General features: G+C 39.3%; 60 protein-coding genes, 11 tRNA genes, 6 rRNA genes and 2 other annotated features (2 of these 79 only partly in view). All 77 genes read right to left on the reverse strand.

What is annotated here, in order from left to right; all coding sequences use genetic code 11:
* Positions 1-58: the 5' end (the start) of an energy-coupling factor ABC transporter ATP-binding protein gene (locus V5E38_RS20375; protein WP_097978196.1), read on the reverse strand. 785 nt of this gene lie to the left of the window's left edge; the window shows 58 of its 843 coding nt (coding positions 1-58); the start codon lies at positions 56-58; its stop codon lies beyond the left edge, outside the window.
* A 113-nt stretch (positions 59-171) separates the two neighbouring features.
* A complete protein-coding gene (gene rplQ, locus V5E38_RS20380) occupies positions 172-534 on the reverse strand; it encodes a 50S ribosomal protein L17 (protein ID WP_056467487.1) in 363 nt (120 codons plus the stop codon).
* Positions 535-618: 84 nt separating this feature from the next.
* Positions 619-1,563 carry a DNA-directed RNA polymerase subunit alpha gene (locus V5E38_RS20385; RefSeq protein ID WP_056467484.1) on the reverse strand — a complete coding sequence of 315 codons (945 nt, stop codon included), beginning with the start codon at positions 1,561-1,563 and terminating at the stop codon, positions 619-621.
* Positions 1,564-1,729: 166 nt separating this feature from the next.
* Positions 1,730-2,119, reverse strand: coding sequence for a 30S ribosomal protein S11 (gene rpsK, locus V5E38_RS20390; protein WP_056467481.1), 390 nt, complete (start codon positions 2,117-2,119; stop codon positions 1,730-1,732).
* A gap of 29 nt (positions 2,120-2,148) precedes the next feature.
* Entirely contained in the window at positions 2,149-2,514 is a 366-nt protein-coding gene (rpsM, locus tag V5E38_RS20395; protein ID WP_056467478.1) for a 30S ribosomal protein S13, read from the reverse strand.
* 21 nt (positions 2,515-2,535) lie between these two features.
* A complete protein-coding gene (gene rpmJ / locus V5E38_RS20400) occupies positions 2,536-2,649 on the reverse strand; it encodes a 50S ribosomal protein L36 (RefSeq protein ID WP_000868344.1) in 114 nt (37 codons plus the stop codon).
* A gap of 38 nt (positions 2,650-2,687) precedes the next feature.
* The gene (gene infA, locus V5E38_RS20405) at positions 2,688-2,906 is read right to left on the reverse strand and encodes a translation initiation factor IF-1 (RefSeq protein ID WP_056467475.1); all 219 of its coding nucleotides are present in this window, start codon (positions 2,904-2,906) and stop codon (positions 2,688-2,690) included.
* 226 nt (positions 2,907-3,132) lie between these two features.
* On the reverse strand, positions 3,133-3,783 hold the full coding sequence (locus tag V5E38_RS20410) for an adenylate kinase (protein WP_097978197.1): 651 nt from the start codon (positions 3,781-3,783) through the stop codon (positions 3,133-3,135).
* Positions 3,784-3,833: 50 nt separating this feature from the next.
* Complete coding sequence (gene secY, locus V5E38_RS20415) at positions 3,834-5,138, reverse strand: preprotein translocase subunit SecY (protein ID WP_499211309.1); 1,305 nt, start codon at positions 5,136-5,138, stop codon at positions 3,834-3,836.
* 1 nt (position 5,139) lies between these two features.
* Complete coding sequence (rplO, locus tag V5E38_RS20420) at positions 5,140-5,580, reverse strand: 50S ribosomal protein L15 (RefSeq protein WP_056467467.1); 441 nt, start codon at positions 5,578-5,580, stop codon at positions 5,140-5,142.
* Positions 5,581-5,610: 30 nt separating this feature from the next.
* Positions 5,611-5,793, reverse strand: a complete 183-nt coding sequence (rpmD, locus tag V5E38_RS20425; protein ID WP_056467464.1) for a 50S ribosomal protein L30 — start codon at positions 5,791-5,793, stop codon at positions 5,611-5,613.
* 15 nt (positions 5,794-5,808) lie between these two features.
* Positions 5,809-6,309 carry a 30S ribosomal protein S5 gene (gene rpsE / locus V5E38_RS20430; protein WP_056467462.1) on the reverse strand — a complete coding sequence of 167 codons (501 nt, stop codon included), beginning with the start codon at positions 6,307-6,309 and terminating at the stop codon, positions 5,809-5,811.
* 20 nt (positions 6,310-6,329) lie between these two features.
* Positions 6,330-6,692, reverse strand: coding sequence for a 50S ribosomal protein L18 (gene rplR / locus V5E38_RS20435; RefSeq protein WP_069033615.1), 363 nt, complete (start codon positions 6,690-6,692; stop codon positions 6,330-6,332).
* Positions 6,693-6,725: 33 nt separating this feature from the next.
* Positions 6,726-7,262 carry a 50S ribosomal protein L6 gene (rplF, locus tag V5E38_RS20440; protein ID WP_499211310.1) on the reverse strand — a complete coding sequence of 179 codons (537 nt, stop codon included), beginning with the start codon at positions 7,260-7,262 and terminating at the stop codon, positions 6,726-6,728.
* Positions 7,263-7,292: 30 nt separating this feature from the next.
* Positions 7,293-7,691 carry a 30S ribosomal protein S8 gene (gene rpsH / locus V5E38_RS20445; RefSeq protein WP_056467453.1) on the reverse strand — a complete coding sequence of 133 codons (399 nt, stop codon included), beginning with the start codon at positions 7,689-7,691 and terminating at the stop codon, positions 7,293-7,295.
* 33 nt (positions 7,692-7,724) lie between these two features.
* On the reverse strand, positions 7,725-7,910 hold the full coding sequence (locus V5E38_RS20450; protein ID WP_056467450.1) for a type Z 30S ribosomal protein S14: 186 nt from the start codon (positions 7,908-7,910) through the stop codon (positions 7,725-7,727).
* Positions 7,911-7,944: 34 nt separating this feature from the next.
* A complete protein-coding gene (rplE, locus tag V5E38_RS20455) occupies positions 7,945-8,484 on the reverse strand; it encodes a 50S ribosomal protein L5 (protein WP_069033613.1) in 540 nt (179 codons plus the stop codon).
* A gap of 28 nt (positions 8,485-8,512) precedes the next feature.
* Positions 8,513-8,824, reverse strand: a complete 312-nt coding sequence (rplX, locus tag V5E38_RS20460) for a 50S ribosomal protein L24 (protein ID WP_056467443.1) — start codon at positions 8,822-8,824, stop codon at positions 8,513-8,515.
* Positions 8,825-8,880: 56 nt separating this feature from the next.
* Positions 8,881-9,249, reverse strand: a complete 369-nt coding sequence (gene rplN, locus V5E38_RS20465) for a 50S ribosomal protein L14 (protein ID WP_088014602.1) — start codon at positions 9,247-9,249, stop codon at positions 8,881-8,883.
* A gap of 46 nt (positions 9,250-9,295) precedes the next feature.
* The gene (gene rpsQ, locus V5E38_RS20470) at positions 9,296-9,559 is read right to left on the reverse strand and encodes a 30S ribosomal protein S17 (RefSeq protein WP_056467437.1); all 264 of its coding nucleotides are present in this window, start codon (positions 9,557-9,559) and stop codon (positions 9,296-9,298) included.
* A 21-nt stretch (positions 9,560-9,580) separates the two neighbouring features.
* Positions 9,581-9,781, reverse strand: coding sequence for a 50S ribosomal protein L29 (gene rpmC / locus V5E38_RS20475; RefSeq protein WP_097978199.1), 201 nt, complete (start codon positions 9,779-9,781; stop codon positions 9,581-9,583).
* On the reverse strand, positions 9,771-10,205 hold the full coding sequence (gene rplP, locus V5E38_RS20480) for a 50S ribosomal protein L16 (RefSeq protein WP_069033611.1): 435 nt from the start codon (positions 10,203-10,205) through the stop codon (positions 9,771-9,773). The genes rpmC and rplP overlap by 11 nt, the downstream gene beginning before the upstream one ends.
* A gap of 2 nt (positions 10,206-10,207) precedes the next feature.
* The gene (gene rpsC, locus V5E38_RS20485; protein WP_056467428.1) at positions 10,208-10,867 is read right to left on the reverse strand and encodes a 30S ribosomal protein S3; all 660 of its coding nucleotides are present in this window, start codon (positions 10,865-10,867) and stop codon (positions 10,208-10,210) included.
* 3 nt (positions 10,868-10,870) lie between these two features.
* Entirely contained in the window at positions 10,871-11,212 is a 342-nt protein-coding gene (rplV, locus tag V5E38_RS20490) for a 50S ribosomal protein L22 (RefSeq protein ID WP_056467425.1), read from the reverse strand.
* Positions 11,213-11,229: 17 nt separating this feature from the next.
* A complete protein-coding gene (rpsS, locus tag V5E38_RS20495; RefSeq protein WP_069033610.1) occupies positions 11,230-11,508 on the reverse strand; it encodes a 30S ribosomal protein S19 in 279 nt (92 codons plus the stop codon).
* Positions 11,509-11,565: 57 nt separating this feature from the next.
* The gene (rplB, locus tag V5E38_RS20500) at positions 11,566-12,396 is read right to left on the reverse strand and encodes a 50S ribosomal protein L2 (protein ID WP_056467419.1); all 831 of its coding nucleotides are present in this window, start codon (positions 12,394-12,396) and stop codon (positions 11,566-11,568) included.
* A gap of 31 nt (positions 12,397-12,427) precedes the next feature.
* Positions 12,428-12,718 (reverse strand): 50S ribosomal protein L23, encoded by a 291-nt coding sequence (rplW, locus tag V5E38_RS20505; protein WP_056467416.1) that lies wholly within the window; start codon positions 12,716-12,718, stop codon positions 12,428-12,430.
* Positions 12,718-13,341 (reverse strand): 50S ribosomal protein L4, encoded by a 624-nt coding sequence (gene rplD / locus V5E38_RS20510; RefSeq protein WP_097978200.1) that lies wholly within the window; start codon positions 13,339-13,341, stop codon positions 12,718-12,720. The genes rplW and rplD overlap by 1 nt, the downstream gene beginning before the upstream one ends.
* Positions 13,342-13,368: 27 nt before the next feature.
* The gene (gene rplC, locus V5E38_RS20515; RefSeq protein ID WP_056467410.1) at positions 13,369-13,998 is read right to left on the reverse strand and encodes a 50S ribosomal protein L3; all 630 of its coding nucleotides are present in this window, start codon (positions 13,996-13,998) and stop codon (positions 13,369-13,371) included.
* Between the two features lie 34 nt (positions 13,999-14,032).
* The gene (gene rpsJ / locus V5E38_RS20520; protein WP_056467407.1) at positions 14,033-14,341 is read right to left on the reverse strand and encodes a 30S ribosomal protein S10; all 309 of its coding nucleotides are present in this window, start codon (positions 14,339-14,341) and stop codon (positions 14,033-14,035) included.
* A 336-nt stretch (positions 14,342-14,677) separates the two neighbouring features.
* Positions 14,678-15,865: an elongation factor Tu gene (gene tuf / locus V5E38_RS20525; RefSeq protein WP_056467401.1), complete on the reverse strand. Its 1,188-nt coding sequence runs from the start codon at positions 15,863-15,865 to the stop codon at positions 14,678-14,680.
* Positions 15,866-15,997: 132 nt separating this feature from the next.
* Complete coding sequence (gene fusA / locus V5E38_RS20530; protein WP_069033608.1) at positions 15,998-18,076, reverse strand: elongation factor G; 2,079 nt, start codon at positions 18,074-18,076, stop codon at positions 15,998-16,000.
* 235 nt (positions 18,077-18,311) lie between these two features.
* Positions 18,312-18,782 (reverse strand): 30S ribosomal protein S7, encoded by a 471-nt coding sequence (gene rpsG / locus V5E38_RS20535; protein ID WP_056467395.1) that lies wholly within the window; start codon positions 18,780-18,782, stop codon positions 18,312-18,314.
* A 32-nt stretch (positions 18,783-18,814) separates the two neighbouring features.
* The gene (rpsL, locus tag V5E38_RS20540) at positions 18,815-19,237 is read right to left on the reverse strand and encodes a 30S ribosomal protein S12 (protein WP_056467392.1); all 423 of its coding nucleotides are present in this window, start codon (positions 19,235-19,237) and stop codon (positions 18,815-18,817) included.
* Positions 19,238-19,484: 247 nt separating this feature from the next.
* Positions 19,485-23,093 (reverse strand): DNA-directed RNA polymerase subunit beta', encoded by a 3,609-nt coding sequence (gene rpoC / locus V5E38_RS20545; protein ID WP_097978202.1) that lies wholly within the window; start codon positions 23,091-23,093, stop codon positions 19,485-19,487.
* A gap of 46 nt (positions 23,094-23,139) precedes the next feature.
* On the reverse strand, positions 23,140-26,670 hold the full coding sequence (gene rpoB / locus V5E38_RS20550; protein ID WP_335448720.1) for a DNA-directed RNA polymerase subunit beta: 3,531 nt from the start codon (positions 26,668-26,670) through the stop codon (positions 23,140-23,142).
* Positions 26,671-26,914: 244 nt separating this feature from the next.
* Positions 26,915-27,514, reverse strand: coding sequence for a class I SAM-dependent methyltransferase (locus V5E38_RS20555; RefSeq protein ID WP_499211311.1), 600 nt, complete (start codon positions 27,512-27,514; stop codon positions 26,915-26,917).
* Between the two features lie 111 nt (positions 27,515-27,625).
* On the reverse strand, positions 27,626-27,985 hold the full coding sequence (rplL, locus tag V5E38_RS20560; protein WP_097978205.1) for a 50S ribosomal protein L7/L12: 360 nt from the start codon (positions 27,983-27,985) through the stop codon (positions 27,626-27,628).
* 56 nt (positions 27,986-28,041) lie between these two features.
* Entirely contained in the window at positions 28,042-28,542 is a 501-nt protein-coding gene (gene rplJ / locus V5E38_RS20565; RefSeq protein WP_069033603.1) for a 50S ribosomal protein L10, read from the reverse strand.
* Positions 28,543-28,585: 43 nt separating this feature from the next.
* Positions 28,586-28,722: a sequence feature (ribosomal protein L10 leader region), on the reverse strand.
* Positions 28,723-28,776: 54 nt separating this feature from the next.
* Positions 28,777-29,466, reverse strand: a complete 690-nt coding sequence (gene rplA, locus V5E38_RS20570; RefSeq protein ID WP_056467376.1) for a 50S ribosomal protein L1 — start codon at positions 29,464-29,466, stop codon at positions 28,777-28,779.
* A gap of 115 nt (positions 29,467-29,581) precedes the next feature.
* The gene (gene rplK / locus V5E38_RS20575; RefSeq protein ID WP_056467373.1) at positions 29,582-30,007 is read right to left on the reverse strand and encodes a 50S ribosomal protein L11; all 426 of its coding nucleotides are present in this window, start codon (positions 30,005-30,007) and stop codon (positions 29,582-29,584) included.
* Positions 30,008-30,176: 169 nt separating this feature from the next.
* Entirely contained in the window at positions 30,177-30,710 is a 534-nt protein-coding gene (nusG, locus tag V5E38_RS20580) for a transcription termination/antitermination protein NusG (protein WP_097978206.1), read from the reverse strand.
* A gap of 114 nt (positions 30,711-30,824) precedes the next feature.
* Positions 30,825-31,007, reverse strand: coding sequence for a preprotein translocase subunit SecE (secE, locus tag V5E38_RS20585; protein ID WP_056467367.1), 183 nt, complete (start codon positions 31,005-31,007; stop codon positions 30,825-30,827).
* 127 nt (positions 31,008-31,134) lie between these two features.
* Positions 31,135-31,281, reverse strand: coding sequence for a 50S ribosomal protein L33 (rpmG, locus tag V5E38_RS20590; protein WP_082459366.1), 147 nt, complete (start codon positions 31,279-31,281; stop codon positions 31,135-31,137).
* A 134-nt stretch (positions 31,282-31,415) separates the two neighbouring features.
* Positions 31,416-32,066: an RNA polymerase sporulation sigma factor SigH gene (gene sigH, locus V5E38_RS20595; protein WP_056467364.1), complete on the reverse strand. Its 651-nt coding sequence runs from the start codon at positions 32,064-32,066 to the stop codon at positions 31,416-31,418.
* Between the two features lie 65 nt (positions 32,067-32,131).
* Positions 32,132-32,611: an NYN domain-containing protein gene (locus tag V5E38_RS20600; RefSeq protein WP_387332445.1), complete on the reverse strand. Its 480-nt coding sequence runs from the start codon at positions 32,609-32,611 to the stop codon at positions 32,132-32,134.
* A gap of 34 nt (positions 32,612-32,645) precedes the next feature.
* The gene (gene rlmB / locus V5E38_RS20605) at positions 32,646-33,389 is read right to left on the reverse strand and encodes a 23S rRNA (guanosine(2251)-2'-O)-methyltransferase RlmB (protein WP_097978208.1); all 744 of its coding nucleotides are present in this window, start codon (positions 33,387-33,389) and stop codon (positions 32,646-32,648) included.
* A gap of 1 nt (position 33,390) precedes the next feature.
* A complete protein-coding gene (locus tag V5E38_RS20610; RefSeq protein WP_499211312.1) occupies positions 33,391-33,807 on the reverse strand; it encodes a Mini-ribonuclease 3 in 417 nt (138 codons plus the stop codon).
* A 4-nt stretch (positions 33,808-33,811) separates the two neighbouring features.
* Entirely contained in the window at positions 33,812-35,212 is a 1,401-nt protein-coding gene (gene cysS, locus V5E38_RS20615) for a cysteine--tRNA ligase (protein ID WP_499211313.1), read from the reverse strand.
* Positions 35,213-35,216: 4 nt separating this feature from the next.
* A complete protein-coding gene (gene cysE, locus V5E38_RS20620) occupies positions 35,217-35,855 on the reverse strand; it encodes a serine O-acetyltransferase (RefSeq protein ID WP_097978211.1) in 639 nt (212 codons plus the stop codon).
* Positions 35,856-35,937: 82 nt separating this feature from the next.
* Positions 35,938-36,157: a binding site (T-box leader), on the reverse strand.
* Positions 36,158-36,199: 42 nt separating this feature from the next.
* Complete coding sequence (gene gltX, locus V5E38_RS20625; protein WP_499211314.1) at positions 36,200-37,660, reverse strand: glutamate--tRNA ligase; 1,461 nt, start codon at positions 37,658-37,660, stop codon at positions 36,200-36,202.
* A gap of 42 nt (positions 37,661-37,702) precedes the next feature.
* Positions 37,703-38,182 (reverse strand): 2-C-methyl-D-erythritol 2,4-cyclodiphosphate synthase, encoded by a 480-nt coding sequence (ispF, locus tag V5E38_RS20630; RefSeq protein WP_056467343.1) that lies wholly within the window; start codon positions 38,180-38,182, stop codon positions 37,703-37,705.
* An 11-nt stretch (positions 38,183-38,193) separates the two neighbouring features.
* On the reverse strand, positions 38,194-38,880 hold the full coding sequence (ispD, locus tag V5E38_RS20635) for an IspD/TarI family cytidylyltransferase (protein WP_499211315.1): 687 nt from the start codon (positions 38,878-38,880) through the stop codon (positions 38,194-38,196).
* Positions 38,881-38,900: 20 nt separating this feature from the next.
* Positions 38,901-39,971 carry a PIN/TRAM domain-containing protein gene (locus V5E38_RS20640; RefSeq protein WP_098232286.1) on the reverse strand — a complete coding sequence of 357 codons (1,071 nt, stop codon included), beginning with the start codon at positions 39,969-39,971 and terminating at the stop codon, positions 38,901-38,903.
* Positions 39,972-40,020: 49 nt separating this feature from the next.
* Entirely contained in the window at positions 40,021-41,094 is a 1,074-nt protein-coding gene (disA, locus tag V5E38_RS20645; RefSeq protein ID WP_069033593.1) for a DNA integrity scanning diadenylate cyclase DisA, read from the reverse strand.
* 2 nt (positions 41,095-41,096) lie between these two features.
* Entirely contained in the window at positions 41,097-42,476 is a 1,380-nt protein-coding gene (gene radA, locus V5E38_RS20650; RefSeq protein ID WP_499211316.1) for a DNA repair protein RadA, read from the reverse strand.
* Positions 42,477-42,655: 179 nt separating this feature from the next.
* Entirely contained in the window at positions 42,656-45,097 is a 2,442-nt protein-coding gene (gene clpC / locus V5E38_RS20655; protein WP_331224997.1) for an ATP-dependent protease ATP-binding subunit ClpC, read from the reverse strand.
* A gap of 20 nt (positions 45,098-45,117) precedes the next feature.
* Positions 45,118-46,185, reverse strand: coding sequence for a protein-arginine kinase McsB (gene mcsB / locus V5E38_RS20660; protein WP_335486018.1), 1,068 nt, complete (start codon positions 46,183-46,185; stop codon positions 45,118-45,120).
* A gap of 5 nt (positions 46,186-46,190) precedes the next feature.
* Positions 46,191-46,739 (reverse strand): protein-arginine kinase activator protein McsA, encoded by a 549-nt coding sequence (gene mcsA / locus V5E38_RS20665; protein WP_499211317.1) that lies wholly within the window; start codon positions 46,737-46,739, stop codon positions 46,191-46,193.
* 19 nt (positions 46,740-46,758) lie between these two features.
* Positions 46,759-47,220, reverse strand: a complete 462-nt coding sequence (locus tag V5E38_RS20670) for a CtsR family transcriptional regulator (RefSeq protein ID WP_069033588.1) — start codon at positions 47,218-47,220, stop codon at positions 46,759-46,761.
* A gap of 413 nt (positions 47,221-47,633) precedes the next feature.
* Positions 47,634-47,749: ribosomal RNA gene (rrf, locus tag V5E38_RS20675) — 5S ribosomal RNA — on the reverse strand.
* Between the two features lie 55 nt (positions 47,750-47,804).
* A 23S ribosomal RNA gene (locus V5E38_RS20680) occupies positions 47,805-50,742 on the reverse strand.
* Between the two features lie 80 nt (positions 50,743-50,822).
* Positions 50,823-50,898 (reverse strand) — tRNA-Ala (locus V5E38_RS20685).
* A 20-nt stretch (positions 50,899-50,918) separates the two neighbouring features.
* A tRNA-Ile gene (locus V5E38_RS20690) sits at positions 50,919-50,995 on the reverse strand.
* 92 nt (positions 50,996-51,087) lie between these two features.
* Positions 51,088-52,637 (reverse strand): 16S ribosomal RNA (locus V5E38_RS20695).
* Positions 52,638-52,719: 82 nt separating this feature from the next.
* Positions 52,720-52,795, reverse strand: a tRNA-Ala gene (locus tag V5E38_RS20700).
* Positions 52,796-52,804: 9 nt separating this feature from the next.
* Positions 52,805-52,881 (reverse strand) — tRNA-Pro (locus tag V5E38_RS20705).
* A 5-nt stretch (positions 52,882-52,886) separates the two neighbouring features.
* Positions 52,887-52,963: transfer RNA gene (locus V5E38_RS20710), tRNA-Arg, on the reverse strand.
* 10 nt (positions 52,964-52,973) lie between these two features.
* Positions 52,974-53,060: transfer RNA gene (locus V5E38_RS20715), tRNA-Leu, on the reverse strand.
* Positions 53,061-53,068: 8 nt separating this feature from the next.
* A tRNA-Gly gene (locus tag V5E38_RS20720) sits at positions 53,069-53,143 on the reverse strand.
* 29 nt (positions 53,144-53,172) lie between these two features.
* Positions 53,173-53,255, reverse strand: a tRNA-Leu gene (locus tag V5E38_RS20725).
* Between the two features lie 21 nt (positions 53,256-53,276).
* A tRNA-Lys gene (locus tag V5E38_RS20730) sits at positions 53,277-53,352 on the reverse strand.
* Between the two features lie 7 nt (positions 53,353-53,359).
* Positions 53,360-53,432 (reverse strand) — tRNA-Thr (locus V5E38_RS20735).
* Between the two features lie 3 nt (positions 53,433-53,435).
* Positions 53,436-53,511: transfer RNA gene (locus V5E38_RS20740), tRNA-Val, on the reverse strand.
* A 5-nt stretch (positions 53,512-53,516) separates the two neighbouring features.
* Positions 53,517-53,632: ribosomal RNA gene (rrf, locus tag V5E38_RS20745) — 5S ribosomal RNA — on the reverse strand.
* A gap of 119 nt (positions 53,633-53,751) precedes the next feature.
* A 23S ribosomal RNA gene (locus V5E38_RS20750) occupies positions 53,752-56,689 on the reverse strand.
* 153 nt (positions 56,690-56,842) lie between these two features.
* Positions 56,843-57,671: ribosomal RNA gene (locus V5E38_RS20755) — 16S ribosomal RNA — on the reverse strand; it runs 721 nt beyond the window's last position.
* Together the 16S, 23S and 5S rRNA genes with 11 tRNA genes alongside form the textbook arrangement of a ribosomal RNA operon.

The following is a 57,671-nucleotide window of genomic DNA, read 5'->3' on the forward strand; positions in this document are numbered from 1 at the left end:
ATTGTGCCTGTGGATATTTAAAAGAGATGTTATCTACTTTAATACTATCTTTTCTCATTTGTTCACCTATAATTTCTCATTGTTTATAGATATATAATAGTCTAAAAGTAAACAGAAAAAAAGGGCAACGACATGTTTACAAGAAACGTCGAGCCCTTTTGTATTCGAATATTAAACTAATTCGATAACAACCATTGGTGCAGCGTCTCCACGACGAGGACCAATTTTTGCGATACGAGTGTATCCACCTTGGCGCTCAGTGTAACGAGGAGCGATGTCAGCAAATAATTTTTGTAAAGCGTCTTGACCGTTTTCAGCGTTAGCAACTTCATTACGGATGTAAGCAGCAGCTAGACGACGAGCGTGTAAGTCTCCACGTTTACCTAAAGTAATCATTTTTTCAACAACTGAACGTAACTCCTTCGCACGAGTCTCAGTTGTTTGAATACGTTCGTTGATAATTAAATCAGTAGCTAAGTCACGTAACATAGCTTTACGTTGTGAGCTAGTACGTCCTAATTTTCTGTATCCCATTTCTAGTTCCCTCCTTTGTAAGTAGTATCAAAATTGGGTCATATAGACATGAAGAGAACGCCTCTCCCTTTATAGAAGCTACAATCAGTCTTCTTTACGTAGGCCAAGACCTAACTCTTCTAACTTATGTTTTACTTCTTCTAAAGACTTACGACCTAAGTTACGTACTTTCATCATGTCTTCTTCTGTCTTATTCGCAAGCTCTTGTACAGTATTAATACCAGCTCGCTTTAAGCAGTTATATGAACGAACAGAAAGATCAAGTTCTTCAATCGTCATTTCAAGGACTTTATCTTTTTGATCTTCTTCTTTTTCGACCATGATTTCTGCATTTTTAGCTTCGTCAGTTAAACCTACAAAAATGTTTAAGTGTTCAGTAAGAATTTTTGAACCTAGTGCGATAGCATCCTTAGGTCCAATACTTCCGTCAGTCCAAACATCAAGTGTTAACTTATCGAAATTTGAAACCTGTCCCACACGTGTATTTTCAACTTGGTATGTGACACGAGACACTGGAGTGTAAATCGAGTCGATAGGAATAACACCTATTGCTTGATCCTCTCTTTTGTTACCATCTGCAGGGATGTATCCACGTCCACGTCTAGCAGTTAGACGCATACGTAAATGAGCATCTTTAGCAAGAGTTGCAATATGAAGATCTGGATTTAGAACTTCAACATCGCTATCATGCGTAATATCGGCCGCAGTAATTGGCCCTTCACCGCGTACATCAATTTCTAATGTTTTTTCTTCATCTGAATAAATTTTCAGAGCAAGTTTTTTAACATTAAGAATAATTGTTGTAACGTCTTCTACAACACCTTCAACTGTAGAGAACTCATGTAACACGCCATCGATTTGAATAGCAGTTACAGCGGCACCAGGAAGTGAGGATAAAAGGATACGACGTAAGGAGTTACCTAGCGTTGTACCATATCCACGCTCAAGTGGTTCAATAACGAATTTACCATATTTGGAATCGTCACTGATCTCAACCGTTTCGATTTTCGGCTTTTCGATTTCAATCATTTTTTAAACCCTCCTTCAAAACGTCGAAACCCTCGGTTAGACCATGCTAACCGAAAGTCCCTATTAGGCAGTTCCTAATTGTGCACAACAAGAGATGTCTGTTAATATTTGCCAAACATATATCATAATCCATTATAGACAATTTTTGAAAATTTATACAGACAAATTATACACGACGACGTTTTGGTGGACGGCATCCGTTATGTGGAACTGGAGTAACGTCTCTGATAGCAGTTACTTCAAGACCAGCAGCTTGAAGAGCACGGATAGCAGCCTCACGACCAGCACCCGGACCTTTAACAGTTACGTCAAGAGTTTTTAAACCGTGTTCCATAGAAGCTTTAGCAGCAGTTTCAGCAGCCATTTGTGCAGCGAATGGAGTAGATTTACGAGATCCTTTGAAACCTAATGAACCAGCGCTTGACCAAGAAATTGCGTTACCATGAACATCAGTGATTGTTACGATTGTGTTATTGAAAGTTGAACGAATATGAGCTGTACCAGCTTCAATATTCTTTTTCACACGACGTTTACGTACATTTGTTTTACGTGCCATGTTGAATACCCTCCTTTACTTAAAAAATATTATTTCTTCTTGTTCGCTACTGTGCGGCGTGGGCCTTTACGAGTACGAGCATTGTTTTTAGTGTTTTGACCACGAACAGGTAAGCTACGACGGTGGCGAATACCACGATATGAACCGATTTCGATTAGACGTTTAATGTTTAAAGAAACTTCACGACGAAGATCCCCTTCAACTTTCAACTTGTCGATTAATTCACGAATTTTACCTAATTCTTCTTCTGTTAAATCACGTACACGAGTGTCTTCTGAAATACCAGCTTCAGCTAAGATTTTTTCAGAAGTTGCACGACCGATTCCGTATACATAAGTTAAAGAAACAACCACGCGTTTGTCGCGAGGAATATCTACACCAGCAATACGAGCCATTCTAGTGCACCTCCTTCTTTATTAACCTTGTTTTTGTTTATGTTTTGGATTTTCACAAATTACCATTACTTTACCACGTCTGCGGATAACTTTACATTTTTCACAGATTGGTTTTACTGATGGTCTCACTTTCATGATTTCAACCTCCTTGTAGATTACGGAGTGCATATTTATTATTTAAAACGGTACGTAATACGGCCACGAGTTAAATCATATGGAGATAGTTCTACAGTAACTTTGTCACCTGGAAGAATACGAATGAAGTTCATACGAATTTTACCAGAAACGTGTGCAAGAACGACATGACCATTTTCCAATTCAACCTTGAACATCGCATTCGGAAGTGTTTCCGTAACGGTACCTTCAATTTCAATTACATCATCTTTCGCCATTAGGGCATTCTCCTTTCTTCAAATCAGTAGCTTGCTTGTAGGCAAACATACGCTTAGGAACATTAAGCCAAAGTGCTCTGATATGTTGGAGATTTTTGGCCTACTAAAGACCTATATTATATCAATCGTTCCAAGCAAAGCTATGTTTAAGCTTTTATAACAGTATCAGTTTTGACGAAACAACAATACGTCATACACAAGGAACGACGATCTTATCGTTCAATTATTAAACTAACTCTTTTAAAAGATTATCAATGTCGATGAAAACTTTATTAATCTCTTGTTGACCTTCAATTGTTTTTACATAACCAAGATTATTGTAGAAATCAAGTAAAGGCTGAGTTTGTTTGATATTTACTTCAAGGCGATTTGCAACTGTTTCTTCATTATCATCCGCACGTTGATAAAGTTCTCCGCCACATTTAGGGCAAACACCCTCTTCAACAGGTGGATTGAAAATTAAATGATAAGTTGCTCCACACTCTTTGCAAATACGACGACCTGTTAAACGTTCAATTAAAAGTTGTTGGTCTACATGAATGTTTAACACGAAGTCAATTTTACGATTCATTACTTTCAAAGTCTCTTCTAGTGCTTCAGCCTGCGCAACTGTTCTAGGAAAACCATCCAATAAGAAACCGTTTTGGCAATCATCTTTTGCTAATCGTTCACGTACAATACCAATTGTTACCTCATCAGGAACAAGATGACCTTGATCCATAAACGATTTTGCTTGAAGACCTAGTTCAGTGCCGTCTTTAATCGCTGCACGGAACATATCGCCAGTAGATATATGAGGAATGCCGTATTTTTCGACAATTTTCTCAGCTTGTGTGCCTTTGCCTGCACCAGGAAGCCCCATAAGAATTAAATTCATGGTTAATCCTCCTCAAAATTAGGTGAGCAATAGGGAATTTATGCATTTCCCTATGCTCGTTCTTTAATAAAGCCTTTGTAGTTTCTCTTAACAAGCTGACTTTCTAATTGTTTCATTGTTTCAAGCGCAACTCCGACTACGATTAGTAAACTTGTTCCTCCAATTTGAGCTGAAGGTGGTAAGTTCGCGAATTTACCAAATATGATTGGTAATAAAGCGATGACAGCTAAGAAAATTGCTCCTACGAAAGTTAAACGATATAAGACTTTAATGATATATTCTTGAGTGCTCTTACCTGGGCGAATACCCGGGATGTAGCCACCTTGCTTCTGAAGATTTTCAGCCATTTGCTCTGGGTTTGCCTGAACAAAAGTATAAAAATATGTGAAAGCAACGATCAAGATTAAATAAAATGCCATTCCCCATGGATTGTTATACGTAAAGTGCGTTTTAATCCATTCAGTCACATTGTTACTTGGTAAGAACGATGCAATAGTTGATGGAGTAATTAAAAATGAAACAGCGAAGATTACCGGAATAACCCCAGCGCCATTTACTTTTAATGGCAAGTGAGTAGATTGTCCTCCGACATAGCTATTATTACCATTGTTACGTTTAGCATATTGAATTGGAATTTTACGATTAGCTTGTTGAATATAAATTACAGCTACGATTACTAATAGTAAAACTAAAAACACTAAGCCAACTTTAACGATGTTTAAGAATAGCGCGTCACCAGCACCTTTAAATTGTTGCTGATAGACTTGACTCATTGTATTAGGTATAGCAGCAACTATACCACCAAAGATGATAACTGATATACCGTTCCCTACACCTTTAGCAGTAATCTGCTCACCTAACCACAATAAGAAAGATGTTCCAGCTGTTAGTACAATTGCTATATAAAGATAGGTTGACCAACCTGGATTTTCAATTAACATTCCGCCAGTAATATTGTTCATACTGATTGATAATCCAATTGCTTCTACAAATCCAAGAATAATTGTGATGTATCTAGTCAGTTGAGTCAATTTACGTCGACCAATCTCACCTTGCTTCGACCATTCAGTTAACTTCGGAACAACGTCCATTTGAAGTAACTGAATAATGATTGAAGCAGTAATGTACGGCATTATACCCATTGCAAAAATCGAGAACTGTTTAAGAGCTCCTCCACCGAATGTGTTTAGAACACCAAATATGCTTGAGCTATCTTGTGATGCTAATACATCGGCGTTGACGTTTGGAACAGGTATAAACGTTCCAATACGAAATACAATTAACATTAATAACGTAAAGAATATTTTTTTTCTAATATCTGCAATGCGCATAAAGTTGGAGATTGTCCGGAACATTTTAGATCACCTCAGCATTTCCACCAGCTGCTTCGATTGCCTCTACCGCAGAAGATGAGAACTTGTGAGCTTTAACAGTAAGTTTAACTTCTAACTTACCTTTACCTAAAATCTTAATACCAGCTAATTCTTTACGAACAATACCAGTTTCGATCAGTAACTCAGGAGTTACTTCAGTTCCGTTTTCGAAGCGATTTAACGTTTCAACATTAACGATTGCGTAATCTTTACGGTTGATGTTAGTGAAACCACGTTTTGGTAAACGACGGAATAAAGGAGTTTGACCACCTTCAAATCCAAGACGAACACCGCCACCTGAACGAGCGTTTTGTCCTTTATGACCTTTACCTGCAGTTTTACCAGTACCTGAACCAATACCACGACCGATACGTTTAGATACTTTACGAGAACCTTCTGTAGGTTTTAATTCATGAAGTTTCATTAGGGCACCTCCTTACTTATTCATGTTCAATTAAATTTCTTTTACAGATACAAGGTGAGAAACTTTGTTAATCATCCCACGCATTGCAGCGTTATCTTGTTTAACAACAGTTTGGTTTGTTTTAGTAATACCTAAAGCACGAACTGTTGCGATTTGATCTTGTTTACGACCAATTACACTGCGAGTAAGGGTAATTTCTAACTGTTTAGCCATCGTTATCCCTCCTTATTAACCTAGTAATTCTTCTACAGATTTACCACGTAGTTTTGCAACTTCATCCGCACGTTTTAAGTTACTTAAACCTTCGATAGTAGCACGTACAATGTTTACTGGTGTGTTAGAACCAAGAGATTTAGATAAAATATCATGTACCCCAGCAAGTTCTAATACCGCACGAACAGGACCTCCAGCGATAACTCCAGTACCTTCAGAAGCAGGTTTTAAGAATACTTCACCAGCTCCAAAACGACCAGTAATTACGTGAGGAATTGTAGTTCCAACGATTGGTACGTTAATTAGGTTTTTCTTAGCATCTTCAACAGCTTTACGAATAGCATCAGGTACTTCTTGAGCTTTACCAGTACCAAAACCTACATGACCGTTTTTGTCACCAACAACTACTAATGCTGCAAAGCGGAAACGACGACCACCTTTTACAACTTTAGCAACACGGTTGATCGTAACTAAGCGTTCTTCAAGCTCTAATTTATTAGGATCAATGCGACGCATGTATGTCCCTCCTTCTTTTATTAAAATTGTAAACCAGCTTCACGAGCAGCTTCAGCTAAAGCTTTTACGCGACCATGATATAAGTAACCACCGCGGTCGAATACAACTACAGAAACACCTTTTTCAGTAGCGCGTTTTGCAACTAAACTACCAACTAATGTTGCTGCTTCGATATTGCCAGTACCATTTAAAGTTAATTCTTTATCTAAAGTTGATGCACTTGCTAATGTTACACCATTAACATCATCAATGATTTGAGCATAGATATGGTTGTTTGAACGGTAAACGTTTAAACGTGGACGTTCTTGAGTACCAGATAATTTAGTACGAACACGAGCATGTCTTTTTTTACGTACTGCATTTTTATCAGCCTTAAAGATCATCTTGGTCACTCCTTTCTCTTATCTAGTTATAGATTACTTCGCAGTTTTACCTTCTTTACGACGAACCATTTCGCCTTCGTAACGGATACCTTTACCTTTGTAAGGCTCTGGTGGACGTACTTGACGGATGTAAGCAGCAAGAGCGCCTACACGTTCTTTGTCGATACCTTTAATACTGATTTTAGTATTAGAAGGTACTTCGATTTCAACACCATTTTCAGGAGTGATCTCAACTGGGTGAGAATAACCAACAGCTAGAACAAGTTTGTCACCTGTTTTAGTTGCACGGTAACCTACCCCAACTAACTCAAGGTTACGAGTATAACCATTAGTTACACCTTCAACCATGTTACCTAAGATAGCACGAGTTGTACCATGAAGAGCACGGTGCTCTTTGTTTTCAGTTGGACGTGCAACTGTTAATACGTTCTCGTTAACTTCGATTGTCATATCAGGGCTAAAAGTACGAGTTAACTCACCTTTAGGTCCTTTTACTGTAATAGTATTGTTGTTATTAGTAAGAGTAACTCCAGCAGGAATTACAAGTTCTTTTTTACCAACACGAGACATTCACTACACCTCCATTCTCTCTGTGTTATATTACCAAACGTATGCTAAGATTTCGCCACCAGTTTTTGCTTGACGAGCTTCTTTATCTGTCATTACACCTTTAGATGTTGATACAATAGCAACACCTAAACCGTTAAGTACGCGAGGTACTTCGTCAGCTTTCGCGTATACACGTAAGCCAGGCTTAGAAATTCTTTTTAATCCAGTGATAACACGTTCGTTGTTCACACCATATTTTAAGAAAATACGGATGATTCCTTGTTTATCATCTTCAATGTACTCAACGTCACGGATGAAACCTTCACGTTTTAGAATTTCAGCAACCTCTTTCTTTAGGTTAGAACCTGGGAATTCTAATTTCTCGTGACGTACCATGTTCGCATTACGAATGCGAGTAAGCATATCTGCAATAGGATCTGTCATGACCATGTTCAGATAACCTCCTTCCTAATATCTATAGAATTACCAACTAGCTTTTTTAACGCCAGGGATTTGTCCTTTATAAGCAAGTTCACGGAAACAAATACGGCAAAGTTTAAATTTACGTAATACTGAGTGTGGACGTCCGCAACGTTCGCAACGTGTATACTCTTGTACTTTAAATTTCTGAGCACGTTTTTGTTTCGCAATCATTGATTTTTTAGCCACGTTTTCGCCTCCTCTTCTTTAGCGCTGGCTTTCATTATTTTTGAAAAGGCATTCCGAATAATGTTAGCATTTCACGAGCTTCTTCATCAGTATTTGCAGTAGTTACAATAACGATGTCCATACCACGTACTTTGTTTACTTTATCATAATCGATCTCTGGGAAGATTAATTGCTCTTTAACACCTAAAGTGTAGTTTCCACGGCCATCGAATGCTTTTTTAGAGATTCCACGGAAGTCACGTACACGAGGTAATGTTACAGAAACTAATTTCTCAAAGAATTCGTACATACGCTCACCGCGTAATGTAACTTTAGCACCGATAGGCATTCCCTCACGAAGACGGAATTGTGCGATTGATTTTTTAGCTCTAGTTACAACAGGTTTTTGACCTGCGATTAAAGTTAATTCCTCAACAGCAGTATCTAATGCTTTTGAATTTGAAACAGCCTCACCAACACCCATGTTGATGACGATCTTTTCAATTTTTGGCACTTGCATAACTGATTTATAGTTAAACTTGCTCACTAGAGCAGGAGTGATTTCATTTTGATATTTCTCGACTAGGCGGTTCATTCAGTTGACCTCCTTTCATAAATTTCTATTATTTATCAAGTAATTCGCCTGATTTTTTTGCAATACGTACTTTTTTACCATCCACTAATTGGTAACCTACGCGTGTAGGTACTCCAGTTTTTGGATCTAATGCCATAACATTAGAAACATGGATTGGTGCTTCTTTCTCGATGATGCCACCTTGTGGGTTAGCTTGAGTAGGTTTTGAGTGTTTTTTAATGATGTTAACACCTTCAACTAGTACGCGGTTATTCTTTGGAAAAGCAGCAAGGATAACACCTTGTTTTCCTTTGTCTTTACCAGAGATAACTTGAACTTTATCACCTTTTTTTACATGCATCTTCTTCGTGCACCTCCTTAATAAGGCTTTCTGAAGTATTTATTAAAGTACATTAATTAAAGTACTTCTGGAGCTAATGATACGATTTTCATGAAGTTGCTATCACGTAATTCACGTGCAACTGGTCCGAAAATACGAGTACCACGTGGGCTCTTATCATCTTTAATGATAACAGCTGCGTTTTCATCAAATTTGATGTAAGTACCGTCTGGACGACGAACACCGCGTTTCGTACGAACGATAACAGCTTTAACTACATCACCTTTTTTAACAACGCCACCTGGTGTTGCTTGTTTTACTGAACATACGATGATATCACCGATGTTAGCAGTTTTACGGCCTGAACCACCTAATACTTTAATAGTAAGTAATTCACGTGCACCTGAATTGTCAGCAACTTTTAAACGAGTTTCTTGTTGGATCATGTCAAATTGACCTCCTTTCGGATTAAGAATGATATCCGATCATCTATTAGATAATAACAGCTTCTTCTACGATTTCAACTAAACGGAAACGTTTTGTAGCTGATAATGGACGAGTCTCCATGATTTTTACGATATCGCCAACTTTTGCAGTGTTTAGCTCATCGTGCGCTTTATATTTCTTAGAATATTTAACGCGTTTTCCGTATAGTTTATGTGTTTTATAAGTTTCAACTACAACAGTAATTGTCTTATCCATTTTATCAGAAACTACACGTCCTGTGTAAACTTTACGTTGGTTACGTTCGCTCACTGGGCAAACCTCCCCTCATTATTAATTATTAGAGTTAACTTCTCTTTCACGAACTACAGTTTTCATACGAGCAATTGCTTTACGAACCTCGCGGATACGAGCAGTGTTCTCTAATTGTCCTGTAGCTAATTGGAAACGAAGATTGAATAACTCTTCTTTAAGAGATTTCACTTTTAATTCAATTTCAGCAGTGGTAAGATCGCGAATCTCATTAGTTTTCATTAGAATCACCACCATTGTCTTCACGTTTTACAAACTTACATTTAACTGGTAATTTGTGAGCTGCTAAGCGTAGTGCTTCACGAGCTACTTCTTCAGATACACCAGCGATTTCGAACATAATTTTTCCTGGTTTAACGACTGCTACCCAACCTTCAGGAGCACCTTTACCGCTACCCATACGAACCTCAAGAGGTTTAGCTGTGTAAGGTTTAGAAGGGAAGATTTTAATCCATACTTTACCGCCACGTTTCATGTAACGAGTCATTGCACGACGCGCTGCTTCAATTTGACGGTTAGTAATCCAAGAAGCTTCAGTAGATTGTAATCCGAATTCACCGAATGCGACTTCAGTACCACCTTTGGCACGTCCACGCATTTTTCCACGATGCTCTCTTCTATATTTAACACGTTTAGGCATTAACATAATTAATTTCCTCCTTCCTCAGAAGCTTTCTTTTTTGTAGGAAGAACTTCACCTTTGTAGATCCATACTTTTACGCCTAGTTTACCGTATGTTGTATCTGCTTCTGCAGTTGCATAATCGATATCCGCACGTAATGTATGAAGTGGCACTGTACCTTCACTATATGATTCTGAACGAGCAATATCTGCTCCGCCAAGACGACCAGAAACTTGTGTTTTAATACCTAATGCACCAGCACGCATAGCACGTTGAAGTACTTGCTTTTGAGCACGACGGAAAGAAACACGGTTTTCTAATTGACGAGCGATGTTTTCAGCTACTAATTTAGCATCAAGATCTGCTCTTTTAATTTCGATGATGTTGATATGAACACGTTTGCCAGTAAGGTTGTTTAAAGCTTTACGAAGAGCTTCAACTTCCGAACCACCTTTACCGATTACCATACCTGGTTTTGCAGTGTGAACAGTAATGTTTACACGGTTAGCAGCTCTTTCGATTTCTACTTTAGATACAGCAGAATCTTTTAAACGAGTGCTGATGTACTCACGAATTTTGATATCTTCATGTAAAAGATCAGCGTAATCTTTTTCAGCGTACCATTTAGATTCCCAATCTTTAATAATACCAACACGAAGTCCGACTGGATTTACCTTTTGTCCCATCGATTATCCCTCCTTCTTCTCTGATACCACGATTGTAATGTGGCTTGTGCGTTTGTTGATTGCGCTAGCACGTCCTTGTGCACGAGGGCGGAAACGTTTTAAAGTAGCACCTTCATCAACGAATACTTTTTCGATGTATAAGTTATTAACATCCATATCATAGTTATGCTCTGCGTTAGCAATAGCAGATTTTAATAATTTTTCTACAACAGGAGAAGCAGTTTTTGGTGTGTGTCGAAGGATTGCGATCGCTTCGCCAACTTGTTTACCTCGGATTAAATCGACTACTAGACGAACTTTACGAGGAGCGATACGAACTGTTCTCAGTACAGCTTTAGCTTGCATTGGAGTGCCTCCTCTCATTATCTTCTAGTTTTCTTGTCATCCGCATCGTGACCTTTATAAGTACGAGTTGGAGCAAATTCACCAAGTTTGTGACCTACCATATCTTCCGATACATATACAGGTACATGTTTACGACCATCGTATACTGCAATAGTATGTCCGATAAATTGTGGGAAAATAGTCGAACGACGTGACCAAGTTTTAACAACTTGCTTAGAGTCAGTCTCGTTTAATTTCTCAACTTTAGCTAATAAGTGATCATCAATAAATGGACCTTTTTTTAGGCTGCGTCCCATTGTGGTACCTCCCTTCGTGATTGACCTACGGTTCTAGTGAACCGTAGCACAATCGCGTTATTTTTTACGACGACGAACGATAAACTTGTCTGACGCTTTGTTTTTCTTACGAGTTTTGTAACCAAGAGTTGGTTTACCCCATGGAGACATTGGTGATTTACGTCCGATTGGAGAGCGTCCTTCACCACCACCGTGTGGGTGATCAACTGGGTTCATTACAGATCCACGTACAGTTGGGCGTTTACCCATCCAACGAGAACGACCTGCTTTACCGATGTTAATAAGTTCGTGATGTTCGTTACCAACTTGACCTACTGTCGCGCGGCAAGTTGCTAAAATCATACGTACTTCACCAGAGTTTAAACGAACTAGTACATAACGGTCTTCTTTACCTAATACTTGTGCAGAAGTACCAGCAGAACGTACTAATTGTCCTCCACGACCTGGTTTTAACTCGATGTTGTGGATTGTAGTACCTACTGGAATGTTTACAAGTGGTAAAGCGTTACCTACTTTAATATCTGCTTCAGGACCTGAAACGATTTCCATTCCTACTACTAAGTTTTTAGGAGCTAGGATGTAACGTTTTTCTCCATCAGCGTAGTTAATTAACGCAATGTTTGCAGAACGGTTTGGATCGTACTCGATTGTAGCAACGCGTCCTGGTATACCATCTTTATCTCGTTTGAAATCGATGATACGGTATTGACGTTTGTGTCCACCACCTTGGTGACGAACAGTAATTTTACCTTGGTTATTACGGCCAGCTTTTTTGCTAAGTGGAGCTAATAATGATTTTTCTGGTTTGTCAGTAGTGATCTCAGCAAAATCATTAGTAGTCATACCACGGCGACCGTTAGTGGTTGGTTTATACTTTTTGATTCCCATCGTAATTTCCCTCCTTTTCTAGTAGTTAGTATTAAACGCCTTCGAATAATGTAATTTCTTGGCTATCAGCAGTTAATTTAACGATTGCTTTTCTACGACGGTTTGTGTAACCAGCATGTTTACCCATACGCTTAAACTTACCTTTGTAGTTCATTACGTTAACTTTTTCTACTTTAACACCGAAGATTGCTTCAACAGCATCTTTAACTTCAGTTTTATTAGCTCTTACATCTACTTCAAAAGTGTATTTTTTTTCAGCGATTGCTTCCATAGAAGCTTCAGTGATAACTGGGCGTTTGATAATATCACGAGGATCCTTCATTACGCAAGCACCTCCTCTACTTTTTCCACCGCAGCTTTAGTCATGATTAATGTATCATGATGTAAAACGTCGATTACGTTTACTTCATTTGCTGCAAGTACTGTGATTCCAGGGATATTGCGAGCAGATAAAGCTACGTTTTCATTTAGGTCAGCTGTTACGATTAAAACTTTCTTAGCAACTGATAAGCCAGATAATACAGTAACCATATCTTTTGTTTTTGGTGCGTTTAACGCTAAATCTTCAAGAACTAGCATGCTTTGTTCTAATACTTTAGTAGATAAAGCAGATTTAATCGCTAAGCGACGTACCTTTTTAGGTAATTTATATGAATATGATCTTGGAGCTGGACCGAATACGATACCACCACCACGCCATTGTGGAGAACGGATTGAACCTTGACGAGCACGGCCAGTTCCTTTTTGTCTCCATGGTTTACGACCACCACCACGTACTTCAGAACGTGTTTTAACTTTGTGAGTACCTTGACGTAAAGATGCACGTTGCATCATTACAGCATCAAATAAAGCATGTTCGTTTGGAGCGATTCCGAATACAGCTTCAGCTAATTCGATTTCTCCTACTTGAGCACCTGTTTGATTAAACATAGTAACTTTAGGCATTTTATTTCCTCCTTTCTTCTAAATTAATTATTTAGATTTAACCGCAGTACGGATTGTTACGTAAGATTTTTTAGAACCTGGTACATTACCTTTTACTAAAAGTAAGTTACGTTCAACGTCAACTTTAACGATTTGTAGGTTTTGTACAGTTACTTTTTCTCCACCCATTTGACCAGGTAAAGCTTTGTTTTTGAATACACGGTTCGGAGCAACAGGACCCATTGAACCTGGACGACGGTGGTAACGAGAACCGTGAGACATTGGTCCACGAGATTGTCCGTGGCGCTTAATGCTACCTTGGAATCCTTTACCTTTTGAAGTTCCAGTTACATCAACGATGTCACCATTTGCAAAAATATCTACTTTGACTTCTTGACCAACTTCATAAGCTGATACATCAGCGTTGCGAAGTTCACGAACGAAGCGCTTAGGTGCAGTGTTTGCTTTAGCAGAGTGCCCTTTTTCTGGTTTGTTAGCTAATTTTTCACGTTTGTCAGCGAAACCGATTTGGATAGCTTCGTAGCCATCAGTTTCAGTAGTTTTCTTTTGTAAAACCACGTTTGGAGTAGCTTCGATTACAGTTACTGGAATTAACTCGCCGTTTTCAGCAAATACTTGTGTCATACCGATCTTTTTCCCTAAGATTCCTTTAGTCATAAGTCACACCTCCTGAATTTATATATAATTTTTATTAAAGTTTGATTTCAATATCAACGCCAGATGGTAAATCTAGTCTCATTAATGAATCAACTGTTTGTGGAGTTGGATTCACGATATCGATTAAACGTTTGTGAGTGCGCATTTCGAATTGCTCACGAGAATCTTTGTATTTATGAACCGCACGAAGGATCGTGTAAACTGATTTCTCAGTTGGTAACGGAATCGGACCAGATACAGAAGCACCAGAACGTTTCGCTGTTTCAACGATTTTCTCTGCAGATTGATCTAAAATACGGTGATCATAAGCTTTTAAACGAATACGAATTTTTTCTTTTGCCATAATTTTCCCTCCTTTTTCGCCTATTTAAATAATAGACATACTCCATGGAAATTTCCTTACACTCGCCATGGCAAAGCGGCCGGGTGTATCAGCAACCTTCCATTTCTACGCAGTCAAAGACCAACATCAACTATTATACATAAAAAATAATGCTATTGCAAGCATTTGTTATAAGTTTAGATAAATAATGTTTTCGTCGTCTTCAGTACTTAGTTATTATATTATCTTCAATTATTAAAATCAAGCAAGAATCGGTTTTAATCCATATTTTAAATATTTCCAATTTACTTATAAAAAAAGCTTAGAAGAATAGATCTTCTAAGCTTTTAAGTTTAATTATTCAACGATTGTAGCAACTACGCCAGCGCCTACAGTACGTCCACCCTCACGGATAGAGAACTTAGTTCCTTCTTCAACAGCGATTGCGTTGATTAACTCAACAGTCATTTCGATGTTGTCGCCAGGCATAACCATTTCAACGCCTTCTGGTAATTGGATGATTCCAGTTACGTCAGTTGTACGGAAATAGAATTGTGGACGGTAGTTAGCGAAGAATGGAGTGTGACGTCCACCTTCTTCTTTAGATAAAACGTAAACTTCAGCTTTGAACTTAGTGTGTTGTTTAACTGAACCTGGTTTAGCTAAAACTTGACCACGTTGGATATCGTCACGAGCAACCCCACGAAGAAGTGCACCGATGTTATCTCCAGCTTCTGCTTGGTCAAGAAGTTTACGGAACATTTCAACACCTGTTACAGTAGTTGATTTTGGTTCTTCAACAAGACCGATGATTTCTACTACGTCACCAACTTTAACGATACCACGCTCAACACGACCAGTAGCAACTGTTCCACGACCAGTGATTGAGAATACATCCTCAACTGGCATTAAGAAAGGCTTGTCAGTTTCACGAGCTGGTGTTGGGATATAAGAATCAACTTCAGCCATTAATTCATGAATTTTAGCTTCCCACGCAGCATCTCCTTCAAGAGCTTTAAGCGCAGAACCTTTGATTACTGGAATGTCATCGCCAGGGAATTCGTATTCTGATAATAGATCACGGATTTCCATTTCAACTAATTCAAGTAACTCTTCATCGTCAACCATGTCACATTTGTTCATGAATACTACGATGTAAGGTACACCTACTTGACGAGATAAAAGAATGTGCTCACGAGTTTGAGGCATTGGACCATCAGCAGCAGATACTACTAAGATACCACCGTCCATTTGAGCAGCACCAGTGATCATGTTTTTAACATAGTCAGCGTGACCTGGGCAGTCAACGTGTGCATAGTGACGAGTTTCTGTTTCGTACTCAACGTGTGCAGTAGAGATTGTGATTCCACGCTCTCTTTCTTCTGGAGCTCCGTCGATTTGATCGTAAGCGCGAGCTTCAGCTCCACCTACTTTAGCTAATACAGTTGTAATAGCAGCAGTTAATGTAGTTTTACCATGGTCAACGTGTCCGATTGTACCAATGTTAACGTGTGGTTTTACACGTTCGAATTTAGCTTTACCCATTGTAAAAATCCTCCTTATAGTGAAAAAAAATTATTTTTTAGTTTATATGATTATGCTATAAAGGGCAACTTTTACCCCTTATAGCTAACATCTAACATAAATAGTTATACATGATGAGAACTAAATAATCAATTACTCACCTTTATATTTTTTGATAATTTCTTCAGAAATTGATTTTGGTACATCTTCGTAATGGTCAAATACCATTGAGAACGTTCCACGACCTTGAGTGTTAGAACGTAATGAAGTTGCATAACCAAACATTTCTGAAAGTGGTACCATAGCACGAACAACTTGAGCGTTACCGCGTGCTTCCATACCTTCAACGCGTCCACGACGAGATGTGATATCACCCATGATATCTCCTAAGTATTCCTCAGGGATAACAACTTCTACTTTCATTAATGGTTCAAGTAGAACTGGGTTACATTTCTTAACAGCGTTTTTAAGAGCTAATGAAGCAGCTACTTTAAACGCCATCTCATTCGAGTCAACATCATGGTAAGATCCATCGAATAATTTCGCTTTAATGTCGATTAGTGGGAAACCAGCTAATACACCATTTTTAAGAGAATCTTCAAGACCTGCAGCTACAGCTGGGATGTATTCACGAGGAACAACACCACCAACGATTGCGTTTTCAAATTCGAAGCCTTTTCCTTCTTCGTTTGGTGAGAATTCAATCCAAACGTGTCCGAATTGTCCACGTCCACCTGATTGACGAACGAATTTACCTTCTACTTGCGCAGAAGAACGGAAAGTTTCACGGTATGCTACTTGAGGAGCACCAACGTTAGCTTCTACTTTAAATTCACGACGCATACGGTCAACGATGATATCAAGGTGAAGCTCACCCATACCAGCGATGATTACTTGACCAGTTTCTTGGTCAGTATGTGCACGGAAAGTTGGATCTTCTTCAGTTAATTTCACTAATGCTTGACCCATTTTATCTTGGTCAGCTTTAGATTTTGGCTCAATCGCAATTGAGATAACTGGATCAGGGAATTCCATAGACTCAAGAATTACTAAATTCTTTTCATCACATAAAGTATCACCAGTTGTAGTGTCTTTAAGACCTACAGCAGCAGCGATATCTCCAGCGTATACTTTCGAAATCTCTTGACGAGAGTTAGCATGCATTTGTAGGATACGACCTACACGCTCACGCTTACCTTTTGTAGAGTTTTGAACGTATGAACCAGATTCTAACGTACCTGAGTATACTCGGAAGAACGTTAATTTACCAACATAAGGATCAGTCATGATTTTGAATGCTAATGCAGCGAAAGGCTCTTCATCACTTGATGGAACGATTTTCTCTTCATCAGTATCAGGTAATGTTCCTTTGATAGCTGGTACATCTAATGGAGATGGTAGGTAATCAATTACTGCATCAAGCATTAATTGAACACCTTTGTTTTTGAAAGCAGAACCACATACTACTGGGTAGAATTGTACTGAACATGTAGCTGTACGAATAGCAGCTTTTAATTCAGGAATTGTGATTTCTTCACCTTCAAGGTATTTCATCATTAATTCTTCATCTAACTCAGCTACCGCTTCGATTAAACGACCACGGTACTCTTCAGCTAGTTCTTGATATTCTTCTGGAATTTCGATCGTTTCAATGTCAGTTCCTAAGTCATTATTGTACTTAATAGCTTTCATTTCAACTAGGTCAACAATACCCCAGAAGTTATCTTCAGCACCCATCGCTAATTGGATTGGGTGTGCGTTTGCTTGTAAACGGTCATGTAACGTACCTACAGAGTATAAGAAATCCGCGCCGATTTTATCCATTTTGTTAACGAATACTACACGTGGAACTCCGTAAGTAGTTGCTTGGCGCCAAACTGTTTCAGTTTGAGGCTCAACACCTGATTGAGCATCAAGTACTGCTACTGCGCCATCAAGTACACGTAGAGAACGTTCAACTTCTACAGTGAAGTCTACGTGACCTGGAGTATCAATGATATTTACACGGTGGTTATTCCACTGAGCTGTTGTAGCAGCAGATGTGATAGTGATACCACGCTCTTGCTCTTGCTCCATCCAGTCCATTTGTGAAGCTCCTTCATGAGTTTCACCAATTTTGTGAATACGACCTGTGTAATAAAGGATACGCTCTGTTGTTGTTGTTTTACCAGCATCAATGTGAGCCATGATCCCGATATTACGAGTGTTATTTAAGGAGAACTCTCTAGTCATCAGGGTTCTTTCTCCCTTCCAGTATTAGTTAGGATTTTTTAGTACAAGAAAAAGTTATTCCTATACATACTTCATGTTATTAAGTTAAGCAAGCACTACAAGCAAGGAACTATTATGTCATCCTAAATTATGTAATCCGACGTTCACCTATTTAATCTAGCAAGCTAAATTAGAAATAGGTGAACGACTTAACCAACATTCATTATGTGCAGAAATAACTAAATTGCTTTTAATCTTACCAACGGTAGTGAGCAAACGCTTTGTTCGCTTCTGCCATTTTGTGTGTATCTTCACGTTTCTTAACTGCAGAACCTGAGTTGTTTGCTGCATCAAGAATTTCATTAGCTAAACGCTCTTCCATCGTTTTTTCTCCACGAAGACGAGCATAGTTAACTAACCAGCGAAGACCTAAAGTTGTACGGCGCTCAGGGCGAACCTCAACTGGTACTTGGTAGTTTGAACCACCAACACGACGAGCTCTAACTTCTAGAACTGGCATGATATTTTTAAGAGCTGCTTCGAATACTTCCATTGGTTCTTTACCAGAACGTTCTTGGATTAATTCAAATGCTCCGTATAAGATAGCTTGAGACTTTCCTCTTTTTCCGTCAATCATCATTTTGTTGATTAAACGAGAAACTAATTTTGAATTATAAAGTGGATCTGGCAATACATCTCTTTTTGCAACAGGACCTTTACGTGGCATGTTATTTCCTCCTTTCGGCTAGTTGTTATTTATTACTTCTTAGCTGCTTTTGGTCTCTTAGTTCCATATTTAGAACGACCTTGCATACGCTTGTCAACACCTGCAGTATCTAATGCACCACGAACGATATGGTAACGTACCCCCGGTAAATCTTTTACACGTCCACCACGGATAAGAACAACACTGTGCTCTTGTAAGTTGTGTCCGATACCTGGGATATAAGCAGTTACCTCGATTTGGTTAGTTAAACGTACACGAGCATATTTACGTAATGCTGAGTTCGGTTTCTTTGGAGTCATTGTACCAACACGAGTACAAACACCACGTTTTTGTGGAGCTGATAAATCAGTTGATTTTTTCTTTAATGAGTTGAAACCTTTATTTAATGCTGGTGATTTTGATTTCCATACTTTAGAAGTACGTCCATTACGCACTAACTGGTTAATAGTAGGCATGAGTTTTCCTCCCTTCAAATATTTATAAGACCACACATCCAGGTGGTTCATTATTAGTTGAAAACAAAGTTTTTGCAAGAAGGAAGAAGCCCTCCTTCTCACAAAAACAGTTTTAAACTTGTATATTCCTAAATTAGCCCCGGATCTAACCTGCTTAGATTAGCAGTGCTATTGTCTAGGAGCAACCTTGAATATCTTATCATTTTTCATCAAATGATGTCAACTCAAGTTTTAAAATATTTTAAGATTATTTTTCAACTAATACTTCTTCATTCATTTCAACTGATTCAGTTAAATCCTTTACAAGATCTACTTTACGGTATCTGTTCATACCAGTACCAGCTGGAACCAACTTACCTATAATAACATTCTCTTTTAATCCTAGCAACTCATCACGTTTTCCTTTAATCGCAGCGTCTGTCAATACACGCGTTGTTTCTTGGAATGATGCAGCAGAAAGGAATGAGTCTGTTTCTAATGATGCTTTTGTAATACCTAGTAATAATGGGCGCGCAGTAGCTGGTTGTTTACCTGCAAATAAAGCTTCTTTATTCGCTTCAGTAAACTGGTGTAGTTCTAATAATGTACCAGGTAGTAAAGTAGTCTCACCTGCATCCATTACACGAACTTTCTTCAGCATTTGACGTACCATTACCTCTACGTGCTTGTCACCAATTTCTACCCCTTGCATACGGTATACTTTTTGAACTTCACGTAATAAGTATTCTTGAACAGCATTTGTACCTTTTACTTTTAGAAGTTCTTTAGGATCAATTGAACCTTCAGTCATTACTTGACCGCGTTCAATCGCTTCACCTTCTTGAACTTTTAGTCTAGCGCCATAAGGAACTGGGTAGTTTCTTGATTCTACTGAGCCTTGAACAATAATTTCTTGTTTATCTTTAGCGTCAGTAGAAATTGAAATAATACCATCAATTTCAGAAATAACCGCTTGACCTTTAGGATTACGTGCTTCAAATAGCTCTTGAATACGAGGTAAACCTTGAGTAATATCGTCTCCTGCTACCCCACCTGTATGGAATGTACGCATCGTTAACTGTGTACCTGGTTCACCGATTGATTGTGCAGCAATAATACCTACTGCCTCACCAACTTCAACCTCAGCACCTGTAGCTAAGTTACGGCCATAACATTTTTTACATACTCCATGGTTAGTATTACATGTGAACGCAGAACGGATATTAACTTCTTCAATACCAGCATCGATAATTTCACGAGCTAAGTCTTCTGTAATTAAATCGTTCTCTTGAGCAAGTAATACACCTGTTTCTGGGTGGCGTATAGTTGAACGTAAATGACGACCAACTAAACGATCGTATAATCCCTCAATAATTTCGTTACCTTCTTTAATTGCTTTAACGTGTAATCCACGGTCAGTACCACAATCATCTTGACGAACGATTACATCTTGTGCAACGTCAACTAGACGACGAGTTAAGTAACCTGAATCGGCTGTTTTTAGTGCTGTATCGGCAAGACCTTTACGTGCACCGTGTGTAGAGATGAAGTATTCAAGTACCGTTAGACCTTCACGGAATGAAGATTTGATTGGTAACTCAATAATACGACCAGCCGGGTTGGCCATCAGACCACGCATACCAGCAAGCTGAGTAAAGTTTGATGCGTTACCACGGGCACCAGAGTCACTCATCATAAAGATTGGGTTGCGTTTATTTAGGGAAGCCATCAGTTTTCCTTGAATAACATCTTTCGCATCACTCCAAATTGCGATTACACGATCGTAACGCTCATCTTCTGTGATTAAACCACGGCGGAATTGTTTTAAAACTTTATCTACTTTTTCTTGAGCTTCAGCAATAATTAACTGCTTCTCTGGTAATACGATGATATCGGATACACCAACTGTAATACCAGCTTTAGTAGAGTGTCTAAACCCAAGATCCTTCATGCGGTCTAGCATTTTTGACGTTTCAGTAATTTTGAAACGTTTAAATACTTCAGCAATGATATTTCCAAGTATTTTCTTTTTGAAAGGAGCAATTTCTTCTCTACTTTCAATAATTTCTTTAATATTCGAACCTTTAGCTACAAAATACATCTGAGGAGTTTCTTTCTCAAGGTTACTCTGAGTAGGTTCATTAATATAAGGGAACGACGTAGGTAAGATTTCATTGAAGATTAACTTACCAACCGTTGTGATTAATAATGAATTTTTTTGTTCCTCAGTAAATGTTTCGTTATTTAATGAATTTGCTGCAACAGCAACACGAGAATGTAAATGTACATAACCATTTTGGTATGCAATTAACGCCTCATTGATATCTTTAAATACCATACCTTCACCGACAGCGCCTGCACGCTCAAGAGTTAAGTAATAGTTACCTAATACCATATCTTGAGATGGTGTAACTACTGGTTTACCATCTTTCGGGTTCAGGATGTTTTGTGCTGCAAGCATTAAAATACGAGCTTCCGCTTGTGCTTCACTTGATAACGGTACGTGAACAGCCATTTGGTCACCATCAAAATCGGCATTGTATGCAGTACATACAAGTGGATGTAGACGGATTGCACGGCCTTCTACTAATGTAGGTTCGAACGCTTGGATACCAAGTCTGTGTAGAGTTGGGGCACGGTTTAGTAACACCGGGTGCTCACGAATAACTGATTCTAATACATCCCAAATCTCAGGGTGTAAACGCTCAATTTTACGCTTTGCAGACTTAATGTTATGTGCTAAGCCACGCTCTACTAATTCTTTCATCACGAAAGGCTTGAATAATTCAATTGCCATTTCTTTTGGTAATCCACATTGATACATTTGTAAGTTAGGTCCTACAACGATAACCGAACGTCCAGAGTAGTCAACACGTTTACCAAGTAAGTTTTGACGGAAACGTCCTTGCTTACCTTTAAGCATGTGAGAAAGAGATTTTAATGGACGGTTACCTGGTCCAGTAACTGGACGACCACGACGACCATTGTCAATTAACGCATCAACTGCTTCTTGAAGCATACGTTTTTCGTTTTGTACGATGATGCTTGGTGCACCAAGGTCTAATAAACGTTTTAAACGGTTGTTACGGTTAATTACACGACGATATAAATCGTTTAAATCTGAAGTTGCAAAACGTCCACCATCTAATTGAACCATTGGTCGTAATTCAGGTGGGATTACTGGTAGCACATCTAAAATCATCCAAGAAGGCTCATTACCAGAGTTACGGAATGCTTCTAAAACTTCTAAACGTTTAATTGCTCTTGTACGACGTTGACCTTGAGCAGTTTTTAACTCTTCTTTTAATGAATCAACATCTTTTTCAAGATTAATATCGCTTAATAATTTTTTAATTGCTTCAGCACCCATAGATGCTTGGAAAGTTTGACCGTAACGCTCACGATAAGCACGGAACTCTTTCTCAGAAAGCAATTGTTTCTTTTCTAAAGGAGTATCTCCAGCTTCTGTTACTACGTAAGAAGCAAAGTAGATTACTTCTTCCAGAGCACGAGGGGACATGTCTAAAACAAGTCCCATTCGGCTTGGAATACCTTTGAAATACCAAATATGTGATACTGGTGCAGCTAATTCGATGTGACCCATACGCTCACGACGTACTTTTGCACGAGTTACTTCAACTCCACAACGATCACAAACTACACCTTTATAACGTACACGTTTATACTTTCCGCAATGACATTCCCAATCTTTCGTAGGACCGAAAATGCGTTCACAGAAAAGACCATCTTTTTCAGGTTTTAATGTACGGTAGTTAATTGTTTCAGGTTTTTTAATTTCCCCGTATGACCACGAGCGAATTTTGTCAGGCGATGCAAGTCCGATCTTCATATACTCGAAATTATTTACATCTATCAAGGGGCCTACCTCCCTTTCTGTCCTAAGGTTTTACCCTATATAATACTTATTCTTTTACGTATTCCATATCCATCGCTAAATGTTCTGAAGCTTGATCATCATCATCTTCAGTATCACGCATTTCGATTTCTTGATCTGTAGCAGACATCATTTTAACATCCATACCTAGAGATTGTAATTCTTTAATCAATACTTTGAATGATTCTGGAACACCTGGTTCTGGTACATTTTCACCTTTAACGATTGCTTCATATGTTTTCACACGGCCAACAACGTCATCAGATTTAACTGTTAAGATCTCTTGTAATGTATAAGCAGCACCGTATGCTTCAAGTGCCCAAACCTCCATCTCACCAAAACGCTGTCCACCAAATTGTGCTTTACCACCAAGTGGTTGTTGCGTAACAAGTGAGTATGGTCCTGTTGAACGAGCATGTAACTTATCGTCAACCATGTGTGCAAGTTTGATCATATACATGACACCTACAGAAACACGGTTATCGAAAGGCTCACCACTACGTCCATCATATAGTACAGTTTTTGCATCACGTGCCATACCAGCTTCTTCAATAGTTCCCCAAACATCTTCCTCACGCGCTCCGTCAAATACTGGAGAAGCAACATGAATACCAAGATATCTTGCAGCCATACCTAAGTGTAGCTCTAATACCTGACCGATGTTCATACGAGAAGGTACCCCTAATGGATTTAACATGATATCAACTGGCGTTCCATCAGGTAAGAATGGCATATCTTCTTCTGGTAAAATACGAGAGATAACCCCTTTATTACCATGTCGTCCAGCCATTTTATCCCCTTCAGAGATTTTACGTTTCTGAACGATATAAACACGAACAAGTTGGTTTACTCCTGGTGGTAATTCATCACCGTTTTCACGAGTGAATACTTTCACATCAAGGATAATCCCGCCTCCACCGTGTGGAACACGTAATGATGTATCACGAACTTCACGAGCTTTTTCACCGAAGATTGCGTGTAATAGACGTTCTTCAGCAGTTAATTCAGTAACCCCTTTAGGCGTTACTTTACCTACTAGTAAATCTCCATCTTTTACTTCTGCACCAATTCGGATAATTCCACGCTCATCAAGATTTTTAAGTGCATCTTCACCAACGTTTGGAATATCACGAGTGATTTCTTCAGGTCCTAATTTTGTATCACGAGCTTCTGATTCATATTCTTCAATATGAACTGAAGTGTAAACATCTTCTTTAACTAGACGACGACTCATAATGATCGCATCCTCGTAGTTGTAACCATCCCATGTCATGAACGCTACTAATACGTTACGTCCTAGAGCTAATTCACCTTTTTCCATTGAAGGTCCATCTGCAAGAATTTCGCCTCTTACTACTTCGTCACCAACACTTACGATTGGGCGTTGGTTATAACAAGTACCTTGGTTAGAACGCACGAATTTTAACATACGATATTTATCAAGGTCACCTTTAACTTTTTGTCCATCTACTTCTAAGTAGCGACGTACCCAAACTTCTTTCGCTTCAACACGTTCAACGATACCTGGGTGTTTACAAATTACTGCAGCACCTGAGTCTTTTGCTGAAACGTATTCCATACCTGTACCTACGATTGGAGATTCAGGGTTTAATAATGGTACTGCTTGACGTTGCATGTTCGCTCCCATTAGGGCACGGTTCGAGTCATCATTCTCTAAGAAAGGAATACATGCTGTCGCAGCTGATACTACTTGTTTAGGAGATACATCCATGTAGTCAATACGTTCACGTTTAACAACAGTGTTGTCTCCACGGAAACGAGCAACTACATCTTCATCTAAGAAACTACCATCTTCGCCTAAACGAGCATTCGCTTGGGCAACTACGTATAAATCTTCTTCATCAGCAGTTAAATAGTCAATTTTATCTGTTAGACGACCTGTTTCAGGGTCTACACGACGATACGGAGTTTCAATGAAACCAAATTGATTTACTTTTGCATAAGAAGAAAGTGAGTTAATTAATCCGATGTTTGGTCCCTCAGGCGTTTCAATCGGACACATACGACCATAGTGAGAGTAATGAACGTCACGTACTTCAAACCCTGCACGTTCACGTGTTAAACCACCTGGTCCAAGTGCTGATAGTCTTCGTTTATGAGTTAATTCAGCAAGTGGATTTGTTTGGTCCATGAATTGAGATAACTGTGAACTACCAAAGAATTCTTTAATTGAAGCAATTACAGGGCGAATATTAATTAATGCCTGTGGAGTAACTGCGTTTGTATCTTGAATTGACATACGTTCACGTACTACACGTTCCATACGAGATAGACCGATACGGAATTGGTTTTGAAGTAATTCACCAACTGAACGTAAACGACGATTTCCTAAATGGTCAATATCGTCAGTGTCACCTACGTTATGTAGCAGGTTAAAGAAGTAAGAAATTGAAGAGATAATGTCCGCAGGTGAAATATTTTTCACACTTTTGCTTACATTTGCATTTCCAATAACTTGAATAACTTGTTCACCATCTTCTACAGGAGCGTAAATTTTAATAGATTGTAAAGTAATCTCATCTTCTAATACGCCAGCAGCAGGGTGAGCAACTTTTTCACCGATATTCTTTTCTAAGAATGGAATAATACGGTCTAACGTACGGCGATCAAGAGTTGTCCCTTTTTCTACAATAATTTCACCAGTTTCTGGATCCACTAATGTTTCTGCAATACGTTGGTTAAATAGTCTATTTTTAATGTGTAATTTTTTATTTATTTTGTAGCGTCCAACGCTAGCTAAGTCATAACGCTTCGGATCAAAGAAGCGAGTAATTAATAGGTTTTTAGCGTTTTCTACTGTAGGTGGTTCACCTGGACGTAATCTTTCATAGATTTCAAGAAGCGCTTTTTCAGTGCTATCTGTGTTATCTTTTTCAAGAGTATTACGTAGGTATTCATTTTCGCCTAATAAGTCTAGAATCTCTTGGTCTGTACCAAACCCAAGCGAACGTAGTAGTACCGTTACAGGTAATTTTCTTGTACGGTCAATACGTACATAAACTACATCCTTCGCGTCCGTTTCGTACTCTAGCCAAGCACCGCGGTTCGGAATAACTGTAGCCGTATAACCTTTTTTACCATTTTTGTCGATCTTTCCACTATAGTACACACTTGGAGAACGTACTAATTGTGAAACGATTACACGTTCAGCACCATTAATAATGAATGTGCCCGTGTCCGTCATCAGCGGGAAATCCCCCATGAAAACGTCTTGCTCCTTAACTTCGCCAGTTTCCTTATTTAATAGGCGAACTTTCACTCGAAGTGGAGCAGCGTAGTTTACGTCACGCTCTTTCGATTCTTCTACAACATACTTCGGCTCACCTAAACTGTAATCAATGAACTCTAATGATAGATTACCTGTGAAATCCTCAATTGGTGAAATGTCTTGGAACATTTCTCTCAAACCTTCATCTAAGAACCATTGGTAAGATGCTGTTTGAATTTCAATTAAGTTAGGTAACTCTAAAACTTCACTGATACGAGCATAACTTCTGCGTTGGCGGTGTCGTCCATATTGAACTAGTTGACCTGTCAACATATTCACCCCTTAAATAAGAGTATTTAAAACAAAAAAATAGTAACAAATAAGCAGAAAACATCCCTTACTTGTTAAACAAAAAATAAAATGGTTTCAAAATGAAAACCATTTATTAAACTCAACGACAGTCATTTTACTATCATTTCCAAAGAATATAGAAATATACCCACTTTCAAAAAATCATTTTTGAAAATAAATATATATTGGCATTTAATAATACTATCACAAGCAAAAATTACAGTCAATCTTTTTTACTTTTTATGATATAATACCCTTTATCTTTTTTTACTACCTCAACCTCGTCGAAAGTTTCTTTTAATAAATCAAGAGCAGATGGCGCTCCTTGCTTCTTTTTTATAACTACCCAAAGCTCTCCACCAGGGAGTAGTTTATCATAGGCACTTTTTAAAATCTCATGAACAACACTTTTCCCGGCACGAATTGGCGGATTTGTTAAAATAGCAGCATATTCACCAGTAACATTTTCATAGATGCTACTTTCATAGATTTTCACATTATCTATTTTATTTACATCTGCATTTTCTTTTGCTAATTCGATCGCTCTTAAATTCACATCAACCATTTCCACCGTTCGACTAGAATCATCTTTTGCGATTGATAATCCTATTGGACCGTATCCACATCCAACGTCTAAAATATTACCTTCAACTTTTGGAAATGTGAACGTGTTAATTAAAACACGGGATCCAAAATCAACTTCATTCCTAGAAAAAACACCTGAATCAGATTGGAACTTCAAATCATTCCCTCTCAGAGTAAATGAAAATACCTTTTTATCAGTTTTACTATTCGGTTGATTTGTAAAATAATGATCTGCCATTTAAAATCCTTCTTCCATATATATATACTTATCAACAGTCTTTCCAAAAGTAATCCCATATGTACAAAAAAAGCTCGCATAAATGCGAGCTTTTCTAAAAACTTTTAGAAATTACTTAACTTCTACGTTAGCGCCAACTTCTTCAAGTTTAGCTTTCATTTCTTCAGCTTCTTCTTTGCTGATTCCTTCTTTAATTGCTTTAGGAGTGTTGTCAACTAATTCTTTAGCTTCTTTTAATCCTAAACCAGTTAATTCACGAACAACTTTGATTACTTTGATTTTTTGGTCGCCAGGGCTAGCTAATACTAAATCAAATTCAGTTTGCTCAGCAGCAGCTTCAACAGCTCCACCAGCCATTACCATAGGAGCAGCAGCAGTTACGCCGAACTCTTCTTCGATTGCTTTTACTAAGTCATTTAATTCTAATACAGTCATGTTTTTAACTGCTTCAATGATTTGTTCTTTAGTCATTGTTAATTTCCTCCTTGTTTATACCTTTAAATTATATATTTTAAGCGATCTTGGCATTAAGCGCCTTGTTCTTCTTTTTGTTCTGCAACTGCTTTAGTTGCAAGAGCGAAGTTGCGGATTGGTGCTTGTAGCACGCTAAGCAACATAGAAAGTAAACCTTCGCGAGATGGAAGTTCAGCAAGAGCTTTAACTTCTTCAACAGTAGCAACGTTTCCTTCGATTACACCAGCTTTAATTTCTAAAGCTTCGTGTTTTTTAGCGAAATCGTTGATTACTTTAGCAGGAGCAATTACATCCTCCGTACTAAACGCGATTGCGTTTGGACCAGTTAATGATTCGTTTAAACCAGCTAAGCCAGCCTCTTCAGCAGCACGACGAGTTAAAGTGTTTTTGTAAACTTTGAACTCAACGCCAGCTTCACGTAATTGCTTACGTAATTCAGTTACTTCAGCAACATTTAAACCACGGTAGTCAACAACAATTGTTGATTTACTATCACGTAATTTAGCAGCTACTTCAGATACAACTTGTTTTTTAGCTTCTAATACTGCGCTCATTTATTACACCTCCTGTGGATTTTTGTGTGTATACCGCAAAAGTGTAACCATAGCAAAACCTCCACGAACTTTTTTAAAAAAAGACATGGAGGTTGTATATGCACGAATTTATCAGTTATACACCTCGGTAGGATATTAAGCATAAGCACCTACTGTCTACGGTAGTCTATTTAATTAGCAAGACAATCTCCATTATAGAGAGTTCTTGTCGAATTGTCAACTTTGTTTTTTATCTTAGAAACTAGCTGGATCTACTTTGATACCAGGGCCCATAGTTGAAGTGATTGCTACGTTCTTCATGTATGTTCCTTTAGCAGCAGCAGGTTTAACTTTAACCATAGTTTCAAAGATTGTTGTAAAGTTTTCTACTAACTTTTCGTTTTCGAAAGATACTTTACCGATTGGTACGTGAATGTTACCAGCTTTATCAACACGGTATTCAACTTTACCAGCTTTGATTTCGTTAACAGCTTTAGTTACGTCAAATGTAACTGTACCTGTTTTCGGGTTTGGCATTAAACCTTTAGGTCCTAATACACGTCCTAATTTACCAACTTCAGCCATCATGTCTGGAGTTGCTACTACTACATCAAAATCGAACCAACCTTGTTGGATTTTGTTAATCATGTCAGCATCGCCTACGAAATCAGCACCAGCAGCTTCAGCTTCTTTAGCTTTTTCACCTTTAGCGAATACTAATACACGTTGTACTTTACCAGTACCGTGTGGAAGAACTACTGCACCACGAATTTGTTGGTCAGCTTTCTTTGGATCTACTCCTAAACGGAATGCTACTTCAACTGTTGCATCAAAGTTAACAGTTGTAGTCTTTTTAACAAGTTCAACAGCTTCATTTACTGCGTAAACAGCTGTACGATCTACTAATTTAATAGCTTCTTGGTATTTTTTACCTTTGTTAGCCATGTTTTATTCCTCCTAATGTGGTTTTAACGGATTTTCCTCCCACGAATAAAGGTTGCGATAAAACACATCAAATGATGTTCGCAACCTCCTCAATCACACCTTATTGAAGATGGGATTAGTCTTCAATAACGATACCCATACTACGTGCAGTACCTTCTACCATACGCATAGCAGCTTCAACAGAAGCAGCATTTAAGTCAGGCATTTTTTGTTCAGCAATCTCACGCACTTTATCGCGTTTAACTGTTGCTACTTTTTTACGATTTGGTTCACCAGAACCAGACTCAATACCAGCCGCTACTTTAAGAAGTACTGCAGCAGGAGGAGTTTTCGTAATAAATGTAAACGAACGATCTTCGAATACAGTGATTTCAACAGGAATAATTAGACCAGCTTGGTCAGCTGTACGAGCGTTGAACTCTTTACAGAATCCCATGATGTTAACACCTGCTTGTCCTAGTGCAGGACCAACTGGTGGTGCTGGGTTTGCTTTCCCTGCAGGAATTTGCAATTTTACCATTTTAATTACTTTTTTAGCCACGAGACACACCTCCTTAAGTCCGTGATGTGGTAACGGGTTTTTACACCCTCCCACTCATATCGTTTTGCATTTACATGCATATTCTTATACAGAAGTTAATACCATCTTTTCGATGCATATTGACCTTTAAAAGTCTAACATTTTCAAAATAAAAATGCAAGGTCTTGTATTATAATTTTTCAATAAGATGTAAATCCAGTTCTACCGGTGTTTCTTTATTAAAGAATTCTACTAACACAGTCACTTTTTTCTTTTCGAAGTCAATTTCTTTAATTGATCCAGTATAATTCGCAAATGGACCTTCTTTTAATCGAACAACTTCATTTACATCTAAATCAAAATCAATTGTTTGTTCATCTAGACCCATATGTTTTAGAATATGAGTAATTTCTTCTTCTAAAAGTGGGGTTGGTTTTGAACCAGATCCTGCCGAGCCAACGAAACCAGTTACTCCCGGTGTATTTCGAACTACATACCAAGAATCGTCAGTCATCACTAGTTCAACTAACACATAACCAGGAAACACTTTACGTTTCGTTACTTTTTCTTTACCGTTCTTCATTTCTACTTCTGATTCTTCTGGAACTATTACACGGAAAATTTTATCCTGCATTCCCATTGTTTCTACACGTTTTTCTAAATTCGCTTTTACTTTATTCTCATATCCTGAGTAAGTATGAACTACATACCATCTTTTTTCCATGTTAGAGGACTACTTGTCCTTCCCTCCCCGGTCAACTTTCTTTGCAAATTAAAAAACCCGTCACCGGGCTTTTTTTTAAACATTATCACTCATTATAGCACAATTAGTTTTAACTTATTCAAGAATAAGTCGAATTAGTTTAGAAAGTCCTGTGTCAATTACAGCGAAGAATACTACAAAGAACAAAACTGTAGCTAATACTGTAACTGTTGAATTAACTAATTCTTTACGTTTAGGCCATGAAACTTTTTTCATTTCACTTTTTACTTCGCGAAAAAACTTACCGATACGACCCACAGATGCAACCCCCATATATACTAGTTTAGAGATTTACGAAACGTCCGCCTTGTCCAAAAATTAGTGCATGATCTTTAGTTTATAAATAGAATAAGGACATTCGCAATTATCATTTATCTTACTTCATTTATTTTGTTTCTTTATGTGTTGTATGCTCATTGCATGTTTTACAAAACTTTTTCATCTCCAAACGTTCTACAGAAGAGGAATTCTTCATTGTGGAGTAATTTCTATTATTGCAATTAGCGCACGACAGGACAACTTTTTTTCTCATGGTGACACCAACCTAATTCATCTATAATTATCCATCTAGAATGTACCATGTGAAATATAAACTGTCAAATTCATTTCTAAACCCTTGTATTCCTATATATTATTATGAATTACAAAGGAATTTATTTGATCTAATTAAACTGATAGTTCTCTGATTTCCATATATCTTTCAAGCTTTCTTTTCACTCTCTGTAAAGCATTATCAATTGATTTTACATGTCTGTTTAACTCTTCTGATATTTCTTGGTAAGATCGACCATCTAAATAGAGTGATAATACTTTTCTTTCTAAATCGCTTAATAATTCAGACATTTTAAGCTCTATGTCCACATTTTCTTCTTGATTGATAACAAGTTCCTCTGGATCCATGTTTTTTGTTTCTGTTAAAACATCCAGTAATGTACGATCAGATTCCTCATCATAAATAGGCTTGTCCAATGAAACATATGAATTTAATGGGATGTGCTTTTGCCTAGTTGCTGTTTTAATTGCTGTAATAATTTGTCTTGTAATGCATAATTCTGCAAACGCCTTGAATGAAGATAGTTTGTCTTCTTTGTAATCACGAATTGCTTTGTATAATCCAATCATACCTTCTTGAATGATGTCTTCACGGTCAGCTCCTATTAGGAAATAAGACCTAGATTTTGCTTTAACGAAATTTCGGTACTTTTGAATTAAAAATGTTAGTGCCTCTTGATCACCTTCTCGAACATACTCGAGAATTACTTCATCTTCTAAAGGGCCATACTCTATCATTAGCTTCAATTCCTGTTCAACGTTCAAAATTAGCACCTCCGACCAAACAATTTAATTAAATTATACAGCACAAAGAAGAAGGAAACAATAAGTCATCGTTCCCCTCTTCGCCATTTTTCTAAAATTTCTGTTTGTTTCGAATTTAAAGTCTTACTAATCGTCAGTCTTTGATCAGGTATTTCACTAATTCGACTACTTATCATTTTTTTATTTTGAGTAACCGATCGATAAAGTTCCATTGCAGGTATACGAAGTGCACCTTGTCCAAATATTTGCCATTGCTCAGTAAAGTCAGATGTCGCAACATAAATATGATGGTTAACATGACGAAGCTCAATTGCAAGTTTTTCAATTTTTTCATCAGCCGTTTGGTTTTTCCGAGTAAAAATTACTTCGACCTTGGAATTCTTGTCGACCTTTTCGATTCCATTTACAAAATGAGCATCAAATACAACAATTATATACATCCCTGTGTATGCCTTATACTCAGCAAGTTGAGTAATTAGATAATCACGTGATTTATCAAAGTCAATTTCTCGAAGTTTTCTAAGATTCGGCCAAGCTCCAATCATGTTATAACCATCTACAATAAGAATCTCTTTCTTTTTATGATCCAAGCGGGTGTCTCTTACGATGTATTTCATACATTAATAGACTAGCCGCAACAGACGCATTTAAAGATGTAACTTTACCGACCATTGGTAACTTAATTAGGAAATCACATTTTTCCTTTAAGATCCTGCTCATGCCTTTACCTTCGCTACCAATAATTAACCCAAGAGAAATTTGGCCATCCATGTTTCGATAGTCATCAGCACCTTTTGCATCTGTACCAAAAATCCAAACTCCTCTTTCTTTTAATTCATCTATAGTTCTTGCTAAGTTCGTTACTCTTGCTACTGGAATGTATTCAATTGCTCCAGTAGAGGCCTTAGCAACCGCTGAAGTTAAACCTACCGCTCTTCTCTTTGGAATAATGATTCCATGAGCACCAACTGCATCTGCAGTTCTCATAATCGAGCCTAAATTATGAGGGTCTTCAATTTCATCAAGAATTAAGAAGAACGGTTGTTCATTTCGACTACTAGCCACTTCAAACAAATCATCAATTTCCACATATTCATATGCAGCTACTTGCGCTACTACCCCTTGGTGGTTACCTTTAACCATTCCATCTAATTTCTTGTTTGGTGCTGTTTGAACGATCACTTTGTTTTGGTTAGCTAATTCTAAAAGTTTATGGATTTGACCTTTATTTGCTCCTTCGCTAACCCAAATTTTATTTATATCACGACCTGAACGTATTGCTTCCATAACTGGATTACGTCCAATAATAAATTCTTCTGACATATTATGCTCCTTTATCATTCTCAATAAATTGAATCGCAAATTGTACAATTGTATTGAGTCTATCTTCATTTTTTAATAAATAATGGTACCCAATTAACGCTTCCATTGCGGTTGCGTATCGATATGTTTGTACATCCGTATTTTTTGGTACAGTTCCTGACTTTGCATTCCGGCCCCTTTTAACAACTGCAACTTCTTCATCTGACAATATCTCAGTAAAAAGCATTTCTCTAATTACTTTAGCTTGTCCTTTCGCAGAAACAAATCTTGTTGCTGCACGGTGAAGTTGATTAGGTCTTACTGTTCCTTTTTCAAGGAGGTGATGACGTATATAAATTTCATATACAGCATCACCTATATAAGCAAGTGCTAAACTGTTTAGTTGTTTAGCATCAATATTTTGGTTACTTTCAATCATGAAGTTATCCTCTTTTCCAGCGAATACCTTGCGGAGTATCTTCAATGATTATATTCATTTCTTTTAATTGGTCACGAATTTGGTCCGCTAATGCAAAATCACGATTTTTACGTGCGTCTGTACGTTTTTGAATTAATGCTTCGATTTCATCATCTAACATTGCTTCTTCTTTGACTAGTGTAATGCCTAGTACATTTGATAATTCATCAAATGTTGCAACTAATTGATTTAATACATTCGTAGAAGTATGTGTCTCTAGTAAATATTGATTTGCCAATTTAGCTAATTGATATAAAACAGAAATCGCATTAGCTGTATTAAAGTCATCATCCATTACTTTTGTGAAGACGGCTTTTTCATCTTCTATTTCTTTCAACCACTTATTGTCATCTTCAGTTAAATTAGTACTGCTTTCTAAACGATGCTTACTATTTTGATAAGCCGTTTTAATACGTTCATAACCATTTCTTGCTTCTTGTAAAAGTTCTTCGCTATAGTTAATTGGGTGACGATAATGCACAGATAACATGAAGAAACGTAATAGCATAGGATCAACGATTTTAATAATGTCATGTACTAATACAAAGTTACCTAATGACTTAGACATTTTTTCATTGTCAATATTGATGTATCCATTGTGCATCCAATAGTTCGAAAAAGTTTTCCCACTTAATGCTTCTGACTGAGCGATCTCATTCTCATGATGTGGGAATGATAAGTCTTGACCGCCTGCATGAATATCAATTGTTTCTCCAAGATATTTCTTTGCCATTGCTGAGCATTCAATATGCCATCCTGGTCTACCTTTCCCCCATGGACTTACCCAGAATATTTCACCTGGTTTAGCTGCTTTCCATAGTGCAAAATCTAATGGATCTTCTTTCTTTTCGCCTACTTCAATTCTTTCACCAATTCGAAGGTCTTCAATTGATTGGTGTGAAAGTTTACCGTAACCATCAAATTCCTTTGTTTTGAAGTAAACATCACCTTCGGATTCATATGCATAACCTTTTTTTACTAGCTCATCGATAAACTCAATAATAATATCCATATTATCCATTACACGAGGATGATTCGTTGCTGTTTTGCAACCTAGTTCTTGAACATCTTCAAAATATGCATTAATAAAACGATCTGCTATAGTTGGGACATCTGAACCTAATTCATTTGCTGCTTTAATTAACTTATCATCAACATCAGTGAAATTTGATACATAGTTTACTTCGTATCCACGATATTCAAAATAGCGTCTTACTGTATCAAAAACAATAGCAGGTCTTGCATTACCAATGTGAATATAGTTATATACAGTAGGTCCACATACATACATTTTGACCTTACCTTCTTCTATCGGCTTAAAATCTTCTTTATTTCTTGTTAATGTATTATAAATTTGAATTGCCATCGTTTTACTTCCTTTCAGATATTCTCATTAAACTTCTTAGCTCTTCTAATTCCGCTTCTAGTTGTAGTAATCGATCTGCTACTGGGTCAGGTAGATCACAGTGATCAAATTGATTATTTACTCTAATTCCATCTTGAACAACTATCTTACCAGGTATACCAACAACCGTAGTATTATTTGGAACATCCTTTAGTACAACTGAATTTGCACCGATTTTTGCATTTTCTCCGATTGTGATTGATCCTAGAACTTTTGCTCCCGTAGCTACTAGTACCCCACTCAATAAAGTTGGATGTCGCTTACCTTTTTCCTTACCGGTTCCACCTAATGTTACTCCTTGATAAATCGTAACATCATCACCTATTTCACATGTTTCTCCAATTACAACTCCTGCTCCATGATCGATAAAAAATCGTCTACCAATTTTCGCCCCTGGGTGAATCTCGATTCCTGTTAAAAAACGAGCAAACTGTGAAATACTTCTTGCAATAAAGTGCCATTTTTTCCGATAGAAATAATGAGCAAATCGATAAAGCCATAATGCATGTAAACCAGCATACGTAAGAATAACTTCTAAATAGCTAGTAGCGGCTGGATCGCGTTCAAATATCGTCGCTACATCTTCCTTCATGTACTTTAGCATCTTCATTTCCCCTTAAAGAATTTATTAATAATTTTATTTTTTCTCTATAAAAAATAAAAAGCGTCCCAGTGTACATAAAATACACAGAGACGCTTTATGCGCGGTTCCACTCTGTTTAGATAAAATAAATTTATCTCAACTCATGTAATGTAACGGTTTCCACCGCCCTAGCCTACTCAAACGTATTTTTCGGCTAAGGACTCAAGGGGGCACTTCCATGACTACTGTTAAAATCACTTTCACCAATGTGATTCTCTCTGGGTAACGAGTAACCATTTACTTTTCCCTATCAACATTTTACCTATATGAATATTACTTATATATATTACAAATTAATCAAAATGTTAACCAATTATTTTTTGTAAACGAGCAATAACTTTTTCTTTTCCTAATAAAGTCATCGCTGCTGGTAATTCAGGACCATGACATTGACCAGTTGTTGCAACACGAATTGGCATAAATAACTTTTTGCCTTTTTGGCCAGTTAACTTTTGAACTGATTTCATTGCAGCTTTAATTGAATCAACTGTAAATTCTTCAGAAGCTTTAAGTTCTTCAACTAATGCTGAAAGTACTTCCTTCACTTGCTCTTCAGAAATAACAGCTTGCTCTTCTTCACCGAATGTTAATACTTCTTTGAAGAATAAGCTTGATAATTCTACAATTTCAGCACCAAAGCTCATTTGATCTTGATATAAAGCTACTAGATTTGTAACCCATAGATTTTCATCTGCAGTGCGTTCTTCATTTACAAAACCAGCTTTAATTAGATGTGGTAATGAAATTTCTACCACTTTTTCTAATGGTTGCTCTTTAATATATCGGTTGTTAATCCAAGTTAATTTTTGCTTATCAAACATAGCAGGAGCTGAACTTAAACGGCTAGGATCGAAAATCTTAATAAATTCATCTTTGCTGAAAATTTCTTCTTCACCAACTGGTGACCAACCAAGAAGAGCAATAAAGTTAAATAACGCTTCTGGTAAGTAACCAAGATTTTGATATTGTTCAATAAATTGTAATACAGATTCGTCACGTTTAGAAAGCTTTTTACGGTTTTCGTTTACAATTACTGCCATATGACCAAAATCTGGAGCATCCCAATTTAATGCACGATATACCATTATTTGTTTAGGAGTATTCGAAATATGCTCTTCACCGCGTAGAACGTGACTAATCTTCATTAATGCATCGTCAACTACTACCGCGTAGTTGTAAGTAGCGATTCCGTTCTTTTTAACAAGAACCCAGTCACCGATATCTTTTGATTCAAATTTAATATTTCCACGAACGATATCTTCCCACTCATACGTATCGTTTGCTGGTACTGCAAAACGAATAGTGTGCTCTGCACCCGCTGCTTCTTTTACAGCTCTTTCTTCAGCTGTTAAATGACGGCATTTTCCGCTATAACGTGTAGTTGGATAACCAGCCGCTAATTGTGCTTCACGTTCCGCTGCAAGCTCTTCCTCTGTACAATAGCACTTGTATGCATGCCCATTCTCAATTAATTCATTAGCATGTTGTTTGTATAAGTCTAGTCTTTCTAGCTGACGATAAGGACCGTACTCGCCACCTTTATCAGGACCCTCATCCCAATCAATACCTAACCAGTGTAAATATTTCGCTTGGCTTTCTTCGCCACCTTCAACATTACGTTCGATATCAGTATCTTCAATACGTAATACCATATCACCGTTAAAATGCTTAGCAAATAAATATACGTATAATGCTGTACGTGCATTTCCAATATGTAAATGACCTGTCGGACTAGGTGCATAACGAACTCTTACTCTATTTGACATTTATAGACACTCTCCACTGAATAATTAATATACTTTATTAGTTTAAGCCTTCTTTTGTAACAATACAACCGCTTGGGATGCAATTCCTTCTTTTCTTCCTGTAAAACCTAATTTTTCAGTTGTTGTTGCTTTAACATTAATACAATCAGATGTCGTTTCAAGCAGTTCTGCAATTCGTTCTCTCATTAATTGGATATATGGTGCCATTTTAGGCGCTTGAGCAATAATCGTACAATCCGCGTTAACTAACTCATAGCCTTTATCCTTAACAATATGAAATACGTGTTGAAGTAGTTTTGCTGAATCAGCATCTTTAAAAGCTGGATCCGTATCCGGGAAATGTCTACCTATATCCCCTTCACCTATAGCCCCTAGTAATGCATCCGATATTGTATGAAGAAGAACATCGGCATCAGAATGACCTAATAAACCTAATTCGTATGGGATTTCAATTCCACCAATAATTAACGGGCGATTTTCTGCAAAAGCGTGAACATCGAACCCTTGTCCAATTCTAAACATGTAAACACCTTCTAACCTCTATATTGTTCATAGATTGTTTCAGCAAAAAACAAATCTTCTTTAGTTGTTACTTTAATATTGTTATAGTCTCCATTTACTACAAAAACTTTACTTCCGTTCCATTCAACTAAGCTAGCATCATCAGTTCCTAAATAACCATTTTCGTTTGCTTTTTGATGCGCTTCTATTAAACATTTGTATGTAAAAGCTTGGGGAGTCTGTACTCCCCAAAGTGTAGAACGATCGATTGTTTCAACGACTTCTTGATCAATAACTTTCTTTATTGTATCTTTCATTGGAACAGCACAGATGACTGCCTCATGTTCATTCATCTTTTCAAGAATCCGTTCAATCACTGCATTTGTTACAAAAGGTCTCGCCCCATCGTGTACTAAAATAAAACTTTCAGTATCCTTAATTGAAACTAAACCATTATAAACACTTTCTTGCCTTTCTGCTCCACCTTTTACATAGGTTATTTTATTTTGAATAAAGCTTGGCAAATTTAAAGTTTCAAAGAACTGTTTTTCAGATTCCTTAATCGGTAAGATAATCTCATTGCAACGATGATCTTCGCCAAATACTTTTAATGTTAATTCAATAATTGGCGAGCTAATTATTTTTAGAAATAATTTATTATAGCCTGCACCCATTCGAGAACCAGATCCCGCTGCTGGAATGATGACCTTATATTGCATTTTACGTATACCCCTCTAACTTACTTTACTTTTGCAAAAATCATGCGACCAGCAGAAGTTTGTAGTACGCTTGTAACAACTGTCTCTACTCGTTTCCCAATTGATTCTTTACCGTCTTCTACAACGATCATTGTACCATCGTCTAAATATGCAACACCTTGTAATTTTTCTTTACCTTCTTTTACTACAAAAGCTGTTAATACTTCCCCGGGTAATACTACTGGTTTAATTGCATTTGCTAGATCGTTAATATTCCAAACTTTAATTTGCTGAAGTTCACTTACTTTGTTTAAATTAAAGTCATTTGTCACTAAAATACCATTTTTTAATTTAGTAAGCTTTACTAATTTTGCATCTACTTCAGGAACATCTTCAAAATCACCTTCGTAGATTTCAACTTTCATAGCTAGCTCTTTTTGAATTCTGTTTAGAATATCTAATCCTCTTCGTCCTCTATTTCGTTTTAACGTATCTGAGGAATCAGCTATATATTGTAATTCTGCTAATACAAATTGTGGAATCACAATTGTTCCTTCTATGAATCCAGTTTGGCATATATCAGCAATACGACCATCAATGATTACACTAGTATCTAAAATTTTAACTGGAATATCGAATGATGCATCTTGCTCTTCAGCAGCCTTTTTCTTGGCCTTTGAAGAAAGAGTAAATAAACTCAATAATTCTTCTCTCTTTTTAATCCCAACTTGAAAACCTAAATATCCTAATAAAATCGTAACAACTATTTGAATAATTGATGAAACATACTGTAATCTAATTGAGTCAATTGGCAATGAAATAAGAAATGCCAGAATAAGTCCAAAAACAAGTCCTAAACTACCAAACAAAATCATTGAAATAGGAGCTTTTAATAATTTCTCCTCAATATACTTGATAAACGTTACTGTTGGATCAACTAACCAAAGCGATAAAATAAAAAAGATCACTGCTCCACTTAAAGCTTGCACATAAGAATTATGCAAAATATTAGGTAACTCAGTTTTTAATAGCTTATCTAATAGTGGAAAAAGTACTAAACCTAAAGTACTTCCGACAAAAATATAAATAACTTGAACGATCCTCTTTATCAATTCGCCACCTCCTTTAAATAAATAATAACTCTATCTTAGACGAAATAACTTAGTTATGTCTATTGATATATAGTTGCTCCTGAATTCGTTTTAATCCTTCTTTGATTTTTTTTGCACGAATTTCACCAATTCCATCAACATCATCTAACTCAGCAAGAGTAGCTTTGTAGATCCCTTTAAGGTGCTTAAATCGCTGTGTTAAATTTTCAATCACTAGCGGCGGCAGTCTAGAAATTTTCATCAACATACGATACCCTCTAGGCTCTACCATTTCCTCAAGATTTGTGTTATTCGGATAACCTAGCAATTTAATAATGGCATGATCCTCTAACAATTCTTCATTTGCCAGTTCTTGGAGTTTTTGCAAAATACTTTTAGGATCTTGTTCCTTACTATAATGATAATCCTTTATTAAAAGTAATGCCTCCTCCTCAAGGTCCGAAATGATCTCAATTAACTGTAATTCAATCAGTCGTCCTTCATCACCAAGTTCAATTACATAGTTATTAATTTCATTTTTAATTCGAAGAACCATTTCAACACTATGTAAAACATTTACAACTTCAAATAATGTAACTAGCTCTTCAAATTCTAAAATACTAAGTGAAGTAATCCCTTGATTCCACACAATTTTATATTTTTCCAGAGTCTGAATCGCCTGATTAGCTTTTGTTAAAATTACGCCAATATCTCGCAGTGTATAACGCAAGTTACCTTTATAAAGAGTAATAACATTACGTCTTTGCGAAATAGCAATTACTAAGTTTCCTGTCTGTCTTGATACTCGCTCTGCAGTTCGATGACGCATACCAGTTTCTTTTGTAAAGATTGATTGATCTGGTATCAATTGTGCATTTGCTAACAGGATTTTTGACCCTGTTTCATTTAAAATGAGTGCTCCATCCATTTTTGCTAATTCATATAAGCTAGCTGGAGAGAAAGGGTCATTAATATGAAAACCACCATCGACCATTTCTTTTGTTTCATCATTAAAGCCAAGTACAATTAATCCACCAGTCTGTGCTCTAAGTACATTATCAATGCCATCACGCAATGGTGTACCTGGAGCAATCATTTCTAAAACTGGCAACATTGATTTAGCTTTTTGTTTTTGATCCTCCATCTCTACCCTCCTAACACGTATTTTAATGCTTCATGTACTGTATTAATACCTATTATTTCCATTCCTTCAGGAAAACTCCATCCTCCAATATTTTTTGATGGAATTATTGCTCTTTTAAATCCAAGTTTTGCCGCTTCTTGTACTCTTTGCTCTATTCTAGATACCCTTCGAACTTCTCCTGTTAAACCGATTTCACCAATTACTACATCTGTTGGATTAGTAGGTTTATCTTGAAAGCTTGATGCTATACTCACTGCAACAGCTAAGTCTACAGCTGGCTCATCTAACTTCAGTCCTCCAGCAACCTTTAAATAAGCATCTTGATTTTGTAATAAAAGGCCCATTCTCTTTTCTAATACAGCCATAATTAACGATACTCTATTATGATCTATACCAGTTGCCATTCGTCTTGCATTTCCAAAGCTTGTTGGAGAGACAAGTGCTTGTAGTTCAACTAGTACAGGTCTAGTACCTTCCATAGAAGCAACAACAGTTGAACCTGCTACTCCAAAAGGTCTCTCTTCTAAGAATATTTCCGATGGATTTAGCACTTCCACTAATCCTAACTCTTTCATCTCAAAAATACCAGTTTCATTAGTAGATCCAAAACGATTTTTAACTGCCCTTAATATTCGATATGTATGATGTCTTTCACCCTCAAAATATAATACTGCATCTACCATATGCTCCAGTAAACGTGGGCCAGCAATTGATCCCTCTTTTGTCACATGCCCTACTATAAAGATTGGGATCCCTTTAGTCTTCGCGATTTTCATTAATTCTGAAGTACACTCACGTACTTGTGAAACACTACCAGGAGCAGATGTTACTTCTTGTAAATAAATTGTTTGAATCGAATCAATTACAACAAAATCAGGAGACATCTCATCCATATATCGAGCAATATAAGACAAATCTGTCTCGGATAAAACATATAAGTTTTGTGTAGCGACACCTAGTCGTTCTGCTCTTAATTTTATTTGCTTCTGAGATTCTTCACCTGAAACATATAAAACTTTATGATCCTTTTTAGCCAATTGTGAGGAAACCTGTAAGAGCATCGTCGACTTACCAATTCCCGGGTCACCACCAATTAATACTAATGAACCTAAAACGATCCCGCCACCTAAAACCCGGTTAAATTCATCGAATGAGGTTTCGATACGAGTTTCAGTGCCAATTTCCACTTCCATGATTGAAATTGGTTTCGTTCCTTCTACTGTTGCGTTTGTATTAAATGTTAGCCTTCTTGAACTAGCGGGCTGTTCTATAAACTCAACCATTGTGTTCCACTCGTTACATGCAGGACACTTTCCAATCCACTTAACTGATTCATATCCACAAGACTGACAAACGAATTTAGTTTTATTTTTTTTAGCCATATGTATAGTACCTCTTTTGTTACTATGATTTTCTATATTAATAGAGTATGTATTCTAAGTCTATCCTAACGCTTTTTTGATATAAGAAAAAGGGCTTCACGCCCTTTTTCACAAATTAGATAACTTTACAATTAATTTGTTCAATTATCCTTCATAAAAGGTATGAACTTTGTAATTGCTTATTGATTTACAGTTTCAGCCGCTGATCTAATCAAATATTCATTATCCTTTACATCAAGAATAACTTTTCGGCCTTTTTCAACATTACCTTTTAATAATTCTTCGGATAAACGATCCTCTACTTGTTTTTGAATTGCTCTTCTCAATGGACGAGCTCCGTATTCAGCATCGAATCCTTCATCTGAAATTTTATCAATTGCTGCATCTGATAATTCTAGTTCAATTTCTTGTTCTTTTAAACGCTTCGTTAAGCTATTAACCATTAAGTGAACAATTTCTTTAATATGTTTCTTCTCTAATGAATGGAAGACGATTGTTTCATCGATACGGTTTAGGAATTCAGGACGGAATGCTTTTTTCAGTTCCTCTAATACTTTTCCTTTCATATCTTTGTAATCTTTTTCTCCATCGTTAATATTGAATCCAACATATTTATTTGTTTTTAAAGCACTTGCCCCAACGTTTGATGTCATGATAACAAGTGTATTTCTAAAGTCAACTGTGCGGCCTTTTGAATCAGTTAATCGACCGTCTTCTAATACTTGAAGTAGAATATTAAATACGTCTGGATGAGCTTTTTCAATTTCATCTAATAGAATTACTGAGTAAGGTTTACGTCTAACTTTCTCAGTCAATTGACCACCTTCATCATATCCTACATATCCTGGAGGTGCTCCTACTAAACGAGATGTTGCGTGTTTTTCCATATACTCCGACATATCAATACGAATCATCGCATCTTCATCGCCGAAAATTGTTTCAGCTAACGCTCGAGCTAGCTCTGTTTTACCTACCCCTGTAGGACCTAAGAAAATAAATGAACCAATTGGACGTTTTGGATCTTTTAATCCAGCTCTTGCACGTCTTACAGCCTTAGAAACTGCTACTACTGCTTCTTCTTGACCAATTACTCGTTTATGAAGAACACTTTCCATATTTAACAGTTTATCTGCCTCTGTTTGAGCAAGTTTTGTAACTGGAATATTCGTCCAAGATGATACAACATTCGCTATATCCTCTACAGTTACTTCTGAGTTTTCTTTACCTTGTTTCTCTTTCCATTGACGTTTCGTATCTTCTAATTGTTCACGTAATCTTTGTTCTGAGTCTCTTAATGATGCTGCTTTTTCAAATTCTTGACTTTGAACAGCTGCATCTTTCTCTTTACGAACTTCCTCTAATTTTAATTCTAATTCTTTTAAATTTGGCGGTGTTGTAAAGCTACGTAGTCGTACTTTAGAACCTGCCTCATCAATAACATCAATTGCTTTATCCGGTAAGAAACGGTCTGTAATGTATCGATCAGATAGTTTTACAGCTTCAATGATTGCCTGATCAGAAATTGATACTCTATGATGTGCCTCATAACGATCACGTAAGCCTTGAAGAATTTGAATTGACTCCTCTACACTCGGCTGATCAACTTGAATTGGTTGGAAACGACGCTCTAACGCAGCATCTTTTTCGATATATTTACGGTATTCATCAATTGTTGTTGCACCGATGCACTGTAGTTCACCACGTGCTAATGATGGTTTTAAGATGTTTGATGCATCAATTGCACCTTCAGCTCCACCTGCACCAATTAATGTATGAAGTTCATCAATGAAAAGAATAATATTACCAGCTTGACGAATTTCGTCCATTACTTTTTTCAGACGATCTTCAAATTCACCACGGTACTTAGTTCCAGCTACAACAGTACCCATATCAAGTGTCATTACTCGTTTATCTCTTAAAATTTCTGGTACTTCATTATTTACAATTTGTTGCGCTAATCCTTCTGCAATCGCTGTTTTACCTACACCAGGTTCACCAATTAATACTGGATTATTCTTAGTGCGTCGGCTTAACACTTCAATTACTCGCTGAATTTCTTTACCACGTCCGATTACTGGATCTAAGCGACCCTCTCTAGCTGATACAGTTAAATCACGAGCTAAGCTGTCTAATGTCGGTGTGTTTGCTTGATTAGCAGATCCATTTTGATGATTAGACGAGCTTTCATTGCTACCTAATAATTGAAGAACTTGTTGACGAGCTTTATTTAAGCTAACACCAAGATTATTTAATACTCTTGCTGCTACGCCTTCTCCTTCTCGAATTAATCCTAAAAGGATGTGTTCTGTTCCTACATATGAATGCCCTAATTTACGAGCCTCATCCATTGATAATTCAATCACTTTTTTAGCTCTAGGAGTGTAGTGTACTGTTTGAGCAACTCCTTGGCCACGTCCTATTAATGTTTCTACTTCTTGTTGTACTTTCTCTGGGCTTAATCCAAGTGCAAGTAATGCCTTAGCAGCAATCCCTTCTCCCTCTCGAACAAGTCCTAGTAAAATATGTTCTGTACCTATATTTGAGTGTCCAATTCGGATTGCCTCTTCTTGAGAAAGAGCTAATACTTTTTGAGCACGTTCTGTAAATCGACCAAACATCATAATTGGTTCCTCCCATATAATTAGTTATTTTTGTTAGATAGTCTTTCGCGTATTAGTGATGCTCTTTTAATATCCCTTTCTTCGGGAGTAAGCTGATCACCTACATACTGTTGTAAAATACCTGGTTGAGTTAATATCATTAATTCATGTAAAAAGTTTTTAGATAAACCATCAATTAAACCTAAATCAATTCCTAATTGTACATCCGATAAACACTTAGCACTTTCCTTTGTTTCGATAATTCTTCCGTATTTCAAAGTACCTAAAGAACGAAAGACTCGATCTTCTAAAAGAATTAAAGAAGTTCTGGCAAGTGCATCTCTTGCTGATTTCTCGTGTTTGATCAGTTGTTGAACAATTGTCGTTAAATCTTCTATTATTTCTTCTTCCGATTTCCCTAATGTTATTTGATTCGAAATCTGAAAGATATTACCTAATGCTTCGCTACCTTCACCATAAATTCCTCTTACTACTAAACCAAGTTGATTAATAGTAGGGATTAAACGGTTAAATTGTTTCGTGATGACTAGTGCTGGAAGATGCATCATCACTGATGCCCTTAATCCGGTACCAACGTTAGTAGGACAACTGGTTAAATAACCAATTGTTTCATCAAAAGCATATTCAAGCTGACTCTCTATATAATTATCAATATGATTCGCTTGAGTAAGTGCCTCTCTAAGTTGTAAACCTGGAAATAGAGCTTGAATTCTTAAATGGTCTTCTTCATTGATCATAATGCTAATTTGTTCATCCTGAGATAATATACATGCACCATGTACCGACTCTTGAACTAAATTAGGACTTATTAAGTGTTTTTCAATTAATACTCTTTTCTCTACTGGTTCTAACTTATTAATTTCAATATATTCAAAAGGTCCGTTTGGTAAAGCTGTACTACCTTCAAAATAATGTTTAACTAAATGACAAATTTCTTTTGCCTTGTCTTGACTAAGTAAAGCTGGATACAAATATGCACTGAAATTTCTAGCTAACCTAATACGACTACTTAAAACGATATCATCATCTGGACCTTCTTGTTTCATCCATGGACTGATGGCCTCATTAATAATTCGATTAATAGACATGTAACTTACTCCACCTCCTTTTGAAGGGCTTGTAAATCTTTTTCAATTTCACGAATTTCATCCCGTATCTTAATTGCTTGCTCAAAATCCTCTTTATCAATAAAATTTTGCATTTGAGATTTCAAGTCTTGTAGCTTCCTTTTCAAGGAGATCGCCCCATTAATCTTTTGAGGTATTTTCCCTGTATGCGATACATTACCACTATGAATTCTTTTAACAATTGGTTTCATCTGATCCATAAATGTTTCATAACAAGTAGAACAACCTAAACGTCCAATTTTAGTAAATTTTTGAAAAGTCATCTTACATCTAGGACATTCAATTTGGGAATCTTGATGAAATTTATTTTTCTTCATTTCATAAATACCAGTATTACCTTTAAACAATCCAGCTAACAAATCATTTACAGAATAACCACCTATTTCAGAAAAAATATGTTTATTGTTCGATTCATTTGCGCATTTCTCACATAAGTGAATATCTGTTTTCTCACCATTAATAATTTTAGAATAGTGTAATGTTGCCGGACGTTCTTGACATTCTTGACAAATCATTATGGGCAACCTCCATATTCTATTTATACTTTAAGCTTCTTAGCATTGCCTTGAACATTCTTGCTCTTAACTCATCTCGATAAGGTAAATTAACCATTATTACTGAACGATCTAATACACTTAACATCATTTTTGCTTCTCGCCCAGTAATTACATTTTTTTCAAGTAGTAGACGAATATAGTCCTCTGAGCTAGACTGTGCAATATTATTAGTAAAACTACTTAATATTTGATCAATCACGCTTGCTTTATCATGAAATTGCACTTTAATAATTCTAATATACCCGCCGCCACCACGTTTACTTTCTACTACATATCCTCTTTCTAATGTGAATCTAGTATTAATTACATAATTTATTTGAGAAGGTACACAATCAAATTTATTCGCTATTTCACTTCTTTTTATCTCGACATAATCTTTATCGGATATGTCAAAGTAGTGCATTAGATATTGTTCAATAATATCTGATATATTCTTCATCTATTTACCACCTTTACTGACTTTGACTATCTTTGACTATTATTATATTCCTTTCATGAAAAATTTCAACTATTATCTCTTTACCATTTTTTCCAAACGATACAGCTCTTAATCTTTTTACCTTTAAGAATTGTATAAATTGAATTGGTAGCCTAGAAGAAAAATTGACGTATTTTTCAATTTTGGGTATTAAATATAAGTGCTATATCCTCTCTGTCTTTACCTAAAGGCTCGCCAATCGGCGATTTTTCTTTATCAGTATATATATATATATGTTATACAATTCTTTTAAGAAGCTTTTTTTCCTTTTTACTTTTATTAAAAAAATTATTAACTTGCTCTATTTCGTTTGTTCATTTGAGCATTTTTAGATAACAAAAAAAACATCAGCCTAATAGCTGATGTTTTTGGTTACCAGGCGACGTTCTACTCTCACAGGGGGAAACCCCCAACTACCATCGACGCAAAAGAGCTTAACTGCCGTGTTCGGTATGGGAACGGGTGTGACCTCTTTGCCATAATCACCTGATTTATAGAGTTGTACTTCGTACCCTCAAAACTAGATAATGTCATTATCAAACTTGTTAGTTAAGTCCTCGACCGATTAGTATCAGTCAGCTCCACGTGTCACCACGCTTCCACCTCTGACCTATCAACCTGATCGTCTCTCAGGGGTCTTACTAGCTTAACGCTATGGGAAATCTCATCTTGAGGGGGGCTTCATGCTTAGATGCTTTCAGCACTTATCCCTTCCACACATAGCTACCCAGCCATGCTCTTGGCAGAACAACTGGTACACCAGCGGTGTGTCCATCCCGGTCCTCTCGTACTAAGGACAGCTCCTCTCAAATTTCCTGCGCCCACGACGGATAGGGACCGAACTGTCTCACGACGTTCTGAACCCAGCTCGCGTACCGCTTTAATGGGCGAACAGCCCAACCCTTGGGACCGACTACAGCCCCAGGATGCGATGAGCCGACATCGAGGTGCCAAACCTCCCCGTCGATGTGGACTCTTGGGGGAGATAAGCCTGTTATCCCCGGGGTAGCTTTTATCCGTTGAGCGATGGCCCTTCCATGCGGAACCACCGGATCACTAAGCCCGACTTTCGTCCCTGCTCGACTTGTAGGTCTCGCAGTCAAGCTCCCTTATGCCTTTACACTCTTCGAATGATTTCCAACCATTCTGAGGGAACCTTTGGGCGCCTCCGTTACTCTTTAGGAGGCGACCGCCCCAGTCAAACTGCCCACCTGACACTGTCTCCGAGCCGGATCACGGCTCTAGGTTAGAATTTCAATACAGCCAGGGTAGTATCCCACCGACGCCTCCACCGAAGCTAGCGCTCCGGCTTCTCAGGCTCCTACCTATCCTGTACAAGCTGTACCAAAATTCAATATCAAGCTGCAGTAAAGCTCCACGGGGTCTTTCCGTCCTGTCGCGGGTAACCTGCATCTTCACAGGTACTATAATTTCACCGAGTCTATGGTTGAGACAGTGCCCAAATCGTTACGCCTTTCGTGCGGGTCGGAACTTACCCGACAAGGAATTTCGCTACCTTAGGACCGTTATAGTTACGGCCGCCGTTTACTGGGGCTTCAATTCAGAGCTTCTCCCGTAAGGGATAACCCCTCCTCTTAACCTTCCAGCACCGGGCAGGCGTCAGCCCCTATACTTCGCCTTGCGGCTTCGCAGAGACCTGTGTTTTTGCTAAACAGTCGCTTGGGCCTTTTCACTGCGGCTCTCCCGGGCATACACCCAAAAGAGCACCCCTTCTCCCGAAGTTACGGGGTCATTTTGCCGAGTTCCTTAACCATAGTTCTCTCGCTCACCTTAGGATTCTCTCCTCGCCTACCTGTGTCGGTTTGCGGTACAGGCACCTATTTCCTCGCTAGAAGCTTTTCTTGGCAGCGTAGAATCAGGAACTTCGGTACTATATTTCCCTCGCCATCACAACTCAGCCTTATGATGTGCGGATTTGCCTACACATCAGCCTAATTGCTTGGACGCGCATATCCAGCAGCGCGCTTACCCTATCTTTCTGCGTCCCTCCATTGCTCAAACGGAAATGAGGTGGTACAGGAATATCAACCTGTTGTCCATCGCCTACGCCTGTCGGCCTCGGCTTAGGTCCTGACTAACCCTGGGAGGACGAGCCTTCCCCAGGAAACCTTAGGCATACGGTGGACGGGATTCTCACCCGTCTTTCGCTACTCATACCGGCATTCTCACTTCTAAGCGCTCCACCAGTCCTTACGATCTAGCTTCAACGCCCTTAGAACGCTCCCCTACCACTGATACCATACGGTATCAATCCGCAGCTTCGGTGATACGTTTAGCCCCGTTACATTTTCGGCGCAGAGTCACTCGACCAGTGAGCTATTACGCACTCTTTAAATGGTGGCTGCTTCTAAGCCAACATCCTGGTTGTCTAAGCAACTCCACATCCTTTTCCACTTAACGTATACTTTGGGACCTTAGCTGGCGGTCTGGGCTGTTTCCCTCTTGACCACGGATCTTATCACTCGTAGTCTGACTCCTATGGATAAGTCATTGGCATTCGGAGTTTGACTGAATTCGGTAACCCGTTGGGGGCCCCTAGTCCAATCAGTGCTCTACCTCCAAGACTCTAACACATAAGGCTAGCCCTAAAGCTATTTCGGGGAGAACCAGCTATCTCCGAGTTCGATTGGAATTTCTCCGCTACCCACACCTCATCCCCGCACTTTTCAACGTGCGTGGGTTCGGACCTCCATTCAGTGTTACCTGAACTTCATCCTGGACATGGGTAGATCACTCGGTTTCGGGTCTACGACCACGTACTATATCGCCCTATTCAGACTCGCTTTCGCTGCGGCTCCGTCTCTTCAACTTAACCTTGCACGGGATCGTAACTCGCCGGTTCATTCTACAAAAGGCACGCCATCACTCGTTAACGAGCTCTGACTATTTGTAAGCACACGGTTTCAGGTTCTCTTTCACTCCCCTTCCGGGGTGCTTTTCACCTTTCCCTCACGGTACTGGTTCACTATCGGTCACTAGGTAGTATTTAGCCTTGGGAGATGGTCCTCCCAGATTCCGACGGAATTTCACGTGTTCCGCCGTACTCAGGATCCACTCAAGAGGGAACGAGGTTTCAACTACAGGGTTTTTACCTTCTTTGACGGACCTTTCCAGGTCGCTTCATTTACCCCGTTCCTTTGTAACTCCGTATAGAGTGTCCTACAACCCCAAGAGGCAAGCCTCTTGGTTTGGGCTATCTTCCGTTTCGCTCGCCGCTACTCAGGAAATCGCTATTGCTTTCTATTCCTCCAGGTACTTAGATGTTTCAGTTCCCTGGGTCTGTCCTCAGTACCCTATGTATTCAGGTAAAGATACTACTCCATTACGAGTAGTGGGTTTCCCCATTCGGAAATCTCCGGATCAAAGCTTACTTACAGCTCCCCGAAGCATATCGGTGTTAGTCCCGTCCTTCATCGACTCCTAGTGCCAAGGCATCCACCGTGCGCCCTTTCTAACTTAACTAATTTTTAAAACTAATTGAATTAAACTTACGCAGTTTAATGAATGACATTATCTAGTTTTCAAGGTACAAAATAAAAAAATGGTGGAGCCTAGCGGGATCGAACCGCTGACCTCCTGCGTGCAAGGCAGGCGCTCTCCCAGCTGAGCTAAGGCCCCATTATTATATTAAAAAGATATGGTGGGCCTAAATGGACTCGAACCATCGACCTCACGCTTATCAGGCGTGCGCTCTAACCAGCTGAGCTATAGGCCCATATCTATAATAGAAGGATAATCCTTCAAAACTAAACAAAACAATGAAGAAACATTTCATACATGAACCAACGGTTCATGATGTCTCCATAGAAAGGAGGTGATCCAGCCGCACCTTCCGATACGGCTACCTTGTTACGACTTCACCCCAATCATCTGTCCCACCTTAGGCGGCTGGCCCCTAAAAGGTTACCCCACCGACTTCGGGTGTTACAAACTCTCGTGGTGTGACGGGCGGTGTGTACAAGGCCCGGGAACGTATTCACCGCGGCATGCTGATCCGCGATTACTAGTGATTCCGGCTTCATGTAGGCGAGTTGCAGCCTACAATCCGAACTGAGAATAGTTTTATGGGATTAGCTCCACCTCGCGGTCTTGCAACCCTTTGTACTATCCATTGTAGCACGTGTGTAGCCCAGGTCATAAGGGGCATGATGATTTGACGTCATCCCCACCTTCCTCCGGTTTGTCACCGGCAGTCACCTTAGAGTGCCCAACCAAATGCTGGCAACTAAGATCAAGGGTTGCGCTCGTTGCGGGACTTAACCCAACATCTCACGACACGAGCTGACGACAACCATGCACCACCTGTCACTCTGTCCCCGAAGGGAAAGCCCTATCTCTAGGGTTGTCAGAGGATGTCAAGACCTGGTAAGGTTCTTCGCGTTGCTTCGAATTAAACCACATGCTCCACCACTTGTGCGGGCCCCCGTCAATTCCTTTGAGTTTCAGTCTTGCGACCGTACTCCCCAGGCGGAGTGCTTAATGCGTTAACTTCAGCACTAAAGGGCGGAAACCCTCTAACACTTAGCACTCATCGTTTACAGCGTGGACTACCAGGGTATCTAATCCTGTTTGCTCCCCACGCTTTCGCGCCTCAGCGTCAGTTACAGACCAGAAAGTCGCCTTCGCCACTGGTGTTCCTCCAAATCTCTACGCATTTCACCGCTACACTTGGAATTCCACTTTCCTCTTCTGCACTCAAGTTTCCCAGTTTCCAATGACCCTCCCCGGTTGAGCCGGGGGCTTTCACATCAGACTTAAGAAACCGCCTGCGCGCGCTTTACGCCCAATAATTCCGGACAACGCTTGCCACCTACGTATTACCGCGGCTGCTGGCACGTAGTTAGCCGTGGCTTTCTGGTTAGGTACCGTCAAGGTGCCAGCTTATTCAACTAGCACTTATTCTTCCCTAACAACAGAGCTTTACGACCCGAAGGCCTTCATCGCTCACGCGGCGTTGCTCCGTCAGACTTTCGTCCATTGCGGAAGATTCCCTACTGCTGCCTCCCGTAGGAGTCTGGGCCGTGTCTCAGTCCCAGTGTGGCCGATCACCCTCTCAGGTCGGCTACGCATCGTCGCCTTGGTGAGCCGTTACCTCACCAACTAGCTAATGCGCCGCGGGCCCATCTATAAGTGATAGCCGAGGCCATCTTTCAATAAAGGAACAGGAGTTCCTTTATGTCATCCGGTATTAGCTCCGGTTTCCCGAAGTTATCCCAGTCTTACAGGTAGGTTGCCCACGTGTTACTCACCCGTCCGCCGCTAACTAACGGGAGCAAGCTCCCATTAGTCCGCTCGACTTGCATGTATTAGGCACGCCGCCAGCGTTCGTCCTGAGCCAGGATCAAACTCTCCATAAAAGTTAAGTTTAAATCTTGTATTGCTCAAAAAACTAATAATTGACGTTTACTTCATGTTTTGTTTAGTTTTCAAAGATCATCTTGGTGGAGCCTAGCGGGATCGAACCGCTGACCTCCTGCGTGCAAGGCAGGCGCTCTCCCAGCTGAGCTAAGGCCCCTTATTGAAATGGTCGGGAAGACAGGATTTGAACCTGCGACCCCCTGGTCCCAAACCAGGTGCTCTACCAAGCTGAGCCACTTCCCGTAATATGGCGCGCCCGAAAGGACTCGAACCCATAACCTTTTGATCCGTAGTCAAACGCTCTATCCAATTGAGCTACGGGCGCATATTATAAATGGTACCGAGGGCCGGACTCGAACCGGCACGGGGTCAACCCCCGCAGGATTTTAAGTCCTGTGTGTCTGCCATTCCACCACCCCGGCAGCATATGTGGAGCGGAAGACGGGGCTCGAACCCGCGACCCCAACCTTGGCAAGGTTGTATTCTACCACTGAACTACTTCCGCGTATACTGCTTATAACTTATAAATTTAAATGGTGCGGGTGAAGGGACTCGAACCCCCACACCGAAGTACTAGATCCTAAGTCTAGCGCGTCTGCCAATTCCGCCACACCCGCAAATATTCTCTTTTGAGAAAATGGTGAGCCATGAAGGATTCGAACCTTCGACCCTCTGATTAAAAGTCAGATGCTCTACCTACTGAGCTAATGGCTCAAAAGAGTGCCGACTAGAGGACTTGAACCCCCAACCTACTGATTACAAGTCAGTTGCTCTACCAATTGAGCTAAGTCGGCATATGGTGGAGGATGACGGGCTCGAACCGCCGACCCCCTGCTTGTAAGGCAGGTGCTCTCCCAGCTGAGCTAATCCTCCATCAAACCAAGCGACGTTCTACTCTCACAGGGGGAAACCCCCAACTACCATCGACGCAAAAGAGCTTAACTGCCGTGTTCGGTATGGGAACGGGTGTGACCTCTTCGCTATCATCACTTGATTCATTTTCTTTAGGACATTAATTATTATATCAAAATATCAGTCAAAGTCAATAACTTTTTTAATATTTTTTTATAAAACTTATACCCTCAAAACTAGATAATGTCATTATCAAACTTGTTAGTTAAGTCCTCGACCGATTAGTATCAGTCAGCTCCACGTGTCACCACGCTTCCACCTCTGACCTATCAACCTGATCGTCTCTCAGGGGTCTTACTAGCTTAACGCTATGGGAAATCTCATCTTGAGGGGGGCTTCATGCTTAGATGCTTTCAGCACTTATCCCTTCCACACATAGCTACCCAGCCATGCTCTTGGCAGAACAACTGGTACACCAGCGGTGTGTCCATCCCGGTCCTCTCGTACTAAGGACAGCTCCTCTCAAATTTCCTGCGCCCACGACGGATAGGGACCGAACTGTCTCACGACGTTCTGAACCCAGCTCGCGTACCGCTTTAATGGGCGAACAGCCCAACCCTTGGGACCGACTACAGCCCCAGGATGCGATGAGCCGACATCGAGGTGCCAAACCTCCCCGTCGATGTGGACTCTTGGGGGAGATAAGCCTGTTATCCCCGGGGTAGCTTTTATCCGTTGAGCGATGGCCCTTCCATGCGGAACCACCGGATCACTAAGCCCGACTTTCGTCCCTGCTCGACTTGTAGGTCTCGCAGTCAAGCTCCCTTATGCCTTTACACTCTTCGAATGATTTCCAACCATTCTGAGGGAACCTTTGGGCGCCTCCGTTACTCTTTAGGAGGCGACCGCCCCAGTCAAACTGCCCACCTGACACTGTCTCCGAGCCGGATCACGGCTCTAGGTTAGAATTTCAATACAGCCAGGGTAGTATCCCACCGACGCCTCCACCGAAGCTAGCGCTCCGGCTTCTCAGGCTCCTACCTATCCTGTACAAGCTGTACCAAAATTCAATATCAAGCTGCAGTAAAGCTCCACGGGGTCTTTCCGTCCTGTCGCGGGTAACCTGCATCTTCACAGGTACTATAATTTCACCGAGTCTATGGTTGAGACAGTGCCCAAATCGTTACGCCTTTCGTGCGGGTCGGAACTTACCCGACAAGGAATTTCGCTACCTTAGGACCGTTATAGTTACGGCCGCCGTTTACTGGGGCTTCAATTCAGAGCTTCTCCCGTAAGGGATAACCCCTCCTCTTAACCTTCCAGCACCGGGCAGGCGTCAGCCCCTATACTTCGCCTTGCGGCTTCGCAGAGACCTGTGTTTTTGCTAAACAGTCGCTTGGGCCTTTTCACTGCGGCTCTCCCGGGCATACACCCAAAAGAGCACCCCTTCTCCCGAAGTTACGGGGTCATTTTGCCGAGTTCCTTAACCATAGTTCTCTCGCTCACCTTAGGATTCTCTCCTCGCCTACCTGTGTCGGTTTGCGGTACAGGCACCTATTTCCTCGCTAGAAGCTTTTCTTGGCAGCGTAGAATCAGGAACTTCGGTACTATATTTCCCTCGCCATCACAACTCAGCCTTATGATGTGCGGATTTGCCTACACATCAGCCTAATTGCTTGGACGCGCATATCCAGCAGCGCGCTTACCCTATCTTTCTGCGTCCCTCCATTGCTCAAACGGAAATGAGGTGGTACAGGAATATCAACCTGTTGTCCATCGCCTACGCCTGTCGGCCTCGGCTTAGGTCCTGACTAACCCTGGGAGGACGAGCCTTCCCCAGGAAACCTTAGGCATACGGTGGACGGGATTCTCACCCGTCTTTCGCTACTCATACCGGCATTCTCACTTCTAAGCGCTCCACCAGTCCTTACGATCTAGCTTCAACGCCCTTAGAACGCTCCCCTACCACTGATACCATACGGTATCAATCCGCAGCTTCGGTGATACGTTTAGCCCCGTTACATTTTCGGCGCAGAGTCACTCGACCAGTGAGCTATTACGCACTCTTTAAATGGTGGCTGCTTCTAAGCCAACATCCTGGTTGTCTAAGCAACTCCACATCCTTTTCCACTTAACGTATACTTTGGGACCTTAGCTGGCGGTCTGGGCTGTTTCCCTCTTGACCACGGATCTTATCACTCGTAGTCTGACTCCTATGGATAAGTCATTGGCATTCGGAGTTTGACTGAATTCGGTAACCCGTTGGGGGCCCCTAGTCCAATCAGTGCTCTACCTCCAAGACTCTAACACATAAGGCTAGCCCTAAAGCTATTTCGGGGAGAACCAGCTATCTCCGAGTTCGATTGGAATTTCTCCGCTACCCACACCTCATCCCCGCACTTTTCAACGTGCGTGGGTTCGGACCTCCATTCAGTGTTACCTGAACTTCATCCTGGACATGGGTAGATCACTCGGTTTCGGGTCTACGACCACGTACTATATCGCCCTATTCAGACTCGCTTTCGCTGCGGCTCCGTCTCTTCAACTTAACCTTGCACGGGATCGTAACTCGCCGGTTCATTCTACAAAAGGCACGCCATCACTCGTTAACGAGCTCTGACTATTTGTAAGCACACGGTTTCAGGTTCTCTTTCACTCCCCTTCCGGGGTGCTTTTCACCTTTCCCTCACGGTACTGGTTCACTATCGGTCACTAGGTAGTATTTAGCCTTGGGAGATGGTCCTCCCAGATTCCGACGGAATTTCACGTGTTCCGCCGTACTCAGGATCCACTCAAGAGGGAACGAGGTTTCAACTACAGGGTTTTTACCTTCTTTGACGGACCTTTCCAGGTCGCTTCATTTACCCCGTTCCTTTGTAACTCCGTATAGAGTGTCCTACAACCCCAAGAGGCAAGCCTCTTGGTTTGGGCTATCTTCCGTTTCGCTCGCCGCTACTCAGGAAATCGCTATTGCTTTCTATTCCTCCAGGTACTTAGATGTTTCAGTTCCCTGGGTCTGTCCTCAGTACCCTATGTATTCAGGTAAAGATACTACTCCATTACGAGTAGTGGGTTTCCCCATTCGGAAATCTCCGGATCAAAGCTTACTTACAGCTCCCCGAAGCATATCGGTGTTAGTCCCGTCCTTCATCGACTCCTAGTGCCAAGGCATCCACCGTGCGCCCTTTCTAACTTAACTAATTTTAAAACTAATTGGATTAAACTTACGCAGTTTAATGAATGACATTATCTAGTTTTCAAGGTACAAAGTTGAGAGTGAACTCTCAAAACTAAACAAAACAATGAAGAAACATTTTCATACATGAACCATCGGTTCATGATGTCTCCATAGAAAGGAGGTGATCCAGCCGCACCTTCCGATACGGCTACCTTGTTACGACTTCACCCCAATCATCTGTCCCACCTTAGGCGGCTGGCCCCTAAAAGGTTACCCCACCGACTTCGGGTGTTACAAACTCTCGTGGTGTGACGGGCGGTGTGTACAAGGCCCGGGAACGTATTCACCGCGGCATGCTGATCCGCGATTACTAGTGATTCCGGCTTCATGTAGGCGAGTTGCAGCCTACAATCCGAACTGAGAATAGTTTTATGGGATTAGCTCCACCTCGCGGTCTTGCAACCCTTTGTACTATCCATTGTAGCACGTGTGTAGCCCAGGTCATAAGGGGCATGATGATTTGACGTCATCCCCACCTTCCTCCGGTTTGTCACCGGCAGTCACCTTAGAGTGCCCAACTAAATGCTGGCAACTAAGATCAAGGGTTGCGCTCGTTGCGGGACTTAACCCAACATCTCACGACACGAGCTGACGACAACCATGCACCACCTGTCACTCTGTCCCCGAAGGGAAAGCCCTATCTCTAGGGTTGTCAGAGGATGTCAAGACCTGGTAAGGTTCTTCGCGTTGCTTCGAATTAAACCACATGCTCCACCACTTGTGCGGGCCCCCGTCAATTCCTTTGAGTTTCAGTCTTGCGACCGTACTCCCCAGGCGGAGTGCTTAATGCGTTAACTTCAGCACTAAAGGGCGGAAACCCTCTAACACTTAGCACTCATCGTTTACAGCGTGGACTACCAGGGTATCTAATCCTGTTTGCTCCCCACGCTTTCGCGCCTCAGCGTCAGTTACAGACCAGAAAGTCGCCTTCGCCACTGGTGTT

This window comes from Rossellomorea sp. GAMAL-10_SWC, assembly GCF_049568075.1.
Lineage (GTDB): Bacteria > Bacillota > Bacilli > Bacillales > Bacillaceae_G > Gottfriedia.

What these genes read in the sequence shown, in the direction of transcription:
- ispD (WP_499211315.1), bottom strand. Translation starts at nt 38,880, where the DNA reads ATGCAATATAAGGTCATCATTCCAGCAGCGGGATCTGGTTCTCGAATG.
- rplD (WP_097978200.1), bottom strand. Translation starts at nt 13,341, where the DNA reads ATGCCTAAAGTTACTATGTTTAATCAAACAGGTGCTCAAGTAGGAGAA.
- rplV (WP_056467425.1), bottom strand. Translation starts at nt 11,212, where the DNA reads ATGCAAGCTAAAGCTGTACTGAGAACAGTTCGTATCGCTCCTCGTAAA.
- rpsL (WP_056467392.1), bottom strand. Translation starts at nt 19,237, where the DNA reads ATGCCTACTATTAACCAGTTAGTGCGTAATGGACGTACTTCTAAAGTA.
- rpsE (WP_056467462.1), bottom strand. Translation starts at nt 6,309, where the DNA reads ATGCGTCGCATTGATCCTAATAAATTAGAGCTTGAAGAACGCTTAGTT.
- rpsJ (WP_056467407.1), bottom strand. Translation starts at nt 14,341, where the DNA reads ATGGCAAAAGAAAAAATTCGTATTCGTTTAAAAGCTTATGATCACCGT.
- rplF (WP_499211310.1), bottom strand. Translation starts at nt 7,262, where the DNA reads ATGTCTCGTGTTGGTAAAAAAGAACTTGTAATTCCTGCTGGAGTTACT.
- ispF (WP_056467343.1), bottom strand. Translation starts at nt 38,182, where the DNA reads ATGTTTAGAATTGGACAAGGGTTCGATGTTCACGCTTTTGCAGAAAAT.
- radA (WP_499211316.1), bottom strand. Translation starts at nt 42,476, where the DNA reads ATGGCTAAAAAAAATAAAACTAAATTCGTTTGTCAGTCTTGTGGATAT.
- secY (WP_499211309.1), bottom strand. Translation starts at nt 5,138, where the DNA reads ATGTTCCGGACAATCTCCAACTTTATGCGCATTGCAGATATTAGAAAA.
- V5E38_RS20410 (WP_097978197.1), bottom strand. Translation starts at nt 3,783, where the DNA reads ATGAATTTAATTCTTATGGGGCTTCCTGGTGCAGGCAAAGGCACACAA.
- cysS (WP_499211313.1), bottom strand. Translation starts at nt 35,212, where the DNA reads ATGGCAATTCAAATTTATAATACATTAACAAGAAATAAAGAAGATTTT.
- rplO (WP_056467467.1), bottom strand. Translation starts at nt 5,580, where the DNA reads ATGAAACTTCATGAATTAAAACCTACAGAAGGTTCTCGTAAAGTATCT.
- V5E38_RS20385 (WP_056467484.1), bottom strand. Translation starts at nt 1,563, where the DNA reads ATGATTGAAATCGAAAAGCCGAAAATCGAAACGGTTGAGATCAGTGAC.
- rpsK (WP_056467481.1), bottom strand. Translation starts at nt 2,119, where the DNA reads ATGGCACGTAAAACAAATGTACGTAAACGTCGTGTGAAAAAGAATATT.
- rplR (WP_069033615.1), bottom strand. Translation starts at nt 6,692, where the DNA reads ATGATCTTTAAGGCTGATAAAAATGCAGTACGTAAAAAAAGACATGCT.
- disA (WP_069033593.1), bottom strand. Translation starts at nt 41,094, where the DNA reads ATGGAGGATCAAAAACAAAAAGCTAAATCAATGTTGCCAGTTTTAGAA.
- rplW (WP_056467416.1), bottom strand. Translation starts at nt 12,718, where the DNA reads ATGAAGGATCCTCGTGATATTATCAAACGCCCAGTTATCACTGAAGCT.
- rplP (WP_069033611.1), bottom strand. Translation starts at nt 10,205, where the DNA reads ATGTTAATGCCTAAACGTGTTAAATATAGAAGAGAGCATCGTGGAAAA.
- rpsC (WP_056467428.1), bottom strand. Translation starts at nt 10,867, where the DNA reads ATGGGACAAAAGGTAAATCCAGTCGGACTTCGTGTTGGTATTATTAAA.
- gltX (WP_499211314.1), bottom strand. Translation starts at nt 37,660, where the DNA reads ATGTCAAATAGAGTAAGAGTTCGTTATGCACCTAGTCCGACAGGTCAT.
- mcsB (WP_335486018.1), bottom strand. Translation starts at nt 46,185, where the DNA reads ATGTCTATTAATCGAATTATTAATGAGGCCATCAGTCCATGGATGAAA.
- rplJ (WP_069033603.1), bottom strand. Translation starts at nt 28,542, where the DNA reads ATGAGCGCAGTATTAGAAGCTAAAAAACAAGTTGTATCTGAAGTAGCT.
- rplE (WP_069033613.1), bottom strand. Translation starts at nt 8,484, where the DNA reads ATGAACCGCCTAGTCGAGAAATATCAAAATGAAATCACTCCTGCTCTA.
- rpmD (WP_056467464.1), bottom strand. Translation starts at nt 5,793, where the DNA reads ATGGCTAAACAGTTAGAAATTACCCTTACTCGCAGTGTAATTGGTCGT.
- tuf (WP_056467401.1), bottom strand. Translation starts at nt 15,865, where the DNA reads ATGGGTAAAGCTAAATTCGAACGTGTAAAACCACACGTTAACATTGGT.
- rlmB (WP_097978208.1), bottom strand. Translation starts at nt 33,389, where the DNA reads ATGTCAGAAGAATTTATTATTGGACGTAATCCAGTTATGGAAGCAATA.
- V5E38_RS20610 (WP_499211312.1), bottom strand. Translation starts at nt 33,807, where the DNA reads ATGATTGAAAGTAACCAAAATATTGATGCTAAACAACTAAACAGTTTA.
- rplX (WP_056467443.1), bottom strand. Translation starts at nt 8,824, where the DNA reads ATGCATGTAAAAAAAGGTGATAAAGTTCAAGTTATCTCTGGTAAAGAC.
- rplA (WP_056467376.1), bottom strand. Translation starts at nt 29,466, where the DNA reads ATGGCTAACAAAGGTAAAAAATACCAAGAAGCTATTAAATTAGTAGAT.
- nusG (WP_097978206.1), bottom strand. Translation starts at nt 30,710, where the DNA reads ATGGAAAAAAGATGGTATGTAGTTCATACTTACTCAGGATATGAGAAT.
- rpsM (WP_056467478.1), bottom strand. Translation starts at nt 2,514, where the DNA reads ATGGCTCGTATTGCTGGTGTAGATATTCCTCGCGACAAACGCGTGGTT.
- rplN (WP_088014602.1), bottom strand. Translation starts at nt 9,249, where the DNA reads ATGATCCAACAAGAAACTCGTTTAAAAGTTGCTGACAATTCAGGTGCA.
- fusA (WP_069033608.1), bottom strand. Translation starts at nt 18,076, where the DNA reads ATGACTAGAGAGTTCTCCTTAAATAACACTCGTAATATCGGGATCATG.
- cysE (WP_097978211.1), bottom strand. Translation starts at nt 35,855, where the DNA reads ATGCTAAAGTACATGAAGGAAGATGTAGCGACGATATTTGAACGCGAT.
- rpsH (WP_056467453.1), bottom strand. Translation starts at nt 7,691, where the DNA reads ATGGTCATGACAGATCCTATTGCAGATATGCTTACTCGCATTCGTAAT.
- rpmC (WP_097978199.1), bottom strand. Translation starts at nt 9,781, where the DNA reads ATGAAAACTAATGAGATTCGCGATCTTACCACTGCTGAAATTGAATTA.
- rplL (WP_097978205.1), bottom strand. Translation starts at nt 27,985, where the DNA reads ATGACTAAAGAACAAATCATTGAAGCAGTTAAAAACATGACTGTATTA.
- rplC (WP_056467410.1), bottom strand. Translation starts at nt 13,998, where the DNA reads ATGACTAAAGGAATCTTAGGGAAAAAGATCGGTATGACACAAGTATTT.
- rplQ (WP_056467487.1), bottom strand. Translation starts at nt 534, where the DNA reads ATGGGATACAGAAAATTAGGACGTACTAGCTCACAACGTAAAGCTATG.
- infA (WP_056467475.1), bottom strand. Translation starts at nt 2,906, where the DNA reads ATGGCGAAAGATGATGTAATTGAAATTGAAGGTACCGTTACGGAAACA.
- clpC (WP_331224997.1), bottom strand. Translation starts at nt 45,097, where the DNA reads ATGATGTTTGGTCGATTTACAGAACGTGCTCAAAAAGTATTAGCTCTT.
- V5E38_RS20600 (WP_387332445.1), bottom strand. Translation starts at nt 32,611, where the DNA reads ATGATTGGAGCTTGGCCGAATCTTAGAAAACTTCGAGAAATTGACTTT.
- rpsS (WP_069033610.1), bottom strand. Translation starts at nt 11,508, where the DNA reads ATGGGACGCAGCCTAAAAAAAGGTCCATTTATTGATGATCACTTATTA.
- rpmG (WP_082459366.1), bottom strand. Translation starts at nt 31,281, where the DNA reads ATGAGAAAAAAAGTTGTCCTGTCGTGCGCTAATTGCAATAATAGAAAT.
- V5E38_RS20670 (WP_069033588.1), bottom strand. Translation starts at nt 47,220, where the DNA reads ATGAAGAATATATCAGATATTATTGAACAATATCTAATGCACTACTTT.
- rpsG (WP_056467395.1), bottom strand. Translation starts at nt 18,782, where the DNA reads ATGCCACGTAAAGGTCCTGTTGCAAAAAGAGATGTATTGCCAGATCCA.
- mcsA (WP_499211317.1), bottom strand. Translation starts at nt 46,739, where the DNA reads ATGATTTGTCAAGAATGTCAAGAACGTCCGGCAACATTACACTATTCT.
- rplB (WP_056467419.1), bottom strand. Translation starts at nt 12,396, where the DNA reads ATGGGAATCAAAAAGTATAAACCAACCACTAACGGTCGCCGTGGTATG.
- V5E38_RS20555 (WP_499211311.1), bottom strand. Translation starts at nt 27,514, where the DNA reads ATGGCAGATCATTATTTTACAAATCAACCGAATAGTAAAACTGATAAA.
- rpmJ (WP_000868344.1), bottom strand. Translation starts at nt 2,649, where the DNA reads ATGAAAGTGAGACCATCAGTAAAACCAATCTGTGAAAAATGTAAAGTT.